The sequence below is a fragment of the Mesorhizobium sp. CCNWLY176 genome (genome assembly GCF_037153935.1).
GTDB lineage: Bacteria > Pseudomonadota > Alphaproteobacteria > Rhizobiales > Rhizobiaceae > Mesorhizobium_M > Mesorhizobium_M zhangyense.
Genome location: NZ_JBBBDZ010000014.1, coordinates 112,974 through 162,190, shown reverse-complemented (window position 1 = coordinate 162,190; position 49,217 = coordinate 112,974). Strand labels below are relative to the sequence as shown.

The following is a 49,217-nucleotide window of genomic DNA, read 5'->3' as shown; positions in this document are numbered from 1 at the left end:
CGCAAAATCCTCGTCACCATCAACGCTATCATCCGGACCGGAAAGCCCTTCGCGACCTGAAACAACACAGTTGCCGGTTTTCGGAAAAGATCACGGTCAAACCCTAATTCGCCGGCTCGTCGCCTTGCTCTTCCTCGTCGTCGCGAACGGGAATGGCATAGCTGCCCGAAAGCCAGCGGTTGAGGTCGACATTCTTGCAGCGCGTCGAGCAGAACGGGTAGGTCTCGCGCGCGGACGGCTTGCCGCATTCGGGGCAGGGCCGCTTCGGCCGCAGCGGCGTGACGTTGCCAGGCGCGTCAGCACTCATGCCCGCGCCCCAGACAGCCAGTTGAAATGCACCTTGAAGCCTTCTGCCGTCAAAAGGCCGACCGTCTCGTAGAGCGGCAGGCCGACGACATTGGTGTAGGAGCCGACGAGCTTGACGACGAAGGTGCCGGCCAGCCCCTGCACGGCATAGCCGCCGGCCTTGCCGCGCCATTCGCCCGAAGCGAGATAGCTTTCCAGTTCCTCGCGTGCGAGCCGCTTGAAGCGCACGCGTGTTTCCACCAGCCGCTGGCGCAGCTTGCCATCCGGTGTGATCAGGCAGACGCCGGAATAGACGCGGTGCGAGCGGCCGGAAAGAAGCTTCAGGCAGTTCGAGGCCTCGTCGAGCAGTTCCGCCTTGGGCAGGATGCGCCGCCCGACCGCAACGACCGTATCGGCGGCGAGGATGAAGGCCCCGGCAAAATCAGGCTCGGTCTTGAGCGATTCGAGCGCCTTCTCGGCCTTGGCCTTGGAAAGGCGCTTGGCCAGCGAGCGCGGATGCTCGGCGCGCAGCGGCGTCTCGTCGACATCGGCCGGCAGCAGCCGGTCGGGCTCGAGGCCCGCCTGCTGCAGAAGCTCGATCCGGCGCGGCGAAGCCGAGGCAAGCACAAGCTTCTGGAAAGCGCTCATCTAATTCCCGTCGGTTGGAAAACGCGACTCGCGAACCGTCTTACTTGAAACGGTAGGTGATGCGGCCCTTGGTCAGGTCGTATGGCGTCATTTCGACGAGGACCTTGTCGCCCGTCAGCACGCGGATGCGGTTCTTGCGCATGCGGCCGGCCGTGTGGGCAATGATTTCGTGTTCGTTTTCGAGCTTGACGCGAAACATCGCGTTCGGCAGCAGTTCTGTCACCGTGCCCGGAAACTCGAGGACTTCTTCCTTCGGCATTCTTTACCTTTGGTCTGGATTGTATTTCGGCACTTCGGCCGGAATTTCGGCGGAACCTATATGATTATATGCTCTTTGTGAACACGCTTAATCGACGTAGGCCCAGTGGCGTTCATGGAAGGAAACGCTGGGCGATTCTGGCTTTCAGCCGCTCGCGCACATCCCGGTAGGCAGCCATGATCTGCTCGCGCGTGCCGGTCGCCGTCGTCGGGTCGGCCGTCGGCCAGTATTCGACCTCGACGGCCATGGAGCGCGTCAGTTCCAGTGCTGCGTGGTGCGCCTCCGGCGCCAGCGTCACGATCAGGTCGAAATAGTCGTCCTCCAGCTCGTCCAGCGAGCGCGGCTGGCGGTCGTTGAGCGACAGGCCGTCTTCGGCAAGCACGGCGTCGACGAAAGGGTCGCGCTCGCCCGTGCGCACGCCCGCCGAGGCGACGAAGGTCGTTGCAGGCAGCACCTTGCGGGCCAGAAGCTCGGCCATGGGAGAGCGCACGGCATTCATGCCGCACATGAACAGAATGGATCGGGGAGGGGGCGTCGACTGAGCCAGGACTAACCCCGCCAGTGCAGGACGCAGACGAGCGTGAAGACGCGGCGCGCCGTGTCGAAATCGATGTCTATCTTGCCGGCCAGCCGGTCCATCAGCGTCTGCGAGCCTTCGTTGTGAAGGCCCCTGCGACCCATGTCGATCGCCTCGATCTGGTTCGGGCTTGAGGTGCGGATGGCCTCGTAATAGCTCTCGCAGACCATGAAATAATCTTTGACGATGCGGCGGAACGGCGTCAGCGACAGGATATGGGTCATCACCGGGCTGTCGTCTTCATGCGTGATGGCAAAGACCAGCCGGGAATCGATCATCGAGAGTTGCAGCTTGTAGGGTCCGTTGCCCTCGTCATTGGCCGGCTGAAAGCTGTTTTCCTCGATGAGGTCGAAAATCGCCACCGCCCGTTCGTGCTCGATGTCGGGCGTCGAACGGCCGATCGATTCGTCAAGCGCGACGTCGATCAGTCTGGAGCGTTGGCGGGTGACGTCGTCCATCCCTCACTCTTGCAGGTTCAATCTGATGCCGACGGAGCGGCCATGCGCGTCGAGCCCCTCGGCCGTGGCGAGTGCGATCGCCGCCGGCGCCAGCGCGCGCAACTGGTCAGGCCCGAGCTTCAGCAGCGACGTGCGCTTCATGAAATCCAGCACCGAAAGCCCGGAGGAAAACCGTGCGGATCGCGCCGTCGGCAGCACATGGTTCGAGCCGCCGACATAATCGCCGATGACTTCGGGCGTATGGCTTCCGATGAAGATCGCGCCGGCATTTCGGATTTTCGGCAGCAGCGCCTCAGGATCGGCAACGGCGAGTTCGAGATGCTCGGCAGCGATACGGTTGGCAAGCGGGATCGCCTGGTCGATATCCTTCACCAGGATCACCGCGCCGAAATCGCGCCAGCTTGCCGCTGCGGTCTTCGCCCGTGATAGCGACTTGATCTGGCGTTCGACAGCTTCCTCGACCGCCTTGCCGAAGCCGGCGTCGTCGGTGATCAGGATCGACTGCGCCGATGCGTCGTGTTCTGCCTGCGCCAGAAGGTCGGCGGCGATCCAGTCGGGATCATTGTCGGCGTCGGCTATCACCAGCACTTCCGATGGGCCGGCGATCATGTCGATGCCGACGGTGCCGAACACCTGCCGCTTGGCCGCCGCGACATAGGCATTGCCCGGCCCGACGATCTTGGCCACCGGCGCGATCGTTTCGGTGCCATAGGCAAGTGCTGCCACGGCCTGCGCGCCGCCGATTCGGTAGATTTCGCTGACGCCGGCAATATCGGCCGCCACCAGAACCAGCGGGTTGATGATGCCGCCCGTTGCCGGCACGACCATGACGATGCGCTCGACGCCGGCAACGACGGCGGGAACCGCATTCATCAGCACCGAGCTTGGATAGCTCGCCGTACCGCCCGGCACGTAGAGCCCGACCGCCTCGACGGCAGTCCAGCGCGAGCCGAGCTCGACGCCGATCGGATCGACATAGCGGTCGTCCTGCGGCCGCTGGCGCTGATGGTGCGAGCGGATGCGGTCGCGGGCGAATTTCAGCGCCTCTACCGTCGCCGGATCGGCATCGCGATAGGCTTGCGCGATATCGTCCTTCGACACGGCGATGCCCAGCGAATCGAGGTCGGCACGGTCGAACTTCAGCGTCAATTCCTTGAGTGCCGCGTCGCCGCGTGCGCGCACATCGGCAATGATGGTGCGCACCACTGCATCCACATCCGGCGAAGCTTCACGCTTGGTCGTCAGAAACGCCGCAAAGCGCGTCTCGAAATCGGCATCGGATGTGTTGAGCGTAATTGCCATTTTTTATGAAAACTCGTCATGCTTTGTGGACGGGGCGGGAACTTGCTTCCCAGGCAGCGCCCAGATCGGCCAGGCGCGCTTCGATGCATTCGACCTGCAGCGCGATTGCGCCGCCACCGGCGAAAATCAATTCGATGGCGCCGGCCGGTGCGTCTCTTTCGTGAAATTGTATCGCCAGAAGCGAAAGCACGTCTTCAGGCTTTTCGCGGTCGATGCCGGTTGCCCTGACGCCGAGCACGCGGTTGAAATCCAGAACGCTCTTGCGGCGTTCATAATGCGGGCGGAAGAAGCCGGTCCTGGTTTCCCAGGCGAAGCGGTTGACGCTCATGATGAAGCGCTTGGAGGCCGCGGAAAAATCCAGGTCGCCGACCTTCATGACGGCGTCCTGGACATGCGCCGAGACGATCTTCAAATCCTGTTCGTCGAGTGCGACGAGTTTAAGCTGGTCCATATCCGCGCCGGCGCCTGTGCGAAGGTTTCTGGCCTTGTGTTATGCGGTCTTGGCAAAGCACGCAACCGAAACGCCAGCCGGCGCGGAGCGGTTCCTACGAAGACAGGCGTTCGATGGTCGCGCCGCAGCCGGAAAGCTTCTCTTCCAGCCGCTCGAATCCGCGGTCGAGGTGATAGACGCGGTTGACCACGGTTTCGCCTTCGGCAGCCAGCCCGGCGATGACCAGCGATACCGAAGCACGCAGATCCGTCGCCATCACCGGCGCGCCCTTGAGCTTCGAGACGCCCTCCACGATGGCGGTCTGGCCGGCAAGCGTGATGTGAGCGCCGAGGCGGGCCAGCTCCTGCACATGCATGAAGCGGTTCTCGAAGATGGTCTCGGTGATGCGGGATTTGCCCTTGGCCATGGTCATCAGGCCCATGAATTGCGCCTGAAGATCGGTCGGGAAGCCGGGGAAAGGCTCGGTCGTCACGTCGACGGGCGAGATGCCTGAGCCGTTGCGGCGAACGCGAATGCCGGAATTGACCGGGATGATTTCGGTGCCGGTCTGCGCGAGGATGTCGAGCGCGCCTTGCAGCAGGTCGGCGCGCGCACCTTCCAGCAGCACGTCGCCGCCGGCCATTGCAACCGCCATGGCATAGGTGCCGGTCTCGATGCGGTCGGGGATGACGCGGTGACGCGCACCGGACAGCGCATCGACGCCCTCGATGGTGATGGTCGAGGTGCCGGCGCCATCGATCTTGGCGCCCATGGCGATCAGGCATTCGGCAAGGTTGACGACTTCCGGCTCGCGGGCAGCGTTTTCCAGTACGGTTTCACCGCGCGCCAGCGTTGCCGCCATCATCAGCACATGGGTCGCGCCGACCGAAACTTTCGGGAAGACGTAGCGGTTGCCCCGCAGCCGGTTCTTGGCCTTGGAGAGAATGTAGCCGCTGTCGACATCGATATCGGCGCCCAGCGCCTGTAGGCCGTCGATGAACAGGTCGACCGGGCGCGTGCCGATGGCGCAGCCGCCCGGCAGCGAAACCTTGGCCTCGCCCATGCGGGCGAGCAGTGGCCCGATCACCCAGAAGCTGGCGCGCATCTTGGAAACCAGCTCGTAGGGAGCGGTGGTGTCGACAATGTTGCGGGCGGTGAAATTGATGGTGCGCGAATAGCCTTCGTGCTGGCTCTCACGGCGGCCATTGACCGAATAGTCGACGCCGTGATTGCCGAGAATGCGGATGAGCTGCTCGACATCGGCCAGGTGCGGCACATTTTCCAGCGTCAGCGTGTCATCGGTCAAAAGCGACGCGATCATCAGCGGCAGGGCGGCGTTCTTTGCGCCGGAAATCGGGATGCGGCCTTCCAGAGGGTTGCCGCCGACTATTCTTATGCGATCCATGAGAATCATTTCTCCGGGATGTTTCCCGGTTTTGTCCGTTTATCCTTGCGGTCCGTCTAGACCATCGTGAAATGCCGTTCAAGAAATAGGATTTTAGCCGTCTCGCCAAAAGCCCACTCATGAATCAGCTAGTTTTCCTCGTCATGCGTCTGCGCAGCGGCGATTCCCTCGGGTCGTGCATCTTCCTCGCCGGTCCGGCGCGACCGCGCCTGCGCCTTGCGCTTCTGCAGATTGGCGCGCAATTCCTGCGCAAGGCGTGCCTTGCGGTCGTCTTTCGTCGGCGAAACCTGCGTAGTTTTGTTCGAATTCATGAAGATTGCCCGAACGTGTCCCCTGTTCGATCGTCGCGAAAGCCGAAAATACCTATCATTATGGCCGCGCCGTGTCCGTGCAAAAACACTGCAAACAAGTTTCACACATAACTTGCGCTTACCGGATTGATGTGGCAGAAGCGCCGCATTCGACAGCTGCGGTAGCTCAGTGGTAGAGCACTCCCTTGGTAAGGGAGAGGTCGAGAGTTCAATCCTCTCTCGCAGCACCATCCTATCCCTTTGAAATCGTTGAGCCCCTTGACTCCAAGGCTTTGCGCCCATTTTGATGTAGCAAAATGGGCTTGGAGGAGTGCGTGATAAAAGACATATCGAAAAAAATACAGAATATAAAATCGGAAATATATCTATTTCTATAGACGAGTTAATAAGAATAATCGAAGAATTGAAATTCAAAACCGTTAGAGCAGAGAATAAAAACATAGAGTTTGAATCTATTGATGATATCAAGAGCAACAAAAGCCTAATGATTGGTCACCCCTCAATCATATGTGACAACGTTAGAATTTCTTTCTATAGGAATTTCAGCCGTGTTTCTCACTCTTGGGGAAGTGAAGATGATGTTAGCAAGGTAAAATCGACTGCGCATGAATTGCTTCATCGGAAGACGATTCTTGATAAAATTATCGACAGAAATTTATATGTTATGCTGGGTTTTTGCTGTGCATTTTTGTTGTGGTATTTACTGAAGCAAAAAGTTGATTACGCTGAATTGAGCGAATTGCAGAAAAACATTTACAGTATATTCGAGGGTATCTATCTAATATTGAATGTAGTCTTTATTTCATATTTTATCTGGGGATTTTACGTGAATGTTATGCGGCCGGCCATATACTATAGGCCGTCTGAGGGGTTCTTTCGTAGGAATTTTGATAAAATGATTTTAACGGTCACCGGCGCGGTGTGCGGTGCGATTGTTACGTTGCTCGTTGGCAAATTGTTTAGCCAGTAATTAGGCTGGCTCAATCATCGTAGTTTGCAGCCGGAACAGGCCTTGTTCTAGCCGCCGTATTTTGGCGCGGAAGCCAGTGCTGCGTTGAGGTGTTCGTTCATCAGCGTTGCGGCTCTGGCTCGGTCTTCGGATGCGATTGCGTCGATGATCATGACATGCTCGCGGCACCAGTCGCGCACGCGCCTTCGATTGGTGTAGCCGCCGAATTCGAGAAGCCTGCGCAGCCTGTTCTGTTGCTGGATGGCCTGCTGGAAGAACACATTGCCGCTGAATTCCGCGATCATCTCATGAAACTGGGCATCGGTGTCGAACAATTGGCGGGGATCGAGTGCGCTGATGTCAGGATGCGCTTCTAGATAGAGATGATGCATGCGCGAGCGCTCAAGCGCTGCGGCATCTGAGCGGAAAGTCTCCAGCATGATGCCCGCCGGCTCGATCGTCCTGCGGAAATTATAGCTGTTGCGAAGCGCCATCTGCGTGTCGAGCGTGGGCAGGAACGTCCACCCCCTGCCGCTGCTTCTGGCCAGCAGGCCATCGCTTACGAGATGGGTCAGGGTTCTCAGAAGCAGCGTTCTGTCGACGTCGTAGCGCTGGAGAATCTGGGTCTGGGTAAATGTCTCTGCCAGGTGACCGGACAGCCGGTCTTCGACGATCCTCGTATAGAGATCCTGGTCGGCCGTTGTCGGAACTTCGACTTCAAGCCGGTGCAATTCTTCCGGGCGCGCCGTCAGCAGGAATCCGTGGTTCTTCTTGGCTTCGACAATGCCGCGTTCTTCCAGCAGGGAAAGGGCCGCACGTATCGGAGTGCGCGAAACGCCGAGCATATCGCCCAATTGCTGTTCGCGCAGGCGATGCCCCGGTTCGAAACGAGCATCACGCGCAATTTCCAGAATCTGATTTGCCAGACGGTAGCGATTCTGGCGCGGACTGCTGACCATGCGTGCTCACTTTCGTATTTTCTAGCGTATATTCATACAATGATTTGCGTCAATCGTACAAGAAGGTGCAGTATGAAAGCCGCCTGCTTTGCCAAAAAAACAAACAGGGGCGGTCGATAGGCGTAGGGATTTCTCGGATTTTGCCTGTGTTTTTTGCAGTTTATGCTGCAATAGCTCGTTTATCGAGCAGATTTCGGGCTGGCTCCGACTGACCGATTTCCGCTTGACTTCCATTTTTTCAAGATTGTATGTTTGTTCTCAAAAAGAGCAATAACTTATCCAGAGAAAGGGAACTGACATGTTTAGATATTTGCTGGCCGCAGCAATCCTGCCGCTTTTCGCAACCGCCCCGACAATCGCCGCAGAGCTTCCGAAGGAGGGTCTCGTGGAGGCTGGCGCCGTCAACTATGGCGTCGCTGCTACTTTCGCCCCATTCGAATTCCAGAAAGATGGACAACTGACGGGCTTCGACATTGACCTGATCGGCGCGCTCGCCAAGAAACTCGGCGCCGAAGCCAAGGCATCGAATATGGAGTTCAAGGGCCTGATACCGGCTTTGATCGGCGGGCGGCTCGATATCATCAATTCCGCAATGTACATCAACCCGCAGCGCTCCGAGCAGGTCGACTTCGTTCCCTATTTGAAGATCGGCAATCAGGTTATCGTTCAGAAGGGCAACCCGTCGAAGGTCACCGGCCGCGACGATAGCCTGTGCGGCAAGACGATTTCGGTGACGCTCGGTGGCATCCAGGAAAGCCAGGCGCGCGCCGACGATAAGCGTTGCACCGACAAGGGGCTGGACGGCATCAAGGTCTTGACGATGCCGACCGCTCAGGACTCTGCGCTGACGCTTCGCCAGGGACGCGCCGATGCGACCTTCGATTCCACGCCGGGCGCAGTTGTGCTGCTGGGTGCCTTGCCTGACGTCTATGAGACCGTCGGCGAGGAATTCGAGTCCAATACCAACATCGGCATCGCCACGCGCAAGGGCGACACGCAGATGCAGGAATCGCTGAAAGCCGCGCTTGCAGAAATCGTCGCGGACGGCACCTACAAGAGCCTGATCGAGAAATGGAAGCTGCCCGCAACGGTTTCCATCTTCAACTGATCTGACATCAAACAAAGAAAAAGGAGCGCGAATGTCACTCGAACTCGTCTTCGAATATCTGTTTTCGCGCACCTTCTTCGATGGTGCGGTGCTCACGCTTTTGATCACCATCACATCGCTGTTTTTCGGCGTGCTGGCAGGGCTGGTCGTGGCCCTGCTGCAGGAAACGAAAATCCGCAGCCTGCAGGTGGTGACGCTCGTCTACCTCTGGCTGTTCCGCGGAACGCCGGTGCTGTTCCAGATCATCTTCATCTACAATGTCCTGCCGACCTTCGGCATCCGCCTTTCGGCCTTCCTCAGCGCGGTGATCGCTCTCTCGCTGAACGAGGGCGCCTATATGGCGGAAATCCTGCGCTCCGGCCTTCAGGCGGTGAAGACCGGGCAACGCACCGCCGGTCTGGCTCTCGGCATGACGAAGGCAAAGGTCATGCGCTTCATCGTGATACCGCAGGCCGCCCGCATCGTGCTTCCGCCGATGGGCAACCAGATGATCGGCATGCTCAAGACGAGCGCGCTCGTCTCTGTCATCGCGGTCGAGGAATTGCTGCTCGTTGCCAACCAGACCGCGAGCGCCAGCTTCCGCTACTTCGAGGCGCTGACGGCCGCGGGCATCTATTATCTCGCTTTGACGACGATCTTCATGGCCGGACAGTTCTTTCTGGAACGTTCGCTCGATCCGAAGCGTGGACGCCGCAAAGCTGCCCCTGCTCCGCTCATCGAGCGCCTCACCCATATGACCGAAACTGCCGAGACCCGGTGAAGGATCAAGACATGCGTTCGCAAGATCATCAGCCGCTTCTGGACATCATCAATATCGACAAGAGCTTCGGTGCTTTGAAAATTCTCAAAGGCTGCAGCTTGAAGGTCAACCGCAAGGAGACCGTCGTCGTCATCGGCCCGTCCGGGTCGGGCAAGTCGACATTGCTGCGTTGCCTGAACCTTCTTGAACCGGCAGACAGCGGTGCCATTCTCTTCGACGGCAAGGATATTGCCGGCGATCTCCGTAACGCGCCGGCGGTGCGCCGCGAAATCGGCATGGTCTTCCAGAATTTCGAGCTGTTCCAGCATCTGTCGGCGGCGGAAAACATCATGCTGGCGCCGATGAAAGTGTCGGGCCTCAGCAGGTCAGACGCCCACGATCTGGCCACCGATCTTCTGCGCAAGGTCCACATCCCTGAAAAGGCCGACTTCTTCCCGGACGAGCTTTCCGGCGGCCAGCAGCAGCGCGTGGCGATTGCCAGGGCGCTGGCGATGAAACCCAAGCTCATGCTCTACGACGAGCCGACTTCTGCGCTCGATCCCGAGATGATCCGCGAGGTTCTCGACGTCATGGCCGAGCTCAGCAGCGACGGCATGACCAGCATCGTCGTGACGCATGAAATGGGTTTCGCAAAGCGCGCGGCCGACCAGATCGTCTTCATGGAAAGCGGCCAGATCATCGAGAATGCCACCAGCGAGGATTTCTTCAGCGGCACGGTCAATGAACGTGCGCAGCGTTTCCTCGATCAGATCCTGCATTAGACCACAGCCCGGAACCCACACATGTCCATCGCACCAGATGCCGCTCGGATGAAGCGCGAGCTCGCCGAACTGATTGCAATTCGCACCGAAAACCCTCCGGGCAATGAAGCCGAGGCCGCGGTCTACGTGCGCAATCTGCTCGAAGCCGAAGGGTTCGCAACCGTATCGACCGAATACAAGCCGGGCCGCTTCAACATCGAGGCAAAGCTCGAAAACGGACCCGGACCCGTCTTTGCCTTCAACACGCATATGGACACGGTTCCAGCAGGCGAGGGGTGGTCGTCCGACGCTTTCACGCTTCGCGAAGCCGATGGCAAACTGTTCGGCCGCGGTGCATGCGACTGCAAGGGCCCGCTCATCTCGATGATCGAGGCGATGCGCATGCTGGCGCAGGACCGTTCGTCCTGGTCGGGCACGCTGCTGGGCGTTTTCGTCGGCGACGAGGAAATCGCCAGCGAGGGCGCGAAGTTCTACGCCGCTTCAAAGCCGAAGATCGATTTCGCCGTGGTTGGCGAGCCAACCTCCAACGCGACGTTTTCGGCCCATAAGGGAAGCCTGCGGCCGGTCGTGCGCATTCACGGCATTACCGCGCATTCGGGCACGCCGCATCTCGGCGAAAACGCGATCTACCGGGCCGGCCAGTTCCTCACCATCGTCGAGGCGCATCACGAAAATTACGTCAGGCATCAGTCGCATCCACTGGTCGGCAATGCCAGCCTGACTGTTACGCGCATCAATGGCGGCCATGCAGACAATGTGCTGCCCGGTGCCTGCGACCTGCTGCTCGACCGCCGCATGGTTCCAGGCGAGGAAGAAGAAGCCGTCCAGAAGGAATTCGCGCTGCTTCTCGAACGCGCCCACACGCAGTTCGGCATCCGCGCCGAGATCATCGACTACAAGGCGACCACCGGTCCGGCGACGCAGACCGAAGAAAGCACTTCGATCGTGCAGGCGAGCCTCGCCGCGTGCCGCGCGCACGGCACGGCGGAGCCCGGTCCGTTCGGGTTCCAGGGCGGTTGCGACCTTGTGCATTTCCGGTCTGTCGGAGCGCAGGGAACGGTTATCGGGCCGGGAAGCCTTTCGGTTGCGCACAAGCCCGACGAATTCGTTCCCGTGGACGAGTTCATAACCTCGAGCCTGATTTACAGGGACGTCGCAAAAGCGATGCTCAAGGCATAGGACATGCGCGCCTCACTCCATCGCGCGATGTTGCACTACGGCGGCAACTTGATGCTGCACACGGCATCGTCGGGGCCGGTCTCCGGTCTCCATGCGCTGTATCTGCATCTGGATGACGGCGACGTTGCCGGCACCGGTGAAGTGCGCATCAACATCGCCTATCTCAACGGTCTTTCGGAAGACGCGGTTGAGCAGGAGGCGATTGCGCTCTTCGAGACCATCGACTGGTCAAGAAAGCCGGAAGCGCTGCTTGCCGATGCGACGATCCTGAAAGGCGTGAGCGCTCCGGTGCGGATGTTGCTGGATGGCGCGCTGCACGATCTCATTTCCCGACGCGCCGGCTTACCCCTGGCGCATTGGCTGGGCGGCGACCGGACGCGCCCGATAAAACACGCGACCAACCAGACGCTTTTCATCTCGTCTTCGGAGCGTTTTCTGGAGCAGGCGGATGCCTATGTCTCGCGGGGCTTTCGGGATCTGAAGGTGCGGGTCGGCTCTGGCGGCTTTGCCGAAGATATGGCGCGGCTTGAAAGTCTGCGCGCCCGCTTCGGTTCGAAGATCAAGCTCGCCATCGACGCCAATGGCGCGTGGACATTCGAAGAAGCCTTGGAAAATCTGTCGGCGCTTGCGCCCATCAACCTCGCCTATGTGGAACAGCCGATCGCTGCCGGCAACTGGGCGGCCCTTTCCGAACTCGCCGACAAGAGCGCCATACCGCTGATGCTCGATGAAAGCGTCGCAGGCCAATCCGACGTCGACGCCATCATCGCGGCTAACGGACGGCTTTGGGCGCATCTGAAGCTGGTGAAGATGGGCGGCATCGCCCCGACGATGAAAGCCGCAACCCGGCTTCGCGAGGCGGGCATTCCCTTCATGATCGGGCAGATGAATGAGGGTGGTCTCGCGACGGCGGCCGCCTTGCACGTCGCCTGTGCAGCCCAGCCGAAATTTGCCGAGCTCTATGGCGCGGACGGCATCGAGAACGATCCGGCGCCGGGTCTCGCATACGAAAACGGATCCGTCAGCGGCACGCAGTCTCCGGGTCTGGGATTGGAATTCGACGCGTCGAAAACGCGTCTCATAAGGGAGTTTGGACAGTGAAGAATATCGGCGTTCAGCAGGGACAGGAATCCGCCTTTCCCAAGGAAGAGTACGAAGCACGCCAGGCACGCGCGCGCCAGAATCTGGTCGAGGCAGGCATCGATGCGCTGGTGGTGACAGGCCCGGAAAACATCTTCTATCTCACCGGCCAGCAGACGCCCGGCTACTATACGTTCCAGGCGCTGGTTCTTCCGGCCGAAGGCGATCCGGTATTCGTGATCCGTCAGCTCGAATATTTCAACTTCATCGCCAACACCTTCATTTCGGACGCCGAGGTCTATCAGGACGGCGATGAGCCTGTCGGCTTCCTCGTCGCGCTTATCGAGAAGCGTGGGCTCGCTTCAAAGCGGGTGGCGATAGACAAGCGCGGCTGGTTTCTTCCGATTGCCGTTTACGAGACGCTGCAGGCACGCCTCGGAACCATCCATGACGGTGCCGGCGTTATAGAAAAGCTTCGTGCCGTCAAATCTCCGTTGGAAGTCGAGAAGCTCGAAAAGGCTGCGACCTATGTCGATGCCGGCATGAAGGCCGGTCTGGCGACGGTGCGCGCGGGTGCTACGGAAAACGATCTCGTCGCCTCGATGATGCAGGCGGCGATTGCCGCCGGCTCCGAATATATGGGCATGGAGCCGCTGGTTTCCTCAGGGCCGCGCACCGGCGTTCCGCACGGAACATGGCGCCGCCGCAAGATCGAGAACGGCGATCCTGCGTTCCTCGAAATGGCTGCCTGCCACGACCGTTATCACGCAGCCCTTATGCGCTCGGCCTGGGTCGGCAAGCCTCCGCGCGAGGCGATCGATATGATGAAGACCTGCCAGGAAGCGCTGCAGGTGGCGCTGGATGCCATTCGCCCGGGCGTTGCCTGCGAGGTCCCGCACATTGCCTGCCAGAAGGTCATCGACGCGGCCGGCTACACCGACAATTTCCGCAAGCGGCTCGGCTACAGCGTCGGCATCTCCTTCGCACCCGATTGGGGCGAGGGCGCAATTCTCAGCCTCAATGCAGGGGTGAAGACCGAACTGCAGCCGGGCATGACGTTCCATTTGCCGCCGGCGCTGCGCATCTACGGCCGCTTCACGGTCGGCGTCAGCGAAACCATTGTCGTTACCGAAACCGGATACCGCGCACTCGGCACGATCGGGCGCGAACTTCTGGAAGTCTAGGGTCAAACAGGGATAAGAACATGAAGGACATCAACGAAACACGTGCCCGGCTGAAGGGCATCTTCAACATAACGGTCACGCCGTTCACCGCAAATGGCGATATCGACAAGGCCGGCTTCGCGCGCAGCATCGAGCGCGTCATCGGGCTTGGCTATGACGGTATCCTGATCGGCGGCACCTATGGCGAGTTTCCGGCTATGTCGACGGAAGAGCGGGCCGATCTTTTCCGGCATGCCATGGACGTTGCGGGAGACCGCGTCCCGGTCATGCTGTGCAGCGCGCATTCGGATATCCGCGTCGTGAAAGACCTGACGCGCCTGGCAGGCGAGCTTGGCGGCCTGCCGATGGTGACGCCGCCATACGTCTCCGAAGTCACCGACGGCCAGATCGTGTCGTTCTTCCGTGACATGGCGCCGCTGTCGAAGACCGGTATTCTCGTCTACAACGCACCGGGCATCGGCATTACGCTTTCGCCGTCCATTCTCGAGCAGCTTGCCGATATCGACAATGTCGCGGGCGTCAAGCAGGGCGATCTTACCCCCACTGCAATCGACCAGATCGCCAACCGCATCGGCGGCCGCATCCGTCTGTTCTGTGCGTCGGATCTCGCTTTCCTCGGGCCGATGATGGCCGGGTTCGACGGCATCAGTTCGACCAACAGCTGCGCGCTGCCGGAACTCATTCTCGATACCTATCGCGCTCTGGAGAATGGCGACGCGACCAAGGCACGCGACCTCCACCGCATCTGGTATTCGTTCCGCGCACTGGCGCGCAAGCATGGCCAGCCGCAGACGACCAAGGCTGCCATGAACCTTCGCGGCTTCGACGGCGGTTCGGTGCGGGCGCCTCTGCGCAATCTGGAAAAGCCGGTGATCGAGGAGATCGCAAAGGTCCTGGAGACGCTGCGCGGCGATACGCGCGCGCAGGTTACGCTCGCCGCCTAAGGCGAAAACCTCTCAATAAAAAAACCCGGCTACATCGCTGTAGCCGGGTTTTTTGTTTGCCTGGTTTCAGGCGGCGTTGCGTCCGTGCAATCTTGCACACGCATTGACGATACGGTCGCAGGCCGTACGCAAAGTCTCCGTGTCGACGGCATAGGCAATGCGAACATGTCCCGGCGCGCCGAAGGCCGAACCGTGGACCACGCCGACATGCGCGGTTTCGAGAAGGTAGGAGGCGAACTCCAGATCGGTGCTTATTACGCGTCCATCCGGGCGCGCGGTGCCGAGCAGCTTGGAGCAGTCGGCAAAGACGTAGAACGCGCCTTCAGGCGTGTCGGCATGCAATCCGTCGATCTTGCCCAGGGCTGCAAGAACGATGTCGCGACGCTCGCGCAAGGTTTCGATCCAGTCGGACATGAAGCCGATCCCGCCATCCAGTGCAGCGATCGCCGCGCGCTGGCTGATCGAACTCGGATTGGAGGTGCTTTGGGATTGCAGGACCTGCATAGCCTCGATCAGCCAGGCCGGGCCGGCGGCATAGCCAAGGCGCCATCCCGTCATCGAATACCCCTTCGACAGGCCATTGACCGTCAGCACGCGCGCTTTCAAAGCGGGTTCGATCGCGGCGGGCGTGGCGAATTCGCCTTCGAAGCGCACATGCTCGTAAATGTCGTCGGCCATTATGAGAACGCCGTCGTGGCCAAGCAGAACGTCGGTCAGCGCCTTCATTTCAGCATTGCTGTATACCGCACCCGTCGGGTTGTTCGGTGAGTTCAGGATGACCCATTTCGTTTGCGGGGTCAGTGCTGCCGACAGGGCTGCGGGGGTGAGCTTCCAGGCTTCCTCGGCGCGGCATTGGACGATAACCGGTTCGCCGCCTGCGAGCCGGATCATGTCCGGATAGGAAACCCAGTAGGGAGCCGGCACGATCACTTCGTCGCCGGATGCGAGCGTCGCCAGAAGCGCGTTGAAGATGAGCTGCTTGGCGCCGGCGCCGGCGATTATCTCGGAAGGCTCATAGGAAAGGCCGTTTTCACGCGCGAACTTGCGCTGGATCGCAGCTTTCAGCTCGGCGGTGCCGGCCACGGCGGTATATTTGGTGTCGCCGTCGCGGATCGCAGCAATTCCCGCTTCGCAGATCGCTTCAGGCGTCGCGAAATCGAGCTCGCCTTCGCCGAGATTTATGACGGAATGGCCTGCTGCCGTAAGCGCGCGAACCTTGTTGGAAATTTCAGCAGTCGGCGAAGCGCCAACGAGTTTCATGCGGGGAGCAAGCGATGGATGCACGGTCAGATTCCTTGTGGTGAATTCTTTACATTGTATAATTGTTTTTATATTGTGCAATCTGTGATCGGCAAATTATGTCGTTAAATCAGCATTTCTTATGAAGAAACGCTTGTTCGTGTGTGAGCAGAAGTGCATATATTGAATGATTGCATGCGATCATAAATTACAGGGTTTGCGATGAGTTTGGTGCTTGTCACGCATGAGATTGACGAACCCGCGCTGTATGGTGCGGCGGCAGCGGTGATCGCAGCGCGACGTGGCGGCCGGGTGCTCTATCCCGAATTCCGTTTTGACACCGGCCTGCACGCCGATGCGGTTCAGCATGTGCTCGCAGCGGGCGGACTTGGGCCAAGCGGGCTCTATTGGGCCGATCGCCTGACACAGTCGCCGGCTCGTGCGGCTTCAAGCGTCGATGAGATCGTCGCGGCGGCGCGCGCGAGTGAAATCGTCGTGCCTATCCATCTCGAATATCTTCGCAACCCAACGCTTCCGGGCACCATCGTTCGCGCGGCCCAAAATGCAGGGGTCGAAACGACGATCGTTACAATAAGAACTTCCGGCGACAGCTTTGTCGCTGAAGGTGATACACTTGCGGCTAGGGATGCTTTGGGGCGGATCACGGATAGCCCCGAAAGCGCCTCCGAAAATCGTATTCCCCTGGAGATAGGCCTGATCGCGGCCGAAGCGGACCAGCGCGGCATCTACCCCGCCACGCTTGCCAGCCTTGCCGATGCCGCCGATAGCCTGTCGATCAATCTAACAGTCAAATTCATCGATCCCGTTGCGTTGCGCGACGCGGGAAATTTTGTAATTCCCGCCTCGCTTGCCGGCATCCTGCTACCTGGTGGCGCAGCGATGAAGAACGTTCCCGGGCAGATCGAAGCTGCCGCCGCCGGTCTCGCTGCCGGCGTCCCGACTGTCGGGCTGTGTCTGGGCATGCAGACGATGGCGACGGCGATTGCATGGCGTCGGTTCGGACGCGGAACCGCCAATCTCGCGGAAGCCGATCCGGCAGCGCCGATCAAGACCTTCGTGCCGATGGCCGGAGAGAAGGGTCTGGACGGCCGTGCCTTGCCCGAGCATCGAACCGGAACGCATTCAAGCGCTGTGACAGCGCAAACGCGTCTGGCTGAAATCCTGCCCGCCTCGACCACTGTTCACTACAATCATCGCTATCGGCTTGATCCGGCACTCGTGAAAGAACTCGAAGAGGCTGGCTTGCGCGTCGCCGCTACCGGTTTCGACGGTGCAATCGTCGATGCGATCGAGGGCCGCGATCATCCCTTCTTCATCGGCATGCAAGGCCATCCCGAACTTGGCTCGCGCGAAAATAACCCTCATCCGCTGCTGTCCGCATTCCTGTCGGCAGCACGCGAATACGCTCACTCGCATTGAAACCGGGACTTTAAAAAATGGATCTCAACATAAAAGGCCGCAGCGCGCTCGTGCTCGGCTCCAGCCAGGGGCTGGGTTTTGCCATCGCGCGCAATCTGGCGCTTGAAGGCGCATCGGTCACGCTGATCGGCCGTTCAGGCGAACGGTTGAATGCGGCTGCGGAAAAGATCCGCGCCGAAAGTAGCGCGGAAGTGAATACCGAGGTGCTGGACCTCTCCGATTCCGACACGCTCGAGGCATGGGTTCCGGTCATCAGCACGCGTGCCATCGATATTCTCGTCAACAATGGAGGTGGTCCTCCTCCCGGTGCGATTGCCGGTGTCGCGGCTGATGTCTGGCGCGCGCAATTCGAAACGATGGTCAATGCGCCGTTCCGCATAACGGCGGGCGTCTTGCCGGGCATGCGCAGCCGCAAATGGGGCCGCATCGTCAATGTCGTTTCGTCAGGCGTCGTGCAGCCAATTCCAAACCTTGGAATTTCCAACACCTTGCGCCTTTCGATCCTGGGCTGGGCAAAAACGCTTGCAGCCGAAGTTGCGGCCGACGGCGTCACGGTAAACTCGGTCATTCCGGGCCGCATTCATACCTCGCGCGTCGACCAGCTCGACAAGGCCGCGGCAGACCGCACCGGCAGCACGCCGGAAGCCGTGGCCGAGGCCTCGCGCGCCGGTATCCCGATGGGCCGCTACGGCAAGCCCGAGGAATTTGCCGACGCCGTTGCATTCCTGGCGAGCGAGCGGGCGAGCTATATCACCGGTACGACTTTGCGCGTGGACGGTGGAATGCTGCGGAGCGTGTAAGGCCGGAACGCCAGCATTTCGAGCCACCTCCGCTTGGGAAAACCGCTGCGATGTCGGCCGATGACGCATCTTTGCATTGCAGCATAAGCCGCACATGCTACATCCTCGCGGTATGAAGAAAATCGGTTTCCTATCGTTCGGGCATTGGTCGCCCTCGTCCCAATCGCAGACGCGGTCTGCGTCCGATGCCCTTTTGCAGTCGATCGACCTGGCGGTCGCTGCGGAGGAACTGGGCGCGGACGGCGCTTATTTTCGCGTGCATCACTTTGCCCGCCAGCTCGCCTCGCCATTTCCACTTCTGGCGGCAATCGGCGCGAAGACCAGCCGTATCGAGATCGGCACGGCAGTCATCGACATGCGCTACGAGAACCCGCTCTATATGGCCGAGGACGCGGGCGCTGCCGATCTGATCGCCGGAGGACGCCTGCAACTCGGCATCAGCCGCGGCTCGCCCGAGCAGGTGATCGACGGATGGCGCTACTTCGGTTACGCCCCGCCGGAAGGCCAGACCGACGTCGACATGGCCAGGCGCCATGCGGAGGTATTCCTGGAGGTGCTGCGCGGGCAGGGTTTTGCGCAGCCCAACCCGCGGCCGATGTTTCCAAATCCGCCCGGGCAACTGCGTGTCGAGCCGCATTCCCAAGGCTTGCGCGACCGGATCTGGTGGGGTGCTGCCACCAACGCCACCGCAGAATGGGCGGCTGCAGCGGGAATGAACCTGCAGAGCTCGACGCTCAAATTCGATGAGAGCGGAAAGCCCCTTCATATCCAGCAGGCCGATCAGATCCGCGCCTTCCGCGCTGCGTGGAAGACGGCGGGACACGAGCGCGAACCGCAGGTGTCGATCAGCCGCAGCATCTTCGCACTGATGGACGACCGCGACCGCGCCTATTTCGGCGGGGGTGAGAGCGAGGATCATTTCGGCTATATCGAGGCCGACAAACGCGCTGTGTTCGGCCGCAGCTATGCCGCCGAACCGGACGTCCTCGTCGAGCAGCTGAAAAAGGACGAGGCAATCGCCGAGGCCGACACGCTGCTCCTGACCGTCCCCAATCAGCTCGGCGTCGACTACAACGCACATGTCATCGAGGCCATCATGACCCATGTTGCCCCGGCGATGGGTTGGCGCTGACGCTTGCCTGTATTTGCTCAGCCGATATACCGATTTCGGATTATGGAAAGTACATCTTGTCGACCTTTGTGAATACTTGTCCGTTTTTGGCAAAGATGTTTGAGTAATAGAGGGGGGAGAACAAAGGTTCGCCTCTATGTTGCATCTAGTCGGAAATGCTCGTCTGCGGAGCATTCATGATCTTCTCGGCCCGCTTATCAAGGGCAGAAGAATGCTCGACATTGGAACCATCGGGCACGAGTTCGAGGCCCGGCAGGAGATCGGCACCTTCTACCTTTCCGAATTCGTCGGCCTGGCCGGCTATGTGAAAGGCATCGACATTCTTGAAGAGGATGTCGCCCGCGCCCGCGCCGCCGGCTTCGAGGTTGTCGTCGGCGATGCCGAATCTTTTGTCGATACCGAACCCTATGACGTGGTCTTCGCCGGCGAACTGATCGAGCATCTGAGCAATCCGGGCCTTTTTCTCCGCTGCTCGATCCGCAATCTGAAAAAGGACGGCGTCCTCGTCATCACGACGCCGAACGCTTTTTCCATGAGCCGGCTGCTGAAATGCGTCTTCGGCCTCACCAACGAGCCGCCGGTCAATCCCGAGCACACCTGTTACTACACGCCGCAGACCTTGCAGCAACTGTCAGTTCGCGAAGGCTTTGAGATCAAGCAGATCTATTTTTCCGACTATGACTACGGAACGCGCGGCGTGACGATGAAACGTGCCTTCATGCTGCGCGTGAACAAGCTGCTCTGCGATCTGTTCCCGCAGCTCAGCCAGTCCTTCATCGCGGTCTTGGGGCGGCCGTCCGAAGCACGCGATGGATTGTCGCCATCAGGCGCCTAACAACCCTCGGATCAAGCGGACGCCCGCTCCGCCGCCGGCCGCCACAGTGGCTGAACCTTGTGGCCGGCGTTGAACAGGAAGATCAGCAAGCCGGAGCGGTTGATGATCTGCAGCCCGATGATTGCACCGATCACCGCCAGAACGGGCAGCGTGAAGAAGGTGATCGGAAACAGGTCCGAACCGTAATTGCCGAAAAAGCGGCGGAAGACGATGCCGGCGTAATCGAACAGGATCGCGTGGCTGCAGAACAGGAAGAAGCAATAGGGTTCGAACCGGATGAACGGTTCGGCAAAGGATGACCGCCGGATAAGCTCCGTCAGATACCAGAAACCGGCTGCCATGGTTATGCGCAGCAGCGTGTCCAGCGTCAGCCGCAGCGTATCGTCCATATCCGAAAGCAAGATACCCTGAATGCGGAAATAGAGGAAAATCGCGGCCGTTGCCGCAAGGCCGATCGCAAGAGGGTGCGCGATCCGGTCGATCTCCTGCTCGTTCGCCCATGACAGGCGAATCCACATGCCCATGGCGAAAAACAGCATCAGCTGCGGCCTTTGCAGAATGTAGAGGTCTTCCCCGAAAAGTGTGAAGACGACGAGCAGCAGGATGGTCGCAACCGGCAGCCGCTTGATCGCGAAATAAAGCAGCGGGGAGAACAGGCAGCAGACGAAAAGGTCGCGCAGGAACCACAGCGGCACGACCAATGGCCACTCAGTCACGGCAAGGAAGGCGTTGGCCATACCGGGCACGGTAAACTCCGGCCAATTCCGCCAATTGTCGGAAAGCAGCCCGTAGGCACCCAGCAGCGCCAGCGCCAGCACGTTCCAGGCCACCAATGGCACGACCAGCGTCTTCAACTTCGATTTGTAAAGATCGAGCGTGCCCAGCTTGAGCAGGCTTGAGACGATGAAATAACCCGAAACCACGCTGAGCAGCGAAACCGAGCTCAGCCCCATCAGCCTTGTCAGGATGAAATAGACGATGTCGAAGAAGCCGGCGTCCCGGTCGTAGACATTCTCGGCAATGCCCGGTTGGACGTGAACGAAAGTCATGAAGAAGATGCACAGCGTCCGCGCGATCTTGATGCGGTTCGACATCGTCTTGGCGACAGGCGACAGGCCGGTTGCGCTTGGCGCGGGCGAAGATGTTCTTGCTGTCAAAACGTTCTCCTTGAACAGTCGCGCGGTGGTTTCACCGCTTGGCTGCAGGTGTTCTCGTTGAAAGAGCGATGCCGGAGCGAATCCGGGTGCAACATCGCGGCGTGCCACGGAGGCAGCTCCCATCCCTGGCGCCCTGCATGCAGGGCCAGGTGCCGGCCGACTTGCGGCTGGCACAGGACATCGACACCATGTAAGCCGTTTGGGTGGTTCAAATGTGAATGTTGTGCAATTTCTGCGCGATTTCCGATTCACGAAATGCAACGTCGTTTAATACAAAGGCTGCAATGGGAGCTGCGTGGCTCGAAAGCAGAGAATATCGCCTATGAAGAAATTCGCAGGCCTGTTTGGTCTGGACAAAAACCCGGGGCGGGAACGGCGCGCCCGCTTGAAGATCGAGACCGCGGGAGCCGCTGTCTATGCGATCGGTGATGTCCATGGCTGCCTCGAGCTGCTTCTGGCGCTGGAGCGCTTGATCGTGGCCGATGCGCGCGATCTGCCGGGGCGCAAGATCATCGTCATGCTCGGTGACTATGTCGATCGCGGGCCTGCCTCCTCGCAGGTGATCGATCACCTGATGGCCCCGCCGCCAGCCGGCTTCGAGCGTATTTGCCTGGCCGGAAACCATGAAGTGGCGATGCTGGACTACATAGACAGGCGCCTGACGCTGGGCGACTGGATGCATATGGGGGCAGGGCCGACACTTTTGTCCTATGGGGTCGACCCCGAACGTCTCGGCTCCATCTACCAGTCCCGGCAGGTCGACGACATGATCAGGCATGCCATTCCGGCAGGACATGTCGCGTTCCTGCGGTCGCTTCCGATTCTCATCGAGGCGAAGCGATACATCTTCGTCCATGCCGGCATCCGGCCCGAACTCGATCTCGACCGGCAGTCGGATGACGATCTGGTCTTCATTCGCACCGCCTTCTACGACAAAGCGCATCTCCTGAAGAAATATGTCGTCCACGGCCACACGCCGGTCACGGAAGCGAAGCTCGAAGGCACACGCATCAATGTCGATACGGGCGCCTTCTTTTCTGGACGGCTGACCGCCCTGCGCATATGGCAGAACAAGGGCCGTTACCTCACGACCTGACCTGCTGGGCAGGCGGGTCCTGCAAACGGAAACCGCCGGGCTCTCAGGCTTTTGCCGTCAGGCCAGCCTGCTCGATATAGTAGGACGAATAACGGTCGAGATATTGTTCCGAACCGCCATAGGCGCCGTAACGCACCAGCTTCTTCATGTCCGTCTTGTTCAGGATGATGCCGAGCAGCTTGGAGGCGATCTGCGGTTCGCCCTGCAGCGTTGCCTTCACCAATGCGCGCGGCGTAACACCCCACTCGGAGACCATCACGAATCCATCGGCAAACGGCGCGAACGCCTTTGCGTCGACCACCGGGCCGAGCGGCGGCAGGTCTACGACGATGTAATCATAGGCGTTGCGGGCGTCGGTCAGGAGGTCGTTCATTCCCGGTCCCGAAAGCAGCTCGCTGGTGTGCGACAGCCGCCCGCGAACCACGGCGGGGATGATGTTGAGCTTGGTCGTGCGGTCGACCATGACCGTGGTTTGCCAGCGCTGCTCGCCGACGATCGCCTCGACCAGCCCTCGGTCAGGCGACAGCGACAGTCCGCGGCTCAGGCCGGGATTGCGAAGATCGCCGTCGATCAGCAGCGTACGCGCGCCATTGGCGGCCAGAAGTCCGGCGAAGTTTGCCGCAACAGTCGTCTTGCCCTCGCTCGGCAGCACCGAGACGAAGCCGATCACCTTGCAGGGCCTGCCCTGCAACACGACATCGCAGGCGATCTTGGCGTTGCGAAGCGTCTCTGCAAACGACGACGATGGAGCGTTGATCGCTACCCTCAGGATGCGCGGCGTGACCGGCTCAGGGCCATCGCGTGGCGGTTTGTCGGCGCCATTGGCACCGTTCTTGGACGCAGCGTTGGAAAGGCGCGTGCCGACGATCGGCAGATAGCCGAGGAAGTTGATGTTGAGGGACGCGCGCACGTCTTCACCTGTCCTGAAGAACCGCTCGCGGAACTCCTGGAAGGCGCCGACCCCCGCCCCGCCAAACAGGCCGAGCACCAGCGACAGGCCGAGCACCATCGTCTTCTTGGGGCTTGAGGCGCCCACCGGATCGACGGCTTCCGAGATCACGCGCGCCTTGGCGATCGGGAAGGAGCGCTGCTGCGAAGCTTCCTCATGACGGGCGAGGAAGGTCTGGTAGAGTGTCGCCAGTGCGGCTGCCTTCTGTTCGAGCTCGCGCATCTGCACCATGGACTGGCTGGTTTCGGAGCTCTCTCCGGCCATCAGGCCGACATTGGCGCGCAGCGAATCCTCGCGCGACTTCGCAACCTCATATTCGGTGCGGTAGCTCTCCGTGAGCTGGTTGAGTTCCTGGAAAATCTGCCGCGAAAGGTCTCCCTGTTCGCGCCGCAGCGCGACGGCCTGGGGATGATCCTGGCCGAAACGGTCGCTGATCTCGCGCTCGCGCTTGGTGACGTCGAGGTAGCGCCCCTTCAGGTCGTTGATGACCGTGTTGTTGCTGCCCTTGTCGGAGGGGATCGTCGCGTTCTTGACGGCGTTATCCGGGCCGCTTTCGATGATCGACTTGAACTGGTTGTAGCGCGCCAGCGCATTGGCGGTATCGGCCTGCGCCAGGATGAGCTGGCTGTTGAGGTCGGCGAGTTGCCGCTCGGAGATAAGCTCGCCCCGGGCCGAGGTCAGGCCGTTCTCGGCGCGGAATTTTTCCACGGCAAGTGCTGCTGCCTGCGAACTGTCGCGCAATTCGGCCAGCCGCCCCTGAAGCCAGACGGTTGCTCGCTGCGTGGCATCGAAATTGGCGTCGAGCTGGTCGGAGAGATAGGCATTGGCATAGGCGCGGGTGATCGCGCCGGCAAGTTTCTTGTCGTAAGCCTGGAACGACAGGTCGATGACATAGCTGCGCCCGACACGCTCGGCTGACATGCCGGCCTGCAGCAGTGCTGTCGCCTTGCCGATCTTGCCGTTTGCGATCGAGGTTTCGGAGAGTTCGGGCTGCGAGGAAAACAGGCCGATGACCGACTTGATCTGATCCTTGACCCAGCCGATCGGCGAGCGCGGCGGATTGAGAAACGCGTCGTTGTTCTGAAGGTTCTCGGCCATCACCACCGCGCGGGCGAGGCGGGCCGATTTCAGGATTTCGACTTCGCTCGAAACCATCGAGTCCGCCTGGACCCGGGACGGACCTGCATCCTTCTCTTCGGCAAACTTGGTCAGCGTGTCATCAAGCAGGATGCGGGTGCCCGATGTGTATTGGGCGGGCGTGAACAGAAGATAGACGACGCCGAGCGCAAGGCCTACCGCCGCGCAAAGAGCCACCACGCGGATTTGCCGCATAGCGATAGTCATCAGGCGTTCAAGATCGATGAAGCGGTCCGCCTCATCCGGCTCCACGGCCAGTCTGCTGTTCAAGGGAATGTTTCTCTGGTGCATGATTTCGTCGACGCCAGGCGTCACTTTCGTTTTGGATGCTCTTCGATCTCATCCGATGTGCTCCGCCACTGTGATGCGGCATCAAGCATGGTTATGAGGCGAGAATGCGTTTCCGGCGCGCCTTGCGCCTGTCTACCTTGTTGACGGTCATGCCATGTCGCGGCCGATGTACTCGGCCGCGACGAGCAGTATCTGTCTCAGGCTGCGGCGCTGCGGCGCTGCTGCAACGCGATCATTTCGACGATCGGGTCGAATACGAGATCGCGGATGTCGTCGCGCGCCAGCGCGAATGCGACGTTGGCCTGGATAAAGCCTTCCTTCGAGCCGCAGTCGAACATGCGCCCGTTGAAGGGTGCTGCATGGAACTCTTGCGTTGCGGCGAGCCGCTTCATCGAATCCGTAAGCTGGATTTCGTTGCCGGCGCCGCGCTCCTGCGTGCCGAGAAGGTCGAACACCTCGGGCTGCAGGATGTAGCGGCCGTTGATGTAGTAGTTCGACGGTGCGACGGCGGCTGCCGGCTTTTCGACCATTTCGGTGACGGCAAATCCGCTGCCGACCTCCTTGCCCTTGCCGACGATGCCGTATTTGTTCGTCTCGGTCGGGTCGCACTGTTCGACCGCGATGACGTTGCCGCCGGTCTGTTCGTAAAGCTCCATCACGCCGGCAAGGCAGCCCTTGTCGCCGAACGACACCATGTCGGGCAGAAGCAGCGCAAACGGCTCGTCGCCGATGATGTCACGCGCGCACCACACGGCATGGCCGAGACCATGCGGGGCCTGCTGGCGGGTGAAGCTCACCGCGCCTGCGTTCAACTGGATCTTGTTCAGCGAAGCGAGCTGTTCCTGCTTCTTGGAGCGCGTCAGTGTGTCCAGAAGCTCGGGCTGGATGTCGAAATAATCTTCGATGACGTGCTTGTTGCGGCCGGTGACGAACACGATGTGCTCGATGCCTGCTTCCAGCGCCTCGTCGACCGCATACTGCACGACGGGACGATCGACCACCGTCAGCATTTCCTTCGGCATTGCCTTGGTTGCCGGCAGGAAACGTGTTCCAAGCCCAGCGACCGGGATCACTGCTTTTCTGACTTTTTTCATTCTATCATCCCTGATTTGATTGCTTTTTTCCAAAATATCCCCCGTCCAATTCCGAGATTTCGAATTATCCTGCCTGGCCGGCCGCCTTTCGGCCTCGAAGCGGCTCGGCAAACCGTCGCAGCCGCGCTGCGATCGGCATTCTGAGATGTTTGAGCGCGACCGGATCGCGCAACGCCGCGCCCATCGCCTTGAGCGGCGCCCGGTCCTTAAGGTGCTGCACGAGAGCCAGGAACGATGCGGCCTTTTCCAGGCTGCGGGTGCGCCGCGCCTGAGCCGATTTGGCGGCTTCATCAAGCTGATGCTCGCGCAGAAACGCGGCGTCGGCCTCGAACATCGCCTTGACATGATGCTGTTCGAGCACCCGAGAGATGGAGCCGTCGCGAATATGATAGTCGTAGCCGGCTTCCGGCTCGGCCACGCAGCGCCCGCCCTTGGCGAGTGCCGAAGCGAGGAAGATATAATCCTCGCCGATGCGCAGCGTCTCGTCGTAGCGCAGCTGGTGTTCTTCGATGAAGCGGCGCTCGAATATCGGTTTCATGTAGCCGTAGTTGAACGTGCCTTCGAAAAGGATGTTCGCGGCAATGAAGTCGGCCAGCGTGATCTCGCTGACGGCTTCGAGATGCGAATGCGGAAACATCGTCTCGCGCGTGCCGGGCTCTTCGTGGATCACGTCGAGATTGTCGACGGCAATCTGCGCCCCGGCAGCTTCTGCGCGCCGGATCATCCGGGCGAGCCGCTCAGGCTGGACCGTGTCGTCGGCGTCGAGCACCGCGATCCAGCGTCCGCTGGCAGCCTCCAATCCGGCATTGCGTGCGCCGCCAGGTCCGCGATTTTTGTCGAGGGCAATCACCTTGACCGTCTCGGGCGGGAAGGACCGCGCGAGTTCGACCGTGCCATCGCTGGAGCAGTCGTCGATGACGACCACCTCGACGGACACGCCCCGCTGGCCGAGCGCGCTTTGAACGGCCCGGGCGAGGAAAGTTTCAGCATTGTAAGCCGCGATGACGAATGTCACGTCAGGCTGCATTGCTGCTTCTCCGCGCAGGTTCATGGTCACCATATTGTTTGATTTCGCGGACGCCGAGGAGTCCACTGACGACGCCGATATGCATAACGCCGCGCAGGGCGAAACGGTTGCGTCGCTCCGGCAATATTGCCAGCCCTGCGGCTGCCGCGAAGCAATAGGCTGCCTTTGCCGAAGCAAGCCCGATCTGGGGCAGGGCGGAGCCCGCCGATGTCTGCCGCTCGACGATCAACCTGCCATGGGTCTGCCCGGAGCGGAACTTCCGCTTCGCAAGCCACGAAAACTGCGCCCGCTTGGCCGGCACCGGCTCGTAGACCCATGCTTTCGGCGCAAAGGCTATTCTGCCGCCGGCCTGATGCAGATGGGTGAAATATTCGGTGTCCTCGCCGCCCGTCTTGCCCAGCGCCAGGTTGAAGCGGCGTCCGGCCACCGGCTTTGCCGCACGGCGCAGCAGGACGTTGCAGCTATAGCCCGTGCGGATTTCGCCCTTGACCCAGACCGGCAGCGTCGAGTGAAAATCGCCCCGCGCCATCCAGCCCGGAGCGTCGTTCCCGTATGTCGCTTCGACCGGCCCGAGCACGGCGTCCGCGCCGGTTGCGAGCGCCACGTTCATGAGTTCCGACAGCCACGCCTTCGAAACGGTCTCGTCATCGTCGATGAAGGCGAGAAAATCGCCTGAACTGTTTTCCAGGCAGGCATTGCGCGCAATCGAGATGTTGGACGCCGGGCAATGCACATAGACCACCGAGAACGGCAGCTTCGCCGCAATGGCATAGACGAGGTCGCGGGCACTTGGCTCAGTGTCGTTGTCCGCAACGATGACCCGAACCGCCGTGTGCGGCGGTATGGTCAGCGCGCCGAGCGACAGCAGCGTCTCTTCCAGTTCAGGGCGGCGATAGGTGCAGACGCAGACGTCGATCCGGGTCGGCTTGGTGGCGGCTTCGTTTTGCTTGTTCATGATGCCGGTGCCTCTTTCCTTCGAAAATCGAGGAGTTGGAGCCAGAAGCCCGCTGACCATGCCAGGTGCATGACCATCGCCGAAAAGCCGGCCAGCGGCCCGTAGGGGTTGCGCTGGCTAAGTGCCATCCAGACGCCGTAACCCAGGCATGCCGCCGCCCAAAGGACTGCCGGAATGACAGCAGCCCAGCTGAGGAACGCCAGCGATGTCCCGGCAACGACCGGAAACACCATCAGTGGAATCATCTGTCGAATCTTGGGCATGGCGCGGTGCTTCAGAATGTTCTTGGCGCGGCCTCTGCCGTAGCCCAGATACTGCCTGAAGAGCGCCGGCACGGACGCACGCGGATAGTAGACCATGAACGTCTTGTCGGTCATCCAGAGCCGGTAGCCTGTAGCCCGTAGCCGATAGTCGAGTTCGGCATCCTCATTGTGGCTGAATGTCTCGTCATAGCCGCCAACCGCACGAAACGCCTTCACCCGCATGAAGGCGTGGTGACCATGGTCGGTCCAATGGCCCTTGGCCCCTTGACGGTGTGGCGAGCCGCCATTGCCGAGCTTGGAGTTCTGCGCGATAGCCGTCGCTTTCTGGAATGCGCCGAAGCCGCGCGTCGCCATCGAAACGACGATCGAGTCCGCGCCTGTCTCCTCGGCATCTTCGACCAGCCGGTCGCAATAGTCGGCCGGGTAATCGCCATGCGCGTCGATGCGGATGAAGCTCGCGAACTCGTCGCCGAATCTTTCGACGGCTAGATTGATGGCCGCGCTCTGTATCTTCTTGGGATTGGGAAGCAGCGTTACGCGCGGATTATCCGCGGCAATCCTTTGCACGATCGCCTGCGTCCCGTCGGTGCTGCCGCCATCGGCAACTACGATCTTCATGTCCAGCCGCTCGACCGAAGGCGTCAGCCGGTCGATGAGCGCCTCGATATGCGCTGCCTCGTTCAGGCAGGGAATCACCACCATGCAAGGCGTTGCCGGCAAGGCTTGGGTTGTCATTTCAGCCATCATGCCGCCTGCAACATTACGTTTGGAACGCGCATCGTTCGCAGGCCGGCCAATCGCTCGACCAGAGCCCGGCAGTCGCGCGCATCGCAGACCCACGTTCCGCGATCCTCGGCCAGGATTTTCCGGCGCGCAGCGATATAGGTTTCCGGCGTCAGGTTCTCGAAAAGCGCCGCAAGTGCGTCCACGGATGGTTCGTTGAGCAACTTGCCGAGATGCCGGTCGGCAAGAAAGCGCCCGGTTTCGGTGTTGCGCATGGCAATCGGAACCGCGCCGTAGCGGCAGCCTTCATAGAGCCGGTTCGGAAGCAGCCAGCTCGAATTCAGACCTTCCTCGAAGAAGTCGATCGCCCAGGAGAAATGCACCTCGCCATAGACGCGGGGCAGGTCTTCCGGGTTGCGATAGGCGCCCTCGAAACGCAGATAGGGCTCGGCGGCAACGAAACCGTCGAAATCGGTGAATTCGGAATAGGCCGGCCGCCCGCGCAGCACGACCTCGAAGCGGCCCTCCATGCGGCGGGTGAAGGCGGCGAGAAGCTCCAGCGATTTGCGGCAGCGCAAGGCGCCGAACCAGCCAATCTGCCATGGCTCGCCGGGTGTTGGCCCTTCGAGCTTCTGGTCGGCAGCTTCCGCTCCGCCGTTCAGTTCCAGCACCTTGTTCTGCAACAGCGCAACAGGCGCATCGATCTGGCGAAAACGCTGGAAATAGTCGCGCACGAAGGCCGGCGAACTGGTCATCAGCAGCGATGCGTTCCTGCCCAGCACGCGCTCGGTGCGCCGCAGCGCCCGCGAGATGCGGTTCTTTCCGAGCAGCAGGCGGTGGATGTCGAGGCATTCGTAGACGATTGGTACATCGGTGGAAAACAGCGCCTTTGCGCGATTGGCCAGCGCCAGCATTTCCAGATTGCGGCCGATGATGACGTCCGGCTTGCGGATGCCCTGCAGCTTACCGCCGAGTGACAGAGCTGCCTTGGCGATCGCCACGATGCGTTGCGCGAACCTGCCGTCCTGCGTCGGGCCGAGATCGATCGGCGACAACGACTCAAGACCGGCCACGGGCTTGTCGGCGCGCTTGAAGCCCGCCAGCGTGACATCCGCGCCACCGGCCTGCAGCATGATCACCCGCCGGCGGACCGCCGGATCGGAAAGATCATGCACGAGATAGAGAACGTGCAACATGTGGGACACCAGTTATTTCAGTTTGCAGACGACAGACTCGGGAAACTGACAGGCATCGCCTTCTGCTGTGAAGGCGATGCGATCGATCTCGGCCGTCACCGGCGCGCCGGGATCGGAGAACGTGCCCATCCAGGATTTCAGGATGTCGCTGCTCCACAGGCTGACGAAAATCTTGGACGCGTGGGTCGGCAGCTTTGCCGGGTCCGTCGCTTCGCCGACGAGTTCGCCGTTGACGTACCAGCTGATCCTGTCCTGCTTCCAGACGAAGGCGTAGTCGTTGAAGCGCTGGTCGGCACCGCCGGGAACATCCACCAGCTTGGCATCGCCCACGGGCTTGCCGTTGACATACTGGTTGATCTGCACCTTTGCCGGGTTCTTGCCGAGCACCTCGAAATCGATCTCGTCATGCGGCTGCTTGTCGACGGGGCCGATATAGGTGAAGAAACCGGTGTTGAGGCCAGAGCCCTTGGCAGCCTTCATGCGCACCTCATAGGTGCCGTAGCTGTAGCGCTGCTTGGTCTGGATCTCGCCGCAGGCATAGTCGAGATTCTTTATCGACTGCTTCTGGAAGCCCAGCCGCAGCATGCCGTCCGAGACCTTCACCTGATCCTTCGACCAGATGCAGTTCTGATGCTCGCCATTCGTCCAGCCGTCGGAGACATACCACTGCTTCCTGTCCAGCTTGTCGAAATTCTCGACGAAGGATTTTCCCGAGGCTTTCTTCTCCTGCGCGTGGGACGCATTCATCGTGCCCACGGAAGAGACGAGGAGGGTGCCGACGCCGAGAATGAGAAGCGTCAGGCCGCGCCGTGCCGTGCCGGTTTCGTTTGAAATCACGTGGCTTGCCACCTTTGTTTTGGCGGCGCCTCCCACGCCCACCTGTTCAAGTCACAGCATCGAAATGCTGCACTGCACATAGGTCGGTGGCAAGTTCAGAATGTGACGTGGGGCCTAATTTCGGCCTCGCGTCCGGTAACATTTTATAAGCGCACGTTAACCCTGTTCGGCCGCGGCGGGGTTCGCCGAGGCACCGTCGCCTGCGTTTGCTTGGGAAAATTGCTCGATGCGCCCGCGCAGTTCGGTAACAAAACCGATCTGACCGTCAAGCGAGGCAAGCCGCTTGGTGTAGCGGATCATCGCTTCGGTCAGTTCATCTATCTTCGATGACATGCCGGCATCGACGCGATCGTCCTCGAGCGCCTGCTGGGAGAAGGCGGCGTCGGCCGTCACCTTGTCGTAGCGATTGCGCAAGCCATTCTTTTCATTCTCGATTTCGTCGTGAATCTCATCGAGAACCTGCCTCAGCCGTTGCATGCGGCCGGCATCCGTCTCGCGGTCGCGATTCGGGTTGCGGGTTTTGAAGCGGAAAAGAGCCATATCGTTGCGCCTTGTCGAATCGCCATGCGGCTTGACCAGAGCTTACAGGAAAATCTCACCGACCCCCGAGATAAACAAGAGGATGAGGGCGCCTGACTCTCACTTCGATCATGGTCGCTGGTGAGCGCTTCTCGCGGCTGAAACCGAACCAGGATGGAGCCGTGGCTGGCGGTGCGCCGACCGGTTCCGAAACCGTCGTCCGCGGAAGCTAACGCCGGCAATTGTGCACTGCATCAAAAGTGAACGGACGACGTCGCTGCAAAGCTGGATTGAGGTGAGAAGGACCACTATCCTGAGAAGGTATGCGGTGAAAGATGCGCGCTCGGATCGGTGCGGTGACAAACTTCAGCCCGAATGTGCTGGTTTGGGACCGATTGCTCCAGCCGACATCATTCGTCACAGTTTCGGGTTAGTGGCAGGCAGCATGGACCGGCGTCGTTTGGCTCTCGGTGAACGCCTTGTTCTCCAGAAAGCCCGGAATTAGAGCATGTCGCGCAAAAGTGTGCAGCGGTTTTGCGATAACGACATGCGCAAAAACAAAGACTTAAAGCGCGGAAAGCGAATCTGAAAGATCGTGACGCGCTTTAGCCAGCCGACCAGAATTCATCGAGCGCTCATCGATAGCCTGCGAGCCTCTCCCCTAGACTTCATAAGGCGCAAGAAATGACGAAGTGCACAGCCATTATCCCTTATTACCAGCGGCAGCCCGGAATACTGCATCGCGCGCTGAAATCGGTATTTGCGCAGACCCATCCGGACTTCGACGTGATCGTCGTGGACGACGCTTCGCCGTCGCCCGTGGAGCTGGATCTGGAAGGGTTTTCGCTGGAGGAGCGGGCCAGGATTACCGTCATAAAGCAACCCAATGCAGGCCCGGGGGGAGCACGCAATATGGGCCTCGAGCACATACCCGCTGATAGCACCTATGCCGCCTTCCTAGATTCCGACGACGAGTGGACACCCGACCACCTCAAGAACGCGGTCGCCGGCCTGTCACTTTTTGATGCAGATTGTTACTGGGCCTCGATAAAAGGCGGCGACGCCTTCTATTACCACTTCGGCGTGTCGGCCCTGGCCGACGTCACCACCGTCAACCGCCTGTCGGAAGAACCGCCGATCGTCGAGGTGCCCGACCTTGCCGGCGTGATGCTGAAAAACTGGAGCTTCATGCACCTATCCTGCATGGTCATCGGCGAAAACCTGTTCCGCAAAGTGCGCTTCGAGGCTGAGTTGCGGCTTGCGGCGGAAGATGTGCTGTTCTTCTACGAATGCGTGCGCAACGCGCAGCGCAGCATTCTCAGCGAAACCGTCGGTGCAACGCGCGGCGAGGGCATCAATATTTTCCACGGCCTCGACAACGATTCACCGCAATTCCTGAAGCAGCAGTTCAACACATGGGTGGCGCTGGACCGTCTCGAAAACGGCTTTCCACACAAGCCGGAAGACAAGGCCTCGATCGAATCCTACAAGCAGACGGCGCGCCGTCAGGCTCTGTGGGGCCAGATGCGGCTGGTGCGCAAGCGCAAGGTGCCGCAACTTGGCCTGCTCGCCGAATGGGCCTGGCGTGACCCCAAAATCCTGCGCAGCGCGGTGGAACTCGCCGTATCCAAGATTTCTCGATAGGCGAGGGCGTCATGCATCCATTCTATTGGGAATCCGCACACGGCAATTTCGGCGACGACCTCAATCTCTGGCTCTGGGATTTTCTGCTTCCCGGCTTTCGCGAGGTTCACCCCGAAGTGCTGCTCGTCGGCGTCGGCACGGTCCTGAATAAGGTCTTGCTGCCGGACGGCGTCAGGAAGCTCGTGATCGGCAGCGGCTTCGGCTACGGCACGCTGCCCGATTTTTCCGACAAGTCGCAATGGGACGTTCGCTGCGTGCGAGGTCCGCTGACCGCCGGCAAGCTCGGCATCGATCCTGGGCTTGGCATCATCGATCCAGCCGTGCTGGTCGCCGACATGCCGGAATTCCAGAACCTGCCCAAGACCGGCGGGCCGATCTTCGTACCCCATTGGGAATCGACGGTCGGCGGCATCTGGCCCATCGTCTGCAAGGCAGCCGGCCTTGGCTATGTCGATCCCTGCGGTGAGGCGAAGTCGGTCATCCGGGCGATTGCCCAGGCGGAACTCGTCGTTGCCGAATCCATGCATGCCGCGATTCTCGCCGATGCGTTCCGCGTGCCGTGGGTCGCAGTCAGCACCTCGCGCAGCATCAACAATTTCAAGTGGAACGACTGGGCCTCGACGGTGAAGGTCGCCTACAAGCCGTTGCACGTGCCGGTTTCGTCGCGCGCCGAGGCGATCACCAAGGGCGCGAAATTCTGGGGCGTAGATTTCGAGAACAAGGCGCCACCGCAGCTCGATGATCCCAACAAGCGCAGCTTCGATGAAAGCCTCGTCATGACCCGCAACGATCCGCGCCAGTCGACTTTGCGCACAATGGCAAAGCAGGTGCTGGCGGCTCCATCAACGCTTGCCCTGCGGCAGGCGCGGCGTGCCGTGCCGCAGCTCAGCGCCGACAGCGTGCTTGCCGAGCGCAAGGAGCGTTTTCGCGAAGTGCTGGCCGGGATACGGAAGGACTACTTCTAGGCGATGACGCGCGCAGGCAGCAGGTAGCGCGGCGGCATCGGTTTGTCGCTCACCGGCCTGTGCCGCAACTTGCGCGCTTCGAGCTTGTCGGCAGCGACGCCACTGACGATCGACGGCAGGGAGGCGGGGTTCGTCAGCGCGGTGAGCCCGGCTCTTGCGAGCCCGGCCTTGGCTTTCATGTCGAGGAAGTTGCGCAACTCGTAGCGTCCGCGAATGTGGCGTTCGTGCAGACGCAGCCAGCCTTTCGCTTCCTTCGGCAGATCGGGTGAGGCGAGGATGGCCCGGTCCGCTTCATAAAGGCGCTTGAGATCGAGTGTGCGGTGCCGGCCGCTGAGCGAGTCCGGTCGCACCACCGCGCCATAGCCGCAGCCGTGGAGTATCTTGTAGCGCGCACCCTTCACCAGCGCGCGTGCATAGAGGTCGTAATCCTCGCCGAGCCGCAATTCTTCCTTGTAGCGGATGCCGTGCGCGTCGAGAAAATTGCGGCGCATGACCGGCTTGAGAAAGCCGATCTCGCCGCGCGCCTTGCCGCGCTTGGAGATGTTGCCCTCGATGAAGCCGCCAATGTCGAGGAAGCGGGGTTCTGCCGCGAAATAGGGAACCTCGGGCTCAGTCATGTCACCACGGGCATCGATGAACACGATGTTGTCGGCGACGAAATCCCAGTCGTCATTGTCGAGAAGCCGCTCGAAACGGCCTTTCAGGAAAAAGTCGTCCGCGTCGAGGATCGCGATCAGCGGTGCCGTCGAATTGGCGATGGCATGATTGCGGGCGAATGCTGGTCCTTTGTTCGCGTTGAGCCGAAGGACCTTGAGGCGGCCTGTTCCATCGTCGGCTGCGATCGAGGTTTCGGCCGTACGGTCGCTCGAACCGTCATCAACGACGATGACCTCGGCGGTCTGCCGCTCGCGCAAGGCGGAACTTATGGCCCGCGAAATCGTGTCTGCCGCATTCTTGGCGGCGATGATGACGCAGACGCTAGCCTCGGATGATGTCACGTTCACCTCTTTCAATCCGCTTGTGGATCGCCGCTCGACAGCGGCGCGCCGCTTCCGGCTCCAATACAGGCAGATTGTTCGCAGTTGCGAAAGGCTATTTCATGACATGCGGGCGATCGCAGCAGTGATCAGGGGTGCTGCGAACCGGAAACGCCGGGCAGCTGGCTGATCTTTGCTGAAGGCTGTTCCTCCGGGCCCGCGGTTTGAATTGAATCGTCGGAACGGCTTGCGGCGCCCCGCGAATTCTTGCCGCCCGAGCGCCAGACCATGAACAAAACAGCGGCGAAATAGCCTATTTGCAGGAGAATGGCGCAGATCACGGTCTGGATGAAAGTAGTCCATAGCGATTGCGTAACGACGTAAGTCGTGATGGCAAACACCACCAATACGCCGACAAGACCGCGCAAGAATAGCAATAAGGACATTGTTATATCCTCATGCCATTAGTGTAATAGTTTCGGTTGCCCGAAATCATGCGCAGATACCTCCCTCCCAAACACACACCTACGATCTGCAGCCGGCACGCAATCTGATCTTCTGATTTTTCGGAGCCGTACGCCACTGCAAAGGCGCGTATAGAGGAGATATATTGAACCTGAGGTGAACGCGCAACATCACGAATTGGTTTCTCATCCATTCTTTCATTGTGCATCGCTTTGAATCCAAAGGATGTTGCAGCGCAATATCGGTTGGAAATAATTTCAATCATGACATAGATTTATTGGGCTAACATAGGTTAGAATATTAAGGATATACAAGAATGAGTTCAATTTTCTTCCAAGAGTTCCTCAATAAAGTTTGGATTGATTATAAGTATTATAAATAGATTTCAAAAAATGCACCTAAAACGATCAATTTTTACTAAAGCTCGCGGTAAAATATCCTCACCTAAATCGACTGTTATGTAAACGAGCGTCACAAATTATGATCTAAATCGGTTTTCCCGTCCGATTTTGATCACAGACATGACATATCCCCCAGTGTACAAATGTTATGTTGCGTTGCAGCATTTCGCATCGTTCCTGACCATTCTCGTGGAGCAGCCAAATGAATTACGCCGCCGTACTGGCAAACCTATCCCGACGATTCCGATCCGGCACCGAAGCCCAGCCGCCGATCGGAGGAGCAATCAAGAGGGGCTTCGACATTCTCGGTGCTGTGGGAGGACTCGTATTACTCAGCCCGCTTTTTCTGATGCTGGCAGCCCTGGTCAAATTTTCTGACGGCGGCAGTGTCTTTTATGGCCATCGCCGGATCGGCCGGAATGGCAATGTGTTCCATTGCCTGAAATTCCGCACCATGGTGCCGAATGGCGATGAGATTCTGGCAGCCTACCTCGCTACGAACCCGCAGGGGCGCGAAGAATGGGAAGCCACGCGCAAACTGCAGAACGACCCGCGTGTAACCAGGGTCGGCACCGTCCTGCGCAAGCTCAGCCTCGACGAACTCCCGCAGATCATCAATATCCTGCGCGGGGATATGAGCATTGTCGGCCCGCGTCCGGTGGTGAAGGACGAACTCGAGCTCTACGGCCAGGCGGCAGACTACTATCTGAAGTCGCGTCCGGGCCTCACCGGCCTTTGGCAGGTCAGCGGCCGCAACGACGTTTCCTACAATGCGCGTGTCGCCTTCGACCGTCACTATGTCGAGAACTGGTCATTCGCTTCCGACCTGAAAATCATCTTCAAGACAGTTCCGGCCGTTTTCTCGTCGCGCGGCAGCTATTGACCGCGCGCTAAGGCCGTTCCGCTCGTTCGGATCGGCCAAGCGCTGCGGCGCCACATACGACATGACCCGACAAACGCAGCCAGAAAGGCATGCTTTGATCATCTTATCTATTGTATCTCACCCCGCGTGGCGCGCCGGCAGGCGTTTTTTCTGCTTTAGCGCGGCCGCTATCGTCATGCTGCTGCCCGTGGCAGCGCAATCCGCCGATTATCAGCTCGGCACCATGGACAAGCTGCGCATCCGCGTCGTCGAGTGGCGCACGGCGGAGGGCGCGGTGCGCGACTGGTCGTCCATCAGCGGTGACTACACGGTCGGACCTTCCGGCAACATATCGCTGCCCTTCATCGGCGAGATGCCGGCTTCGGGCAAGACGACCACCGACATCTCGACGGCGATCGGCGAGGAGCTTCAGCAGAAGTTCGGCCTGCTCGACAAGCCCGACGCCTCGGTGGAACTCGCCGAGTTTCGCCCGGTCTTCCTTTCAGGCGATGTGGAAACACCTGGGCAATACCCCTTTGCACCCAATCTGACGGTGCTGAAGGCGCTCAGCCTTGCCGGTGGTCTGCATCGTGCCGATTCTGGTCAGCGCATAGAACGTGACTTCATCAACGCGCGCGGCAATTACGACGTTTTGGTTTCGCAGCGCAACGGGCTGATTGCCCGCCGCGCCCGCCTGATTTCCGAGGCGGAAGACAAGGATATCGAGTTTCCCAAGGAGTTGCAGGACAGCGCAGATGGAAAGAAGCTGATCACCGACGAGACCAATTTCAAATTGGCCCGCGCAAAGAAGCTCCGCGACCAGCTCCAGTCGAACGAAGACCTCAGGAACCTCCTGCAGAGCGAGATCGCCTCGCTTGAAAAGAAGATCGTCACGCAGAACCGCCAGATGGAGCTGTATCGCAAGGAACTCGACAGCATCGGCAACCTGGCCGATCGCGGACTTGTGGTGAATTCGCGTGTGCTTTCGCTCGAGCAATCCGTATCCGACCTGCAAGGCAAGGTGCTCGACATGGAAACGGCATCGCTGCGTGCCAAGCAGGACATCAGCAAGGCAACGCAGGACGCCGCCGACCTTCAGAGCGATCGCGATACCGAGATCGCCCAGGACCGTCAGTCGACGGAGGCCGATATCGAGGGCCTGAGCCTGAAGATCGGCATGTACAAGGATCTGATAGCCGAAGCGCTGTCGCATGATCCGGGAGCCGCGCGCAGCTCGAGCGCTAGCGAGGCGCCGCCTGTCAGCTACTCCATCGTGCGGGAAAACGACGGAAAGGCCAGCGAGATACCGGTAGACGAGAACACGCCGGTGCAGCCGGGTGACGTCATCAAGGTCGGGATATTGCCGATCCCCGCCAACTGAGCGGCGGTGGACCGGATATGAAGATCGCCAAGGCACGCTTTGTCAGTCCCGACCATAATTTCTGGTATGGCTTCTTTGCGATCACCTTGTCGGTCTTCGTTTTCGCCTATTCGAGCCGTTTCGGCCAGGTTTCGATCCTGGCCTATTACGCGCTCTGGTTTCCGCTGATCCTGATCGACTATCGCCACTCGCTCGGCAACTACGCGAAGTTCTACTGGATCTTGGCCTTCGGCATTTTTGCCTGCCTGTCGGTTTTCTGGTCGGCAGCCCCTAGCGTCACCATGCGCGCCAGCCTTCAATATATGACGCATATCGTCTGCGCGCTGATCGTCGCGCGCACGATGAACATCCGCACGTTGACGATGGGCATGCTCGCCGGCGTCTGCATGGTGGTTCTCTTTTCGCTGGCATTCGGCGGCTACAATTACGATTCGATGGACGGCAATTTCAGTTTCGTCGGCGCTTTTTCGTCCAAGAACCAGCTCGGCTTCTACTGCTCGGTGGGCATCTACTTTGCCTTCGCCGCCATTTTCATTCTGCGCGAACGCGGCATCTGGCGTCTGCTGGCCCTTGGCACGCTGGTTCTCGCCGGTTACGCGCTGCTCGCCTCGCAGTCGGCAACCTCCATCATCGCCACGGCAGGAACGCTCGCCGTTGTAATCGGGTTGAGCCTTCTTCTGCTGTTTGCACCGCGCACGCGAAAGATGTTCTTTCTCGTCGGCCTTATAGCTGCCATCGGCATCGCTTTCGCCGCCATCAATCTCGGCGGTCTCGACCTTCTGCTCGGTGCCTTCGGCAAGGACACGACGCTGACCGGCCGAACCTATCTGTGGGGCGAAGGCATAGCCGCCTGGCGCCTGTCACCCTATTTCGGCGTCGGTTACCAGGCTTATTGGGTCCAGGGTTTTTCGGAAGCCGAGCGGCTCTGGGAGGAATTCTACATCGCCTCGCGCAGCGGCTTCCATTTCCACAACACCTATATCGAACTGCTGGTCGAACTTGGCGTGGTCGGGCTTTTCCTGCTTTCGGTGGTGATTGTCCGGGTTCCGGTCGGCCATCTCATTCGGCTTCTGGATGACCGCGACGATGTCGCCTCCTACGTCGTCTTCGGCATGTCGGTCATGCTGGTCGTGCGCTCCTTCTTCGAGGTCGACATGATGCACCCTTACGCGATCGGCTCGTTCCTTCTCTATTATTCGGCCGGCCTGCTCGCGACCTCGCAATCGACGCGACGCTACGAGGCGCCTGCGAACCAGCACGAAATGCAGATGCGTCCCGCCTGATGAAAAAGCTCTACGGTATCCAGTATCTGCGCGCCTTTGCAGCGCTTGCAGTCGTCGTCTTTCACGCCGCCGAGCGCACGGGCGGGCACTTCGCCATCGGGGCTGCCGGCGTCGACGTGTTCTTCGTCGTCAGCGGCTTCATCATGTGGACGCTTGCCCAGTCGCGACCCGTCACGCCCCTGCAGTTCCTGCGAGAACGGCTGGAGCGCATCGCGCCGGTCTACTGGATCGCCACGGCCGTCATGCTCGGGGGCGCATTTGCCGGGCTCTTCCCGAACATGAAGCTGACGCTCGGCCATGTGTTGGGTTCGCTGTTCTTCGTTCCGCACATTTCGCCGAGCAATGGCGAGATCTGGCCGGTGCTGGTCCAGGGCTGGACGCTGAATTACGAGATGTTCTTCTATGCCGTCTTTGCCTGCACCTTGCTGCTGCCAGCGGCCAGACGCCTGCCGGCGCTTGCGGGCTTGTTCATCCTATTGGCCGTCATAGGCCTTTCGCTCGACAGCGATAATCCGCTTTTCCGCACCTACACCAACCCGGCGATCCTCGAATTCCTGCTGGGCGCGGTCATCGGCAAGTTCTGGCTGGAGGGCAGGATTCCGTCGCCGGCGAGTGGTCTCGCGCTGATCCTGCTTGCCGTTTTCGGCTTCGTTTTCGTTGGCGTCACCTATGTCGGCTTTCATCCCTTCGTCTTCGGTCCACTTGCCGTCGCCCTTGTAACTGGTGTGCTTTCGCTGGAGCGCGCCGGCATGATTTCCGATTTTCGCCCGCTGACATGGCTCGGCGACGCCTCCTATTCCATCTACCTCTGGCACACGCTGGCGGTTTCGGTGGTGGCGAAATTCGCGCCGGCGATATCCTTGCCGGCTCCCCTTGCGCTGGTCGTTGCCGTGCTTGCGGGCACCGCGGTCGGTGTTGTCGCCTACGAACTGCTGGAAAAACCGATTGCTGCCGCTTTTAAGGCATCGCGCCGGCGCGGCGCAATCAGGGCGTCGACCATGACACAGCCTTCCGAGCGCGGAATCGAAGCAGTGACGAAGACATAACTTCGTTCCGCGAAGTCGAGGCCGAATTTTTCTCGAGCCGAAAAATAAAATTGGCCTATTCAGCAGTAAAGCGTAATTGCGTTTCTTGCTGCTCGAAGGTATTTTTGCCTGCCTGCGATGAGCGCAGTGGGGGAAGATTATGCAATTTTCGGGTTCCGGGGTCGCAACGCTGTTTTGTGCGGCCATTCTTCTGTTTGCCGGCGTAAATCTTGCTGCCGCCGATGCCACTATTCCCACTGCCGACATCGAAGGTGCCGCCGACAATGCGCTGGCCAAGCGCTATGACGGCTCGTTCATCGTCAGTTACGAAAAATTCTCCTACACCGATTTCACCATTCCGCTTTCACCATTGAAGCCCAGCGAGGACGAAGAGGCGCGCGATTCCAGCAACAACCGTGTTTTCACGCCAGAGAAGAAGGTCGAGGTCGAAGGCGCGTTGACCCGCATCGCCTATGTGCTGCCCGGCGAACGCTCGCCGCTGGAAGTGCTGCGTAACTATCAGGATGTGATCGAAGAGGCCGGCGGCGAAGTCCAGTTCGAATGCAAAAAGGAAGACTGCGGCGGCGACGCCACGCGATCGAGCAGCGGTGGCGGCGGCCATATGAGCCTGATGCAGTATTTCTTCCACGAGGCCGATGTGAAGGATGCAGCCTTTTCCAACGGCAATTGCGCCCTGACTGCCGGCATCAATGACCAGCGCTATTTCACCGCCAAGGTGCCGCAGACGGCAGGCGACGCCTATGTCACGGTGCAGGCCTATCAACTGGTCGATGATCTCTACTGCAAGGAGTTCAACGGCCGCACCATTGCCGTTGTCCAGATTCTGGAGCCGAAGCCGCGCGAAAAGAAGATGGTTCTCGTCGAGGCCAAGGAGATGGCCGATTCGTTGAGCGAAAAGGGCAGCATTTCGCTCTATGGCATCCTGTTCGACACCGACAAGACCGACATCAAGCCGGAATCCGAGCCGACCCTGAAGGAAATCGCGGCCCTGCTGAAGAACGAGCCGAATATCTCCGTTATCGTCGTCGGCCACACCGACAATCAGGGCGCCTTCGATTACAATCTCGACCTGTCGTCGCGGCGCGCCAATGCCGTGAAGGATGAGCTTGCCGCCAAATACGGCATCGAAGCTGCTCGCTTGACCGCCGCCGGCGCCGGCATGATGGCGCCCGTCGCCAGCAATGACGACGAGGCCGGCCGCGCCAAGAACCGCCGCGTCGTGCTGGTCAAGCTCAACTGAGCAGGCATCGGCTTTAGCCCTGCCGATTTGCGTCGGACGATGATAGACTTGACTGGACGAGCGACCGTTTCATTGGCAAGACGGTCGCAATTCCCGTAACATCGTTCAGTTTTACCAAGCATCGGAATTGCCATGACCAATGTCGCCCTCACCGGGCTCGCCCGTGATCTTGCCAGACGTGCGGAGGAGGGGCGGCCGGTTCGTATCGGCGTTATCGGCTCGGGCGAAATGGGCACCGATCTGGTCACGCAGGCGATGCTGATGAAGGGCGTAGAGGTCTGCGCCATCTCTACCCGCCGCCCACATACCGCGCGCGAGGCGATAAAAATTGCATACGGCGACGAAGCCATGGCGCGCGAAGCCGACACCGCCTCGAAGGTCACCGAAGCGATCGAGGGCGGCAAGATCGCCATCACCTCCAACGAAATGCTGGTCACCAACCCGCTGGTCGATGTCGTCATTGATGCCACGGGCAAGCCCGGCGTCGCAGCTGATTTCGACCTCAAGGCGATGGAACACGGCAAGCATCTCGTCATGATGAATGTCGAGGCCGACGTCACCATCGGCGCCTATCTCAAGAAGGAAGCCGATCGGCTCGGCGTCGTCTATTCGGTCGGCGCCGGCGACGAACCGTCGAGCTGCATGGAGCTGATCGAGTTCGCCTCGGCACTCGGCTACACCATCGTTTCGGCCGGCAAGGGCAAGAACAACCCGCTCAACCACGACGCCGTGCCCGACGACTATCGCGAAGAAGCCATCCGCCGCAACATGAACCCGCGCATGCTGGTCGAGTTCATCGACGGCTCGAAAACCATGGTCGAGATGGCGGCGATCGCCAACGCCACCGGCCTCGTGCCCGACAAGCCCGGCATGCACGGCCCCAAGGCCGACCGCGACCAACTCGCCAAGGTGCTGATCCCCGAGAAAGACGGCGGCGTGCTGAGCAAAAAGGGCGTGGTCGACTATACAATCGGCAAGGGCGTCGCACCGGGCGTCTTCGTCATCGTCGAAGCCACCCATCCGCGCATCATCGAGCGCATGGACGACCTGCATGTCGGCACCGGCCCCTACTACAGCTTCTTCCGGCCATACCATCTGACTTCGCTGGAAGTGCCGCTGACTGCGGCCCGCATCATGCTCTACGGCAAGCCCGACATGGTGCCGCTGCCGAGGCCGGTGGCCGAAGTCTGCGCCGTGGCCAAGCGCGACCTGAAAGCCGGCGAAACATTCGATGCCATCGGCGAAACCTGCTACCGCTCCTGGACGATGACGGCTGAAGAAGCGCGCGCCAGCCACGCCGTGCCTGTCGGCCTGCTGGAAGGCGGCAAGGTGCTGAAGCCGGTGAGAAAGGGCGAACTGCTCACCACCGACAACGCCGCGCCGGATGTAACGACGCGGCTGTATGAGTTGCGGCGGCGGCAGGATGCGATGCTTTATGGAGCGGCTGCGAGTTCGGCGGCCCTTGTTTGAGTGACCGGATGGATATACATTATAAAGGTGTATATCCACAGGTGATGCCATGAAGATTTCCAAATGGGGCAACAGCCTTGCGGTTCGACTGCCCGCTGCGGTGGTGGACGCGCTAGAGCTGCATGAAGGCGACGAAATCGAACTCCGCGTCGCGGATCGCGGCGAGCTTGAGGTTGCGCGCAAACCCAGTCGAGACGAATTGGTTGAAAGGCTGAGGGCCTATCGCGGCCGTCTGCCTGCCGATTTCAAGTTCGACCGGGATGAGGTGAATGCCCGGTAGCATCGTTCGTCCATTCATCGATACGAATGTGCTTGTCTATCTGGCTTCCGGCGACAGGACCAAGGCCGATCGCGCAGAAGAGATTCTGAAAGAAGGCGGCACGATCAGCGTTCAGGTTCTGAACGAATTCGCCAGTGTCGCCCGCCGCAAACTGGGCATGACGTGGTCCGAGACGCACGTTTTTCTTTCGACGTTCAGAGAAGTGCTCACGGTGGTTCCGATGACCGAGGAAATCCACGTAGCCGGCTTGGCGCTGGCAGAGCGTTATCGACTAAGTGTCTATGACGGCATGATTGTCGCCGCCGCTCTTGATGCCGGGTGCGATGTCGTGCTGTCGGAAGACATGCAGGACGGTCTGATAGTCGACGGACGACTGGTTATCCGCAATCCGTTACTGGGTATTTGACGCGGGAGAAATTTACTTCCCCAGTTCCACCGACCTCGCCCGTGCCGCCTCCACCGCTTCGGTCAAGAGGTTCTTCAGCCGGTCCTTACCCATCAGTACCGCAAGCGCTGCCGCTGTGGTGCCGTTGGGGCTTGTCACCTGCTGGCGCAGAACGCCGGGTTCTTCGGCACTTTCGGCGGCGAGGCTCGCCGCGCCGAACACGGTTTGCATGGCGAGCAGCTTTGCCGTCTCCTTCGGCAGGCCGGCGTGCTCGGCTGCTGCCGTCAGCGCTTCGATGAAGTGAAAGATATAGGCCGGGCCCGAGCCGGAAACCGCGGTCACGGCGTCCATCAGGCCTTCGTCATCGATGGTGGCCACCGCGCCGCTGGCTGAAAGCAGCTCTTCAACGAAGCTTTTGGTTTGCGGAGTGACGTTGCCGTTCGCGTAGACCACCATCATGCCCTTGCCGATTGCGGCGGGCGTGTTCGGCATCACCCGGATGATCGGCGTCTTGCTGCCGAGGATGGCTTCGAAGGTTGCAATCGGCGTTCCGGCAGCGACGCTGACAAAAGTTGTCTCACCGTTGCCGAGATGCTTGTAGGCGGCTGTCACTTCGCGGATCACCTGCGGCTTGACCGCCAGCACCACAAGCTTCGGTGCCTCGCCAGCCGTCAGGCCGCCGGCATCCGGACTTGCCGCAGCACCCAGCGTTTCGGCACGCGTGCGCAAATCCGCATTCGGCTCGACGACGAAGGTTTCGGCTGGCTTCAACTGGCCCGATTTCAGCCAGCCCGCGAGCATGGCGTATCCCATATTGCCGCAACCGGCGAGCACGACTTTGATTGTCATTTCAGTTCTCCAGACAAGACCTCAATAGACGGTCAGGTCCAGATGGAAAAGGGGCCTGTGGCACTGGCCCAAATCCTCGTCAGGGCGTGTCCAGCTTCTTGCTGAAGGCATTGGTGAAGACCATCTCGCCCCTGTCGCCGACCGCTTCGGCCAGCACGACATCCATATAGTCGTTGGTGACGTGGACAATGGCGAAGCCGCCCATATAGGCGGCCTTGGGCTTGAAGATGTCGAGCCCGTCGCGCTGGTAGATCATCGCCGTTTCGTGCTGGTGGCCGTGAAAGATGCCAATGACGTTGTGGCCAGACAGGACAGCCAGCAGCGCCTTGCGGTCGTCCTCGCTCCACCAATGCGGCGCGCCGGAGCCGTCGTCGTCGAATTGCTTCTTCGCCGGGTCCCACTTCTCCGTCGAGAACGGATCCCAGCCATAATGCTGGAATAGGATCACCGGCTCGCCGTTGCCGGCATAAGTCGCCAGATCCCGTTTCAGCCATGGCAAGCCGCTCACCGCACCCTTGGCGGTGTCGCCGGCAAAGCGGTGCGTCTGGACCAGATGCAGGCCGCCCCAGTTCCAGGAATAGTCGTCCGAAGCGCTGTCGTAGTTCTCGGCCGGCACCGGCGGCTTGAAGAACACGCTCGGGCGGTGGTTGATTTCGATGTAGTCGCGCAGTTCCTGCCGGTACCAGTCGGTTTGCGGCGGCGGGCCGTCCTGGTCGAGATCGTGATTGCCGAGGCCGGCATAGACGGGAAAATGCACGCGGTCCGGCCCGCTGCCTTGCTGGTAGCGATGGCTGAATTGCAGCAACTGGGTACCTTCCCGCGGTTGCGTCATCTGCCCGCCGCCGTCGTCGGTCAGGTCGCCGCCGACAACCACGCCGAGCGGCCGGGAAATCTTCCTGCCTGCGCCTGCAAGCCCGCTCGCCGCGCCATCGATATCCTTCGGCCAGCGATTGTTCGGCACGCGGTTAAGTGCCGCGATATGGCGCAGCAGGTTTTGGTCCGTTTTGCCTTCCTGCAAGCAGTTCGGGCTGAGGCCGCTCGCCATGCGGCAGGCGTGAACGTCGTTGGTGAAGATGAAGGTGGCGTCGATCATCCGGCCGGAAGCTGGCGCCACGGCGAAAGCCTCGCGCGGCAAGGCAGGCAGCACAGCCAGCCCGAGCCCGCCAAGGATCAGTTCTCGCCGGGACAGCCGGACCGGAGGAGCAATGTCACGCGCGCTCATGCGGTGAAGATGTGACGTCCGCATGCGCTTTGCAACTAGCGTTTCGTCCGTGTCGCCACCGGAAAACGCGCAACCAGCCTGAGCCCGATGATGCTGAAGACGAAGAACAGCCAGACCGGATCGGCGCGGCGAAAGAAAAAACTCTCCAGGAAGGAGTTCAGCGCGGTGAACAGAAGGATCATCATGAAGAAGTCGCCGAGATAGACATTCTCCTTGCGCATGGGAATGCGCATGTAGTCGCGCAACGGCGCGATGAAGAACGCCCAGGCGGCAACGCAGAGCGCCGGAACGCCCATGATGACGGCGATGTCGAGATAGCCGTTATGGCCGTGCACGATGCTGCGGATGTCCCATGGCCGGTCGAAGGGCTGGTCCATGGTCCAGAGGAACATCGTGCCCCAGAAGCTCTCATAGCCGTAGCCGGTCCATGGTTTCTTGGCGATCATCTCGCCGGCGAACTCCCACAGCGTGGTGCGGCCGGTATAGGTCAGGTCGGAGAAGTTGTGGTGGACGAACAAACGCAACGGCTCGATGAAGACGATGCCGAGCGTGCCGATCGTCGTGCCGATGATCGCCAGCAGGAACAGGGCCGGCGTCAGAGAGCGCACCCCGAAAATCCCCGGCACCGCCACCATCAGGATCGCAAGCGGCACCAGCCCGGCAGTGGTCTTGGAGCCGGTGTTCATCATGAAGATCATCGCGGCGACCAGCAGGAACGGACCGGTGACCTTCCAGCCGCGCCGGAACAGGTAGAGCCCGCCGAAGCTGAAACAGGCCATCACCGGCCCGGCGATGTTCTTGTGCGTGAACACGCCGCGCCAAAGCCCGGCATGTTGCGGCTCGGCGCCGGCGGTTGTGTGCTTGGCTTCGTTGGGAAACAGCACCAGCCCGACAAAGCACAGAACCACGATGAAAATGCCGGAAAAGGCGATGACGGTCGAAAATGCGTCGGCATCGCGTGGAATGGCAAGCACCGTCGCCATCACCAATATGCCGATGACGGTGAAGGAAGCGGCGCGCAGTGCTGCCATCGGGTCCGTCGCATTGGCGACCGAAAGCATCAGGAACCCGAGCAGCAGCAGGAAAGACGGCGCAAACAGCGCCATCAGCACGCGGCGATCGGCAAAAGTGAACAGCGAGAAGATCGAGATCGCGCCCAATGCGCCGAAGCCGAGCTGGTTGACGATGTCGCCGCCCGCTGACGGCATCTCGGCGCCGCCCGGCTGGAACGGCCGGAACGAGATCATCACGACGGTCAGCAGCATCGAGGCGATCGCGGTGGCGATGCCAGTGCGCGTGAACGCGCCGGCCAGCAACGCCTGCATAGAAACCGGGTACGGTTTCTCAGTTTTTTTCGGGCTGACGATACTGCTCATTGGCATATCCGAATTCGGCCATCACCCGGCCGAGCGCAACATAGACGGGATAAAGACCGACCGAAAGCGAGCGTGTTTCATAGAGCCGCCGCGCGCCTCGGATGGGAGAGGCCGCCAGCAGCGCCAGGCTTTTCAACAGCACTTTCGTGTTGGCGAAAGGCGTGCCGGCGCGCTTCTTCTTTTCCACCAGCGTTGAAATCACGCCATTGCGCAAGGCGCGGGCGCGGATCCAGTCGGCCTCGACCCGGCGCGCCGGCACGGCCTCGTAGACGGGTGCTTCCGCGCACCAGCCGAGCCTGAAGCCGCGCTCGGCCGAGCGGCTCAGGAAATCGGAATCGCCGCCGCCCATGAAATTGAACCGCAAGTCGAGGAAGGGCGGGCCCATCGCCGCCAGCACATTGCGCCCGATCAGGAGATTGCCGGACGAGTAAAGCGCCGGCACGCGACCGCTTTCGCCATAGGGTGGCGCAAACACCGGGTGCGTTGCCCATTTCTCGTGAGCAGGTTCGGCAAAGACGGGAATTTGCGGGCCGCCGACAATGTCGGCACGCATCGTCTCCGATGCCAGGCACATCCGCTCCAGCCAGTTCTCGTCGGCGATCTCGTCGTCGTCGATGACAAGCAGGTGGCGAAAGGCCGGAAAATAGCGGATCGCCGTCTGCCAGCCGGCATTATAGGCGCTGCAATTGCCGCGCTCATGCGCAATGATGACCATGCCGGGAAGATGTCCGGCCACGAACAGCGGCGTCGCCGCCCTGGCGCCCTCGCGCTTTTCGGCCTCGTTTTCCATGACGATGATGGCGAAGGGGCGTTGCGTCTTTTGCGCGCGCAGTGAGTCGAGCGTGGCCAGCAATTGCTCCGGCCGGCGGAAGGTCGGCACGGTAACAACCGCTTCCATTGCCGCGAAGTCCAGGGCAGGAGACTTGCCGGCGATCGAAACGGCGCCGTTTGATGGCGAAAGGGTCATGCGCGGGCTGCCGATTGAGTTTGGGCTGTGATATCACTATCGCCGATAACGGTTCGTTAAACACCTTTCGTGGAACGGGCTTCGCCGATGGAGCAATCGCGACAATCATATGTGTCATTTAATCAACGGTTCACTGCGCTCTGCTAGCGAAAATGCTGACGTAGGGGTGTGATGCATCTTCTGTTTGCAACATCGATCGTGCCGGACGGCGCGCTGGAATCGGGCTACGAGATCGCCAACGCCGCGGTCATCGATGCTTTGCATCGTGCTGGCGTGCGCGTCACGGTCATCGGCTTTGCCTGGCCGGGCAAGCCGCCGGCCGATCCCGACAACACCGTCGTGCTCGGCGAAATCGACGTTCGCACGGAAGACGCCCCGTTCAAGCAGAAGATCGCCTGGCTGGCCAAGGCAATGCGCACCGGCCTGACCTTCTCATCGGTGAAGCTGCGCGCCGTCACTGCCGGGGAGTTGCGCCAGGAGATCGCTGCGGCCGGGCCTTTCGACGGCTATGTGCTGAATTCCGTCCAGTTTGCCGGCGCATTCGAGGGCGTCTTCGACGACCGACCCTCGATCTTCGTTGCGCATAATGTCGAGCATCGCTCGGCTATCGAGATTGCCCATTCGGTCAACAGCATGCTCCAGCGTTTCATGTATACGCGCGAGGCGAAGCTGCTGAAGACGCTCGAATTGCGGCTGTGCGAAAAGGCGCGTTTCGTGTTCACGCTGGCCGAGGAGGATCGTGCCGCCCTTGGCGTCGCCTCGGACGACAGGTCGGCGGCCCTGCCGCTTGTCACGCGCCAAACACCCCCGCCGCAGCCGTCGAAGCGGCGGATCGAGTGTGACGCAGCACTTATCGGCACCTGGACCTGGCAGCCAAATCGCATCGGGCTGGATTGGTTCCTGGGCGAGGTCGTGCCGCAATTGCCGAGCGATTTTCGCATCCGCATCGCCGGGCGCACGCTCGCGGGCGCAGCATCGAGCCATCCCGGCGTGGAGTTCGTCGGCCGTGTGCCCGATGCCGAAGCATTCGTGCGAAGTGCAGCGGTCATCCCGCTGATCAGCCGTGCCGGCACCGGCGTGCAGCTCAAGACCATCGAGACCTTCGAACTCGGCCT

49 protein-coding genes, 1 tRNA gene and 1 pseudogene (1 of these 51 only partly in view) are annotated in these 49,217 nt (G+C 60.5%); 25 read left to right on the top strand and 26 right to left on the bottom strand.

Annotated features, from left to right (window positions below; all coding sequences use genetic code 11):
* Positions 1-103: 103 nt before the first annotated feature.
* From yacG to WBQ96_RS21725, 9 genes are all read right to left on the bottom strand, one after another.
* The gene (gene yacG / locus WBQ96_RS21765; RefSeq protein WP_165114735.1) at positions 104-307 is read right to left on the bottom strand and encodes a DNA gyrase inhibitor YacG; all 204 of its coding nucleotides are present in this window, start codon (positions 305-307) and stop codon (positions 104-106) included.
* On the bottom strand, positions 304-933 hold the full coding sequence (locus tag WBQ96_RS21760; protein WP_165114736.1) for a Maf-like protein: 630 nt from the start codon (positions 931-933) through the stop codon (positions 304-306). The genes yacG and WBQ96_RS21760 overlap by 4 nt, the downstream gene beginning before the upstream one ends.
* Positions 934-973: 40 nt before the next feature.
* Positions 974-1,192 (bottom strand): translation initiation factor IF-1, encoded by a 219-nt coding sequence (infA, locus tag WBQ96_RS21755; protein WP_019172992.1) that lies wholly within the window; start codon positions 1,190-1,192, stop codon positions 974-976.
* A 112-nt stretch (positions 1,193-1,304) separates the two neighbouring features.
* Positions 1,305-1,700 carry an arsenate-mycothiol transferase ArsC gene (locus WBQ96_RS21750; RefSeq protein WP_165114737.1) on the bottom strand — a complete coding sequence of 132 codons (396 nt, stop codon included), beginning with the start codon at positions 1,698-1,700 and terminating at the stop codon, positions 1,305-1,307.
* A gap of 41 nt (positions 1,701-1,741) precedes the next feature.
* Entirely contained in the window at positions 1,742-2,227 is a 486-nt protein-coding gene (locus WBQ96_RS21745) for a UPF0262 family protein (protein WP_336554204.1), read from the bottom strand.
* Between the two features lie 3 nt (positions 2,228-2,230).
* Positions 2,231-3,529, bottom strand: coding sequence for a histidinol dehydrogenase (hisD, locus tag WBQ96_RS21740; protein ID WP_336554202.1), 1,299 nt, complete (start codon positions 3,527-3,529; stop codon positions 2,231-2,233).
* Positions 3,530-3,545: 16 nt separating this feature from the next.
* Positions 3,546-3,980, bottom strand: a complete 435-nt coding sequence (locus WBQ96_RS21735; RefSeq protein WP_336554199.1) for a DUF2948 family protein — start codon at positions 3,978-3,980, stop codon at positions 3,546-3,548.
* 94 nt (positions 3,981-4,074) lie between these two features.
* Positions 4,075-5,364, bottom strand: a complete 1,290-nt coding sequence (gene murA / locus WBQ96_RS21730; RefSeq protein WP_336554197.1) for a UDP-N-acetylglucosamine 1-carboxyvinyltransferase — start codon at positions 5,362-5,364, stop codon at positions 4,075-4,077.
* Between the two features lie 128 nt (positions 5,365-5,492).
* Positions 5,493-5,675 (bottom strand): hypothetical protein, encoded by a 183-nt coding sequence (locus WBQ96_RS21725; RefSeq protein ID WP_336554195.1) that lies wholly within the window; start codon positions 5,673-5,675, stop codon positions 5,493-5,495.
* A gap of 155 nt (positions 5,676-5,830) precedes the next feature.
* Here WBQ96_RS21725 and WBQ96_RS21720 point away from each other — a divergent pair.
* Positions 5,831-5,905, top strand: a tRNA-Thr gene (locus WBQ96_RS21720).
* An 80-nt stretch (positions 5,906-5,985) separates the two neighbouring features.
* Complete coding sequence (locus WBQ96_RS21715; RefSeq protein ID WP_336554194.1) at positions 5,986-6,645, top strand: hypothetical protein; 660 nt, start codon at positions 5,986-5,988, stop codon at positions 6,643-6,645.
* Between the two features lie 47 nt (positions 6,646-6,692).
* Here the strand turns inward: WBQ96_RS21715 and WBQ96_RS21710 are convergent, their stop codons facing one another.
* Positions 6,693-7,583, bottom strand: a complete 891-nt coding sequence (locus tag WBQ96_RS21710) for a GntR family transcriptional regulator (protein WP_336554193.1) — start codon at positions 7,581-7,583, stop codon at positions 6,693-6,695.
* 298 nt (positions 7,584-7,881) lie between these two features.
* Here WBQ96_RS21710 and WBQ96_RS21705 point away from each other — a divergent pair, with 298 nt between their 5' ends.
* The 7 genes from WBQ96_RS21705 to WBQ96_RS21675 are packed head-to-tail and all read left to right on the top strand — an operon-like array spanning position 7,882 to position 14,599.
* A complete protein-coding gene (locus tag WBQ96_RS21705) occupies positions 7,882-8,691 on the top strand; it encodes an ABC transporter substrate-binding protein (RefSeq protein ID WP_336554192.1) in 810 nt (269 codons plus the stop codon).
* Positions 8,692-8,722: 31 nt separating this feature from the next.
* The gene (locus tag WBQ96_RS21700; protein ID WP_165114775.1) at positions 8,723-9,451 is read left to right on the top strand and encodes an amino acid ABC transporter permease; all 729 of its coding nucleotides are present in this window, start codon (positions 8,723-8,725) and stop codon (positions 9,449-9,451) included.
* A gap of 11 nt (positions 9,452-9,462) precedes the next feature.
* Positions 9,463-10,212 (top strand): amino acid ABC transporter ATP-binding protein, encoded by a 750-nt coding sequence (locus WBQ96_RS21695; RefSeq protein ID WP_165114777.1) that lies wholly within the window; start codon positions 9,463-9,465, stop codon positions 10,210-10,212.
* Between the two features lie 21 nt (positions 10,213-10,233).
* Positions 10,234-11,391, top strand: coding sequence for a M20 family metallopeptidase (locus WBQ96_RS21690; RefSeq protein WP_165114779.1), 1,158 nt, complete (start codon positions 10,234-10,236; stop codon positions 11,389-11,391).
* 3 nt (positions 11,392-11,394) lie between these two features.
* The gene (locus tag WBQ96_RS21685) at positions 11,395-12,492 is read left to right on the top strand and encodes a mandelate racemase/muconate lactonizing enzyme family protein (RefSeq protein ID WP_336554188.1); all 1,098 of its coding nucleotides are present in this window, start codon (positions 11,395-11,397) and stop codon (positions 12,490-12,492) included.
* A complete protein-coding gene (locus WBQ96_RS21680; RefSeq protein ID WP_336554186.1) occupies positions 12,489-13,655 on the top strand; it encodes a M24 family metallopeptidase in 1,167 nt (388 codons plus the stop codon). Before WBQ96_RS21685 ends, WBQ96_RS21680 begins: the two co-directional genes overlap by 4 nt.
* 20 nt (positions 13,656-13,675) lie before the next feature.
* Positions 13,676-14,599: a dihydrodipicolinate synthase family protein gene (locus tag WBQ96_RS21675; protein WP_336554184.1), complete on the top strand. Its 924-nt coding sequence runs from the start codon at positions 13,676-13,678 to the stop codon at positions 14,597-14,599.
* Positions 14,600-14,665: 66 nt separating this feature from the next.
* On the opposite strand, the gene WBQ96_RS21670 is transcribed toward WBQ96_RS21675, so the two are convergent.
* A complete protein-coding gene (locus tag WBQ96_RS21670) occupies positions 14,666-15,859 on the bottom strand; it encodes a pyridoxal phosphate-dependent aminotransferase (protein WP_442920879.1) in 1,194 nt (397 codons plus the stop codon).
* 201 nt (positions 15,860-16,060) lie between these two features.
* Here WBQ96_RS21670 and WBQ96_RS21665 point away from each other — a divergent pair, with 201 nt between their 5' ends.
* The 4 genes from WBQ96_RS21665 to WBQ96_RS21650 all read left to right on the top strand — a co-directional run bounded on the left by WBQ96_RS21665 (position 16,061) and on the right by WBQ96_RS21650 (position 20,045).
* Positions 16,061-17,278 (top strand): glutamine amidotransferase-related protein, encoded by a 1,218-nt coding sequence (locus WBQ96_RS21665; protein WP_336554180.1) that lies wholly within the window; start codon positions 16,061-16,063, stop codon positions 17,276-17,278.
* Positions 17,279-17,295: 17 nt separating this feature from the next.
* Positions 17,296-18,078 (top strand): SDR family oxidoreductase, encoded by a 783-nt coding sequence (locus WBQ96_RS21660; RefSeq protein ID WP_336554179.1) that lies wholly within the window; start codon positions 17,296-17,298, stop codon positions 18,076-18,078.
* Positions 18,079-18,190: 112 nt separating this feature from the next.
* Positions 18,191-19,210, top strand: a complete 1,020-nt coding sequence (locus WBQ96_RS21655; RefSeq protein WP_336554224.1) for an LLM class flavin-dependent oxidoreductase — start codon at positions 18,191-18,193, stop codon at positions 19,208-19,210.
* Between the two features lie 136 nt (positions 19,211-19,346).
* On the top strand, positions 19,347-20,045 hold the full coding sequence (locus WBQ96_RS21650) for a class I SAM-dependent methyltransferase (protein WP_336554178.1): 699 nt from the start codon (positions 19,347-19,349) through the stop codon (positions 20,043-20,045).
* A gap of 11 nt (positions 20,046-20,056) precedes the next feature.
* Here the strand turns inward: WBQ96_RS21650 and WBQ96_RS21645 are convergent, their stop codons facing one another.
* Complete coding sequence (locus WBQ96_RS21645; RefSeq protein ID WP_336554176.1) at positions 20,057-21,202, bottom strand: acyltransferase family protein; 1,146 nt, start codon at positions 21,200-21,202, stop codon at positions 20,057-20,059.
* 322 nt (positions 21,203-21,524) lie between these two features.
* Here WBQ96_RS21645 and WBQ96_RS21640 point away from each other — a divergent pair, with 322 nt between their 5' ends.
* The gene (locus tag WBQ96_RS21640; RefSeq protein ID WP_336554174.1) at positions 21,525-22,298 is read left to right on the top strand and encodes a metallophosphoesterase; all 774 of its coding nucleotides are present in this window, start codon (positions 21,525-21,527) and stop codon (positions 22,296-22,298) included.
* Positions 22,299-22,341: 43 nt separating this feature from the next.
* Here WBQ96_RS21640 and WBQ96_RS21635 read toward each other — a convergent pair whose 3' ends face one another.
* From WBQ96_RS21635 to WBQ96_RS21600, 8 genes are all read right to left on the bottom strand, one after another.
* On the bottom strand, positions 22,342-24,675 hold the full coding sequence (locus WBQ96_RS21635; protein WP_336554172.1) for a polysaccharide biosynthesis tyrosine autokinase: 2,334 nt from the start codon (positions 24,673-24,675) through the stop codon (positions 22,342-22,344).
* A gap of 197 nt (positions 24,676-24,872) precedes the next feature.
* Positions 24,873-25,769 carry a UTP--glucose-1-phosphate uridylyltransferase gene (locus WBQ96_RS21630; protein WP_336554170.1) on the bottom strand — a complete coding sequence of 299 codons (897 nt, stop codon included), beginning with the start codon at positions 25,767-25,769 and terminating at the stop codon, positions 24,873-24,875.
* Positions 25,770-25,833: 64 nt separating this feature from the next.
* Positions 25,834-26,796 (bottom strand): glycosyltransferase family 2 protein, encoded by a 963-nt coding sequence (locus WBQ96_RS21625; RefSeq protein ID WP_336554168.1) that lies wholly within the window; start codon positions 26,794-26,796, stop codon positions 25,834-25,836.
* Entirely contained in the window at positions 26,786-27,751 is a 966-nt protein-coding gene (locus tag WBQ96_RS21620; RefSeq protein WP_336554166.1) for a glycosyltransferase, read from the bottom strand. Before WBQ96_RS21620 ends, WBQ96_RS21625 begins: the two co-directional genes overlap by 11 nt.
* Positions 27,748-28,749: a glycosyltransferase family 2 protein gene (locus tag WBQ96_RS21615; RefSeq protein WP_336554221.1), complete on the bottom strand. Its 1,002-nt coding sequence runs from the start codon at positions 28,747-28,749 to the stop codon at positions 27,748-27,750. Before WBQ96_RS21615 ends, WBQ96_RS21620 begins: the two co-directional genes overlap by 4 nt.
* A gap of 8 nt (positions 28,750-28,757) precedes the next feature.
* Entirely contained in the window at positions 28,758-29,933 is a 1,176-nt protein-coding gene (locus WBQ96_RS21610; protein WP_336554164.1) for a glycosyl transferase family 1, read from the bottom strand.
* A 12-nt stretch (positions 29,934-29,945) separates the two neighbouring features.
* Positions 29,946-30,767: a glycoside hydrolase family 16 protein gene (locus WBQ96_RS21605; protein ID WP_442920878.1), complete on the bottom strand. Its 822-nt coding sequence runs from the start codon at positions 30,765-30,767 to the stop codon at positions 29,946-29,948.
* A 159-nt stretch (positions 30,768-30,926) separates the two neighbouring features.
* Complete coding sequence (locus tag WBQ96_RS21600) at positions 30,927-31,310, bottom strand: hypothetical protein (RefSeq protein ID WP_165114470.1); 384 nt, start codon at positions 31,308-31,310, stop codon at positions 30,927-30,929.
* A 663-nt stretch (positions 31,311-31,973) separates the two neighbouring features.
* Here WBQ96_RS21600 and WBQ96_RS21595 point away from each other — a divergent pair.
* Both WBQ96_RS21595 and WBQ96_RS21590 read left to right on the top strand, forming a co-directional pair.
* Entirely contained in the window at positions 31,974-32,933 is a 960-nt protein-coding gene (locus tag WBQ96_RS21595; RefSeq protein ID WP_165114806.1) for a glycosyltransferase family 2 protein, read from the top strand.
* Between the two features lie 11 nt (positions 32,934-32,944).
* A complete protein-coding gene (locus WBQ96_RS21590) occupies positions 32,945-33,898 on the top strand; it encodes a polysaccharide pyruvyl transferase family protein (protein WP_336554160.1) in 954 nt (317 codons plus the stop codon).
* Here the strand turns inward: WBQ96_RS21590 and WBQ96_RS21585 are convergent.
* The gene (locus tag WBQ96_RS21585; RefSeq protein ID WP_336554218.1) at positions 33,895-34,896 is read right to left on the bottom strand and encodes a glycosyltransferase family 2 protein; all 1,002 of its coding nucleotides are present in this window, start codon (positions 34,894-34,896) and stop codon (positions 33,895-33,897) included. The genes WBQ96_RS21590 and WBQ96_RS21585 overlap by 4 nt on opposite strands.
* 314 nt (positions 34,897-35,210) lie before the next feature.
* A pseudogene (locus WBQ96_RS28315) lies at positions 35,211-35,321 on the bottom strand (exopolysaccharide production repressor protein); the annotation flags it as partial.
* A 622-nt stretch (positions 35,322-35,943) separates the two neighbouring features.
* On the opposite strand from WBQ96_RS28315, the gene WBQ96_RS21575 reads away from it, so the two are divergent.
* The 8 genes from WBQ96_RS21575 to WBQ96_RS21540 all read left to right on the top strand — a co-directional run bounded on the left by WBQ96_RS21575 (position 35,944) and on the right by WBQ96_RS21540 (position 43,709).
* Complete coding sequence (locus tag WBQ96_RS21575; RefSeq protein ID WP_336554156.1) at positions 35,944-36,624, top strand: sugar transferase; 681 nt, start codon at positions 35,944-35,946, stop codon at positions 36,622-36,624.
* Between the two features lie 175 nt (positions 36,625-36,799).
* Positions 36,800-37,984 (top strand): polysaccharide biosynthesis/export family protein, encoded by a 1,185-nt coding sequence (locus tag WBQ96_RS21570; RefSeq protein WP_336554155.1) that lies wholly within the window; start codon positions 36,800-36,802, stop codon positions 37,982-37,984.
* Positions 37,985-38,001: 17 nt separating this feature from the next.
* Positions 38,002-39,267, top strand: coding sequence for an O-antigen ligase family protein (locus WBQ96_RS21565; protein WP_336554152.1), 1,266 nt, complete (start codon positions 38,002-38,004; stop codon positions 39,265-39,267).
* Positions 39,267-40,313, top strand: a complete 1,047-nt coding sequence (locus tag WBQ96_RS21560) for an acyltransferase family protein (protein WP_336554151.1) — start codon at positions 39,267-39,269, stop codon at positions 40,311-40,313. The genes WBQ96_RS21565 and WBQ96_RS21560 overlap by 1 nt, the downstream gene beginning before the upstream one ends.
* 139 nt (positions 40,314-40,452) lie before the next feature.
* Complete coding sequence (locus WBQ96_RS21555) at positions 40,453-41,553, top strand: OmpA family protein (protein ID WP_336554149.1); 1,101 nt, start codon at positions 40,453-40,455, stop codon at positions 41,551-41,553.
* Between the two features lie 132 nt (positions 41,554-41,685).
* Positions 41,686-43,023 (top strand): NAD(P)H-dependent oxidoreductase, encoded by a 1,338-nt coding sequence (locus WBQ96_RS21550; RefSeq protein WP_336554147.1) that lies wholly within the window; start codon positions 41,686-41,688, stop codon positions 43,021-43,023.
* A gap of 49 nt (positions 43,024-43,072) precedes the next feature.
* On the top strand, positions 43,073-43,303 hold the full coding sequence (locus tag WBQ96_RS21545) for an AbrB/MazE/SpoVT family DNA-binding domain-containing protein (protein ID WP_336554145.1): 231 nt from the start codon (positions 43,073-43,075) through the stop codon (positions 43,301-43,303).
* A complete protein-coding gene (locus WBQ96_RS21540; protein ID WP_336554143.1) occupies positions 43,293-43,709 on the top strand; it encodes a PIN domain-containing protein in 417 nt (138 codons plus the stop codon). The genes WBQ96_RS21545 and WBQ96_RS21540 overlap by 11 nt, the downstream gene beginning before the upstream one ends.
* Positions 43,710-43,721: 12 nt before the next feature.
* On the opposite strand, the gene proC is transcribed toward WBQ96_RS21540, so the two are convergent.
* The 4 genes from proC to WBQ96_RS21520 form a co-directional block, all read right to left on the bottom strand.
* Positions 43,722-44,537: a pyrroline-5-carboxylate reductase gene (proC, locus tag WBQ96_RS21535; RefSeq protein WP_336554141.1), complete on the bottom strand. Its 816-nt coding sequence runs from the start codon at positions 44,535-44,537 to the stop codon at positions 43,722-43,724.
* Positions 44,538-44,616: 79 nt separating this feature from the next.
* Positions 44,617-45,759 carry a metallophosphoesterase gene (locus tag WBQ96_RS21530; RefSeq protein ID WP_337035923.1) on the bottom strand — a complete coding sequence of 381 codons (1,143 nt, stop codon included), beginning with the start codon at positions 45,757-45,759 and terminating at the stop codon, positions 44,617-44,619.
* Positions 45,760-45,794: 35 nt separating this feature from the next.
* Positions 45,795-47,135 (bottom strand): O-antigen ligase family protein, encoded by a 1,341-nt coding sequence (locus WBQ96_RS21525; RefSeq protein WP_336554139.1) that lies wholly within the window; start codon positions 47,133-47,135, stop codon positions 45,795-45,797.
* Positions 47,104-48,102, bottom strand: coding sequence for a glycosyltransferase family 2 protein (locus WBQ96_RS21520; protein ID WP_336554137.1), 999 nt, complete (start codon positions 48,100-48,102; stop codon positions 47,104-47,106). The genes WBQ96_RS21525 and WBQ96_RS21520 overlap by 32 nt, the downstream gene beginning before the upstream one ends.
* Before the next feature lie 171 nt (positions 48,103-48,273).
* On the opposite strand from WBQ96_RS21520, the gene WBQ96_RS21515 reads away from it, so the two are divergent.
* A protein-coding gene (locus WBQ96_RS21515; RefSeq protein WP_336554135.1) for a glycosyltransferase crosses the window boundary here: on the top strand, positions 48,274-49,217 show its 5' portion. 232 nt of this gene lie beyond the right edge of the window; 944 of the gene's 1,176 nt are visible here — the first part of the coding sequence; the start codon lies at positions 48,274-48,276; the stop codon falls past the right edge of the window.

Coding starts and splice junctions, on each gene's coding strand:
- WBQ96_RS21595 (WP_165114806.1), top strand. CDS start 31,974: ATGACGAAGTGCACAGCCATTATCCCTTATTACCAGCGGCAGCCCGGA.
- WBQ96_RS21600 (WP_165114470.1), bottom strand. CDS start 31,310: ATGGCTCTTTTCCGCTTCAAAACCCGCAACCCGAATCGCGACCGCGAG.
- WBQ96_RS21620 (WP_336554166.1), bottom strand. CDS start 27,751: ATGAACAAGCAAAACGAAGCCGCCACCAAGCCGACCCGGATCGACGTC.
- WBQ96_RS21650 (WP_336554178.1), top strand. CDS start 19,347: ATGTTGCATCTAGTCGGAAATGCTCGTCTGCGGAGCATTCATGATCTT.
- WBQ96_RS21530 (WP_337035923.1), bottom strand. CDS start 45,759: ATGAGCGCGCGTGACATTGCTCCTCCGGTCCGGCTGTCCCGGCGAGAA.
- WBQ96_RS21520 (WP_336554137.1), bottom strand. CDS start 48,102: ATGACCCTTTCGCCATCAAACGGCGCCGTTTCGATCGCCGGCAAGTCT.
- WBQ96_RS21675 (WP_336554184.1), top strand. CDS start 13,676: ATGAAGGACATCAACGAAACACGTGCCCGGCTGAAGGGCATCTTCAAC.
- WBQ96_RS21725 (WP_336554195.1), bottom strand. CDS start 5,675: ATGAATTCGAACAAAACTACGCAGGTTTCGCCGACGAAAGACGACCGC.
- WBQ96_RS21560 (WP_336554151.1), top strand. CDS start 39,267: ATGAAAAAGCTCTACGGTATCCAGTATCTGCGCGCCTTTGCAGCGCTT.
- WBQ96_RS21655 (WP_336554224.1), top strand. CDS start 18,191: ATGAAGAAAATCGGTTTCCTATCGTTCGGGCATTGGTCGCCCTCGTCC.
- WBQ96_RS21700 (WP_165114775.1), top strand. CDS start 8,723: ATGTCACTCGAACTCGTCTTCGAATATCTGTTTTCGCGCACCTTCTTC.
- WBQ96_RS21630 (WP_336554170.1), bottom strand. CDS start 25,769: ATGAAAAAAGTCAGAAAAGCAGTGATCCCGGTCGCTGGGCTTGGAACA.
- WBQ96_RS21670 (WP_442920879.1), bottom strand. CDS start 15,859: ATGAAACTCGTTGGCGCTTCGCCGACTGCTGAAATTTCCAACAAGGTT.
- WBQ96_RS21545 (WP_336554145.1), top strand. CDS start 43,073: ATGAAGATTTCCAAATGGGGCAACAGCCTTGCGGTTCGACTGCCCGCT.
- WBQ96_RS21550 (WP_336554147.1), top strand. CDS start 41,686: ATGACCAATGTCGCCCTCACCGGGCTCGCCCGTGATCTTGCCAGACGT.
- WBQ96_RS21745 (WP_336554204.1), bottom strand. CDS start 2,227: ATGGACGACGTCACCCGCCAACGCTCCAGACTGATCGACGTCGCGCTT.
- WBQ96_RS21615 (WP_336554221.1), bottom strand. CDS start 28,749: ATGACAACCCAAGCCTTGCCGGCAACGCCTTGCATGGTGGTGATTCCC.
- WBQ96_RS21525 (WP_336554139.1), bottom strand. CDS start 47,135: ATGAGCAGTATCGTCAGCCCGAAAAAAACTGAGAAACCGTACCCGGTT.
- WBQ96_RS21665 (WP_336554180.1), top strand. CDS start 16,061: ATGAGTTTGGTGCTTGTCACGCATGAGATTGACGAACCCGCGCTGTAT.
- WBQ96_RS21640 (WP_336554174.1), top strand. CDS start 21,525: ATGAAGAAATTCGCAGGCCTGTTTGGTCTGGACAAAAACCCGGGGCGG.
- WBQ96_RS21565 (WP_336554152.1), top strand. CDS start 38,002: ATGAAGATCGCCAAGGCACGCTTTGTCAGTCCCGACCATAATTTCTGG.
- WBQ96_RS21705 (WP_336554192.1), top strand. CDS start 7,882: ATGTTTAGATATTTGCTGGCCGCAGCAATCCTGCCGCTTTTCGCAACC.
- murA (WP_336554197.1), bottom strand. CDS start 5,364: ATGGATCGCATAAGAATAGTCGGCGGCAACCCTCTGGAAGGCCGCATC.
- WBQ96_RS21710 (WP_336554193.1), bottom strand. CDS start 7,583: ATGGTCAGCAGTCCGCGCCAGAATCGCTACCGTCTGGCAAATCAGATT.
- WBQ96_RS21610 (WP_336554164.1), bottom strand. CDS start 29,933: ATGTTGCACGTTCTCTATCTCGTGCATGATCTTTCCGATCCGGCGGTC.
- hisD (WP_336554202.1), bottom strand. CDS start 3,529: ATGGCAATTACGCTCAACACATCCGATGCCGATTTCGAGACGCGCTTT.
- WBQ96_RS21760 (WP_165114736.1), bottom strand. CDS start 933: ATGAGCGCTTTCCAGAAGCTTGTGCTTGCCTCGGCTTCGCCGCGCCGG.
- WBQ96_RS21660 (WP_336554179.1), top strand. CDS start 17,296: ATGGATCTCAACATAAAAGGCCGCAGCGCGCTCGTGCTCGGCTCCAGC.
- WBQ96_RS21635 (WP_336554172.1), bottom strand. CDS start 24,675: ATGCACCAGAGAAACATTCCCTTGAACAGCAGACTGGCCGTGGAGCCG.
- yacG (WP_165114735.1), bottom strand. CDS start 307: ATGAGTGCTGACGCGCCTGGCAACGTCACGCCGCTGCGGCCGAAGCGG.
- WBQ96_RS21555 (WP_336554149.1), top strand. CDS start 40,453: ATGCAATTTTCGGGTTCCGGGGTCGCAACGCTGTTTTGTGCGGCCATT.
- WBQ96_RS21540 (WP_336554143.1), top strand. CDS start 43,293: ATGCCCGGTAGCATCGTTCGTCCATTCATCGATACGAATGTGCTTGTC.
- infA (WP_019172992.1), bottom strand. CDS start 1,192: ATGCCGAAGGAAGAAGTCCTCGAGTTTCCGGGCACGGTGACAGAACTG.
- WBQ96_RS21570 (WP_336554155.1), top strand. CDS start 36,800: ATGCTGCTGCCCGTGGCAGCGCAATCCGCCGATTATCAGCTCGGCACC.
- proC (WP_336554141.1), bottom strand. CDS start 44,537: ATGACAATCAAAGTCGTGCTCGCCGGTTGCGGCAATATGGGATACGCC.
- WBQ96_RS21685 (WP_336554188.1), top strand. CDS start 11,395: ATGCGCGCCTCACTCCATCGCGCGATGTTGCACTACGGCGGCAACTTG.
- WBQ96_RS21575 (WP_336554156.1), top strand. CDS start 35,944: ATGAATTACGCCGCCGTACTGGCAAACCTATCCCGACGATTCCGATCC.
- WBQ96_RS21735 (WP_336554199.1), bottom strand. CDS start 3,980: ATGGACCAGCTTAAACTCGTCGCACTCGACGAACAGGATTTGAAGATC.
- WBQ96_RS21695 (WP_165114777.1), top strand. CDS start 9,463: ATGCGTTCGCAAGATCATCAGCCGCTTCTGGACATCATCAATATCGAC.
- WBQ96_RS21590 (WP_336554160.1), top strand. CDS start 32,945: ATGCATCCATTCTATTGGGAATCCGCACACGGCAATTTCGGCGACGAC.
- WBQ96_RS21750 (WP_165114737.1), bottom strand. CDS start 1,700: ATGTGCGGCATGAATGCCGTGCGCTCTCCCATGGCCGAGCTTCTGGCC.
- WBQ96_RS21690 (WP_165114779.1), top strand. CDS start 10,234: ATGTCCATCGCACCAGATGCCGCTCGGATGAAGCGCGAGCTCGCCGAA.
- WBQ96_RS21625 (WP_336554168.1), bottom strand. CDS start 26,796: ATGCAGCCTGACGTGACATTCGTCATCGCGGCTTACAATGCTGAAACT.